The organism is Pollutimonas thiosulfatoxidans (assembly GCF_004022565.1).
Lineage (GTDB): Bacteria > Pseudomonadota > Gammaproteobacteria > Burkholderiales > Burkholderiaceae_B > Pusillimonas_D > Pusillimonas_D thiosulfatoxidans.
The window spans coordinates 1,311,592-1,366,892 of the sequence record NZ_CP022987.1 but is presented as its reverse complement, the minus strand read 5'-3'; the positions used below and the strand labels follow the sequence as shown (position 1 = coordinate 1,366,892).

Annotated in this window: 57 protein-coding genes (2 of these 57 only partly in view); 37 read left to right on the top strand and 20 right to left on the bottom strand. The window is 60.5% G+C overall.

Annotated elements, in window-relative coordinates; genetic code table 11:
- On the top strand, positions 1–749 hold the 3' portion of the coding sequence (locus CKA81_RS06595; protein WP_128354591.1) for an aspartate carbamoyltransferase. Its footprint begins 544 nt before the window's first position; 749 of the gene's 1,293 nt are visible here — the last part of the coding sequence; its start codon lies beyond the left edge, outside the window; its stop codon occupies positions 747–749.
- Positions 750–760: 11 nt separating this feature from the next.
- Here the strand turns inward: CKA81_RS06595 and CKA81_RS06590 are convergent, their stop codons facing one another.
- The 4 genes from CKA81_RS06590 to CKA81_RS06575 all read right to left on the bottom strand — a co-directional run bounded on the left by CKA81_RS06590 (position 761) and on the right by CKA81_RS06575 (position 6,032).
- Complete coding sequence (locus CKA81_RS06590; RefSeq protein WP_128354590.1) at positions 761–1,660, bottom strand: recombination-associated protein RdgC; 900 nt, start codon at positions 1,658–1,660, stop codon at positions 761–763.
- A gap of 319 nt (positions 1,661–1,979) precedes the next feature.
- The gene (locus CKA81_RS06585; protein WP_164878451.1) at positions 1,980–3,605 is read right to left on the bottom strand and encodes an MFS transporter; all 1,626 of its coding nucleotides are present in this window, start codon (positions 3,603–3,605) and stop codon (positions 1,980–1,982) included.
- Positions 3,606–3,819: 214 nt separating this feature from the next.
- Positions 3,820–5,319 (bottom strand): sensor histidine kinase, encoded by a 1,500-nt coding sequence (locus CKA81_RS06580; RefSeq protein ID WP_128354588.1) that lies wholly within the window; start codon positions 5,317–5,319, stop codon positions 3,820–3,822.
- A gap of 23 nt (positions 5,320–5,342) precedes the next feature.
- Entirely contained in the window at positions 5,343–6,032 is a 690-nt protein-coding gene (locus CKA81_RS06575) for a response regulator transcription factor (protein WP_128354587.1), read from the bottom strand.
- 220 nt (positions 6,033–6,252) lie between these two features.
- On the opposite strand from CKA81_RS06575, the gene recA reads away from it, so the two are divergent.
- Positions 6,253–7,338 (top strand): recombinase RecA, encoded by a 1,086-nt coding sequence (gene recA / locus CKA81_RS06570; RefSeq protein ID WP_128354586.1) that lies wholly within the window; start codon positions 6,253–6,255, stop codon positions 7,336–7,338.
- 21 nt (positions 7,339–7,359) lie between these two features.
- Positions 7,360–7,875, top strand: a complete 516-nt coding sequence (gene recX / locus CKA81_RS06565) for a recombination regulator RecX (RefSeq protein ID WP_128354585.1) — start codon at positions 7,360–7,362, stop codon at positions 7,873–7,875.
- Here the strand turns inward: recX and CKA81_RS06560 are convergent.
- Complete coding sequence (locus tag CKA81_RS06560) at positions 7,860–8,807, bottom strand: LysR family transcriptional regulator (RefSeq protein WP_128356635.1); 948 nt, start codon at positions 8,805–8,807, stop codon at positions 7,860–7,862. The genes recX and CKA81_RS06560 overlap by 16 nt on opposite strands.
- A 104-nt stretch (positions 8,808–8,911) precedes the next feature.
- Here CKA81_RS06560 and metE point away from each other — a divergent pair, with 104 nt between their 5' ends.
- From metE to CKA81_RS06505, 12 genes are all read left to right on the top strand, one after another.
- Entirely contained in the window at positions 8,912–11,206 is a 2,295-nt protein-coding gene (gene metE / locus CKA81_RS06555) for a 5-methyltetrahydropteroyltriglutamate--homocysteine S-methyltransferase (RefSeq protein ID WP_128354584.1), read from the top strand.
- Positions 11,207–11,238: 32 nt separating this feature from the next.
- Entirely contained in the window at positions 11,239–11,829 is a 591-nt protein-coding gene (locus CKA81_RS06550) for a DUF2889 domain-containing protein (RefSeq protein WP_128354583.1), read from the top strand.
- A 3-nt stretch (positions 11,830–11,832) separates the two neighbouring features.
- Positions 11,833–12,993: an ADP-forming succinate--CoA ligase subunit beta gene (gene sucC, locus CKA81_RS06545; RefSeq protein ID WP_128354582.1), complete on the top strand. Its 1,161-nt coding sequence runs from the start codon at positions 11,833–11,835 to the stop codon at positions 12,991–12,993.
- Positions 12,994–13,016: 23 nt separating this feature from the next.
- Positions 13,017–13,901 (top strand): succinate--CoA ligase subunit alpha, encoded by an 885-nt coding sequence (gene sucD / locus CKA81_RS06540; protein ID WP_128354581.1) that lies wholly within the window; start codon positions 13,017–13,019, stop codon positions 13,899–13,901.
- 72 nt (positions 13,902–13,973) lie between these two features.
- Positions 13,974–14,693 (top strand): TerC family protein, encoded by a 720-nt coding sequence (locus CKA81_RS06535; RefSeq protein WP_128354580.1) that lies wholly within the window; start codon positions 13,974–13,976, stop codon positions 14,691–14,693.
- Positions 14,680–14,805, top strand: coding sequence for a hypothetical protein (locus CKA81_RS17410; RefSeq protein ID WP_257791481.1), 126 nt, complete (start codon positions 14,680–14,682; stop codon positions 14,803–14,805). Before CKA81_RS06535 ends, CKA81_RS17410 begins: the two co-directional genes overlap by 14 nt.
- Before the next feature lie 7 nt (positions 14,806–14,812).
- Positions 14,813–15,760 (top strand): hydroxymethylbilane synthase, encoded by a 948-nt coding sequence (gene hemC, locus CKA81_RS06530; protein WP_128354579.1) that lies wholly within the window; start codon positions 14,813–14,815, stop codon positions 15,758–15,760.
- Positions 15,761–15,771: 11 nt separating this feature from the next.
- Entirely contained in the window at positions 15,772–16,593 is an 822-nt protein-coding gene (locus tag CKA81_RS06525) for a uroporphyrinogen-III synthase (RefSeq protein WP_128354578.1), read from the top strand.
- Between the two features lie 58 nt (positions 16,594–16,651).
- The gene (locus tag CKA81_RS06520) at positions 16,652–18,040 is read left to right on the top strand and encodes a uroporphyrinogen-III C-methyltransferase (protein WP_128354577.1); all 1,389 of its coding nucleotides are present in this window, start codon (positions 16,652–16,654) and stop codon (positions 18,038–18,040) included.
- A 3-nt stretch (positions 18,041–18,043) separates the two neighbouring features.
- Entirely contained in the window at positions 18,044–19,558 is a 1,515-nt protein-coding gene (locus tag CKA81_RS06515; RefSeq protein WP_128354576.1) for a heme biosynthesis HemY N-terminal domain-containing protein, read from the top strand.
- Positions 19,559–19,596: 38 nt separating this feature from the next.
- A complete protein-coding gene (gene ppa, locus CKA81_RS06510) occupies positions 19,597–20,133 on the top strand; it encodes an inorganic diphosphatase (protein WP_128354575.1) in 537 nt (178 codons plus the stop codon).
- Between the two features lies 1 nt (position 20,134).
- Positions 20,135–20,842, top strand: coding sequence for a fumarylacetoacetate hydrolase family protein (locus CKA81_RS06505; protein WP_128354574.1), 708 nt, complete (start codon positions 20,135–20,137; stop codon positions 20,840–20,842).
- A 30-nt stretch (positions 20,843–20,872) separates the two neighbouring features.
- Here the strand turns inward: CKA81_RS06505 and CKA81_RS06500 are convergent, their stop codons facing one another.
- Both CKA81_RS06500 and CKA81_RS06495 read right to left on the bottom strand, forming a co-directional pair.
- Positions 20,873–21,601 (bottom strand): hypothetical protein, encoded by a 729-nt coding sequence (locus tag CKA81_RS06500; protein WP_128354573.1) that lies wholly within the window; start codon positions 21,599–21,601, stop codon positions 20,873–20,875.
- Positions 21,598–22,047 (bottom strand): Lrp/AsnC family transcriptional regulator, encoded by a 450-nt coding sequence (locus tag CKA81_RS06495; RefSeq protein ID WP_128354572.1) that lies wholly within the window; start codon positions 22,045–22,047, stop codon positions 21,598–21,600. The genes CKA81_RS06500 and CKA81_RS06495 overlap by 4 nt, the downstream gene beginning before the upstream one ends.
- Before the next feature lie 134 nt (positions 22,048–22,181).
- On the opposite strand from CKA81_RS06495, the gene CKA81_RS06490 reads away from it, so the two are divergent.
- Positions 22,182–23,090, top strand: a complete 909-nt coding sequence (locus CKA81_RS06490; RefSeq protein WP_128354571.1) for a DMT family transporter — start codon at positions 22,182–22,184, stop codon at positions 23,088–23,090.
- On the opposite strand, the gene CKA81_RS06485 is transcribed toward CKA81_RS06490, so the two are convergent.
- Positions 23,079–24,293: an MFS transporter gene (locus CKA81_RS06485; protein ID WP_128354570.1), complete on the bottom strand. Its 1,215-nt coding sequence runs from the start codon at positions 24,291–24,293 to the stop codon at positions 23,079–23,081. The two genes, CKA81_RS06490 and CKA81_RS06485, sit on opposite strands and share 12 nt — an antisense overlap.
- A 99-nt stretch (positions 24,294–24,392) precedes the next feature.
- Here CKA81_RS06485 and CKA81_RS06480 point away from each other — a divergent pair, with 99 nt between their 5' ends.
- Both CKA81_RS06480 and CKA81_RS06475 read left to right on the top strand, forming a co-directional pair.
- Complete coding sequence (locus tag CKA81_RS06480) at positions 24,393–26,057, top strand: acyl-CoA synthetase (protein ID WP_128354569.1); 1,665 nt, start codon at positions 24,393–24,395, stop codon at positions 26,055–26,057.
- Positions 26,058–26,093: 36 nt separating this feature from the next.
- Entirely contained in the window at positions 26,094–26,576 is a 483-nt protein-coding gene (locus CKA81_RS06475; protein ID WP_128354568.1) for a YajQ family cyclic di-GMP-binding protein, read from the top strand.
- Here the strand turns inward: CKA81_RS06475 and CKA81_RS06470 are convergent.
- Positions 26,573–27,334: an ABC transporter permease gene (locus tag CKA81_RS06470; RefSeq protein ID WP_128354567.1), complete on the bottom strand. Its 762-nt coding sequence runs from the start codon at positions 27,332–27,334 to the stop codon at positions 26,573–26,575. The two genes, CKA81_RS06475 and CKA81_RS06470, sit on opposite strands and share 4 nt — an antisense overlap.
- Positions 27,331–28,257: an ABC transporter ATP-binding protein gene (locus tag CKA81_RS06465; RefSeq protein ID WP_128354566.1), complete on the bottom strand. Its 927-nt coding sequence runs from the start codon at positions 28,255–28,257 to the stop codon at positions 27,331–27,333. The genes CKA81_RS06470 and CKA81_RS06465 overlap by 4 nt, the downstream gene beginning before the upstream one ends.
- A 91-nt stretch (positions 28,258–28,348) precedes the next feature.
- On the opposite strand from CKA81_RS06465, the gene CKA81_RS06460 reads away from it, so the two are divergent.
- From CKA81_RS06460 to CKA81_RS06435, 6 genes are all read left to right on the top strand, one after another.
- Positions 28,349–29,839 carry an NAD(P)H-hydrate dehydratase gene (locus CKA81_RS06460; protein WP_128354565.1) on the top strand — a complete coding sequence of 497 codons (1,491 nt, stop codon included), beginning with the start codon at positions 28,349–28,351 and terminating at the stop codon, positions 29,837–29,839.
- Positions 29,840–29,897: 58 nt separating this feature from the next.
- Entirely contained in the window at positions 29,898–30,746 is an 849-nt protein-coding gene (locus CKA81_RS06455) for an HAD family hydrolase (RefSeq protein WP_128354564.1), read from the top strand.
- Positions 30,747–30,822: 76 nt separating this feature from the next.
- A complete protein-coding gene (gene tadA, locus CKA81_RS06450; protein ID WP_128356633.1) occupies positions 30,823–31,269 on the top strand; it encodes a tRNA adenosine(34) deaminase TadA in 447 nt (148 codons plus the stop codon).
- A gap of 30 nt (positions 31,270–31,299) precedes the next feature.
- The gene (locus CKA81_RS06445; protein ID WP_128354563.1) at positions 31,300–32,241 is read left to right on the top strand and encodes an LD-carboxypeptidase; all 942 of its coding nucleotides are present in this window, start codon (positions 31,300–31,302) and stop codon (positions 32,239–32,241) included.
- A 56-nt stretch (positions 32,242–32,297) separates the two neighbouring features.
- A complete protein-coding gene (locus CKA81_RS06440) occupies positions 32,298–33,899 on the top strand; it encodes an ABC-F family ATPase (protein ID WP_128354562.1) in 1,602 nt (533 codons plus the stop codon).
- A gap of 12 nt (positions 33,900–33,911) precedes the next feature.
- Positions 33,912–34,526, top strand: coding sequence for an IMPACT family protein (locus CKA81_RS06435; protein ID WP_128354561.1), 615 nt, complete (start codon positions 33,912–33,914; stop codon positions 34,524–34,526).
- 33 nt (positions 34,527–34,559) lie between these two features.
- On the opposite strand, the gene trxA is transcribed toward CKA81_RS06435, so the two are convergent.
- Both trxA and CKA81_RS06425 read right to left on the bottom strand, forming a co-directional pair.
- Positions 34,560–34,940 (bottom strand): thioredoxin, encoded by a 381-nt coding sequence (trxA, locus tag CKA81_RS06430; RefSeq protein ID WP_128354560.1) that lies wholly within the window; start codon positions 34,938–34,940, stop codon positions 34,560–34,562.
- A gap of 102 nt (positions 34,941–35,042) precedes the next feature.
- Entirely contained in the window at positions 35,043–36,335 is a 1,293-nt protein-coding gene (locus CKA81_RS06425) for an NCS2 family permease (RefSeq protein WP_128354559.1), read from the bottom strand.
- Positions 36,336–36,432: 97 nt separating this feature from the next.
- On the opposite strand from CKA81_RS06425, the gene tsaD reads away from it, so the two are divergent.
- Positions 36,433–37,479, top strand: a complete 1,047-nt coding sequence (gene tsaD / locus CKA81_RS06420) for a tRNA (adenosine(37)-N6)-threonylcarbamoyltransferase complex transferase subunit TsaD (RefSeq protein WP_128354558.1) — start codon at positions 36,433–36,435, stop codon at positions 37,477–37,479.
- Here the strand turns inward: tsaD and plsY are convergent.
- Positions 37,476–38,132, bottom strand: coding sequence for a glycerol-3-phosphate 1-O-acyltransferase PlsY (gene plsY / locus CKA81_RS06415; RefSeq protein WP_128354557.1), 657 nt, complete (start codon positions 38,130–38,132; stop codon positions 37,476–37,478). The genes tsaD and plsY overlap by 4 nt on opposite strands.
- Before the next feature lie 78 nt (positions 38,133–38,210).
- Between plsY and surE the strand changes: the two genes are divergently transcribed.
- The 6 genes from surE to rlmD all read left to right on the top strand — a co-directional run bounded on the left by surE (position 38,211) and on the right by rlmD (position 43,544).
- Positions 38,211–38,969 carry a 5'/3'-nucleotidase SurE gene (surE, locus tag CKA81_RS06410; protein ID WP_128354556.1) on the top strand — a complete coding sequence of 253 codons (759 nt, stop codon included), beginning with the start codon at positions 38,211–38,213 and terminating at the stop codon, positions 38,967–38,969.
- Complete coding sequence (locus tag CKA81_RS06405; RefSeq protein ID WP_128354555.1) at positions 38,954–39,766, top strand: protein-L-isoaspartate(D-aspartate) O-methyltransferase; 813 nt, start codon at positions 38,954–38,956, stop codon at positions 39,764–39,766. The genes surE and CKA81_RS06405 overlap by 16 nt, the downstream gene beginning before the upstream one ends.
- A gap of 17 nt (positions 39,767–39,783) precedes the next feature.
- Positions 39,784–40,572 carry a peptidoglycan DD-metalloendopeptidase family protein gene (locus CKA81_RS06400; RefSeq protein ID WP_128354554.1) on the top strand — a complete coding sequence of 263 codons (789 nt, stop codon included), beginning with the start codon at positions 39,784–39,786 and terminating at the stop codon, positions 40,570–40,572.
- Positions 40,569–41,354 carry a 3'-5' exonuclease gene (locus CKA81_RS06395; RefSeq protein WP_128354553.1) on the top strand — a complete coding sequence of 262 codons (786 nt, stop codon included), beginning with the start codon at positions 40,569–40,571 and terminating at the stop codon, positions 41,352–41,354. The genes CKA81_RS06400 and CKA81_RS06395 overlap by 4 nt, the downstream gene beginning before the upstream one ends.
- Positions 41,355–41,463: 109 nt before the next feature.
- On the top strand, positions 41,464–42,102 hold the full coding sequence (locus tag CKA81_RS06390; protein ID WP_128354552.1) for a hypothetical protein: 639 nt from the start codon (positions 41,464–41,466) through the stop codon (positions 42,100–42,102).
- A 131-nt stretch (positions 42,103–42,233) separates the two neighbouring features.
- Complete coding sequence (gene rlmD, locus CKA81_RS06385; protein ID WP_128356631.1) at positions 42,234–43,544, top strand: 23S rRNA (uracil(1939)-C(5))-methyltransferase RlmD; 1,311 nt, start codon at positions 42,234–42,236, stop codon at positions 43,542–43,544.
- Here rlmD and argH read toward each other — a convergent pair.
- Positions 43,524–44,945 carry an argininosuccinate lyase gene (argH, locus tag CKA81_RS06380; protein WP_128354551.1) on the bottom strand — a complete coding sequence of 474 codons (1,422 nt, stop codon included), beginning with the start codon at positions 44,943–44,945 and terminating at the stop codon, positions 43,524–43,526. The two genes, rlmD and argH, sit on opposite strands and share 21 nt — an antisense overlap.
- Before the next feature lie 104 nt (positions 44,946–45,049).
- Between argH and CKA81_RS06375 the strand changes: the two genes are divergently transcribed.
- From CKA81_RS06375 to CKA81_RS06365, 3 genes are all read left to right on the top strand, one after another.
- The gene (locus CKA81_RS06375; RefSeq protein WP_128356629.1) at positions 45,050–46,336 is read left to right on the top strand and encodes a mechanosensitive ion channel family protein; all 1,287 of its coding nucleotides are present in this window, start codon (positions 45,050–45,052) and stop codon (positions 46,334–46,336) included.
- A gap of 66 nt (positions 46,337–46,402) precedes the next feature.
- Positions 46,403–46,741 (top strand): P-II family nitrogen regulator, encoded by a 339-nt coding sequence (locus CKA81_RS06370; protein WP_128354550.1) that lies wholly within the window; start codon positions 46,403–46,405, stop codon positions 46,739–46,741.
- Between the two features lie 21 nt (positions 46,742–46,762).
- Complete coding sequence (locus tag CKA81_RS06365; protein ID WP_128354549.1) at positions 46,763–47,299, top strand: YaeQ family protein; 537 nt, start codon at positions 46,763–46,765, stop codon at positions 47,297–47,299.
- On the opposite strand, the gene CKA81_RS06360 is transcribed toward CKA81_RS06365, so the two are convergent.
- Positions 47,296–47,874, bottom strand: a complete 579-nt coding sequence (locus tag CKA81_RS06360) for a chorismate--pyruvate lyase family protein (protein WP_128354548.1) — start codon at positions 47,872–47,874, stop codon at positions 47,296–47,298. The two genes, CKA81_RS06365 and CKA81_RS06360, sit on opposite strands and share 4 nt — an antisense overlap.
- A gap of 36 nt (positions 47,875–47,910) precedes the next feature.
- Here CKA81_RS06360 and CKA81_RS06355 point away from each other — a divergent pair, with 36 nt between their 5' ends.
- On the top strand, positions 47,911–48,645 hold the full coding sequence (locus CKA81_RS06355; protein WP_128354547.1) for a pseudouridine synthase: 735 nt from the start codon (positions 47,911–47,913) through the stop codon (positions 48,643–48,645).
- 35 nt (positions 48,646–48,680) lie between these two features.
- On the opposite strand, the gene CKA81_RS06350 is transcribed toward CKA81_RS06355, so the two are convergent.
- Positions 48,681–49,535: a 23S rRNA (adenine(2030)-N(6))-methyltransferase RlmJ gene (locus tag CKA81_RS06350; protein ID WP_128354546.1), complete on the bottom strand. Its 855-nt coding sequence runs from the start codon at positions 49,533–49,535 to the stop codon at positions 48,681–48,683.
- Between the two features lie 24 nt (positions 49,536–49,559).
- The gene (gene ugpQ, locus CKA81_RS06345) at positions 49,560–50,318 is read right to left on the bottom strand and encodes a glycerophosphodiester phosphodiesterase (RefSeq protein ID WP_128354545.1); all 759 of its coding nucleotides are present in this window, start codon (positions 50,316–50,318) and stop codon (positions 49,560–49,562) included.
- Between the two features lie 163 nt (positions 50,319–50,481).
- Between ugpQ and CKA81_RS06340 the strand changes: the two genes are divergently transcribed.
- Complete coding sequence (locus tag CKA81_RS06340; protein ID WP_128354544.1) at positions 50,482–52,443, top strand: SurA N-terminal domain-containing protein; 1,962 nt, start codon at positions 50,482–50,484, stop codon at positions 52,441–52,443.
- A gap of 4 nt (positions 52,444–52,447) precedes the next feature.
- Here the strand turns inward: CKA81_RS06340 and CKA81_RS06335 are convergent, their stop codons facing one another.
- Complete coding sequence (locus CKA81_RS06335) at positions 52,448–53,089, bottom strand: arylesterase (protein ID WP_128354543.1); 642 nt, start codon at positions 53,087–53,089, stop codon at positions 52,448–52,450.
- On the opposite strand from CKA81_RS06335, the gene CKA81_RS06330 reads away from it, so the two are divergent.
- Positions 53,088–53,756, top strand: a complete 669-nt coding sequence (locus CKA81_RS06330; RefSeq protein WP_128354542.1) for an ABC transporter ATP-binding protein — start codon at positions 53,088–53,090, stop codon at positions 53,754–53,756. The two genes, CKA81_RS06335 and CKA81_RS06330, sit on opposite strands and share 2 nt — an antisense overlap.
- Before the next feature lie 51 nt (positions 53,757–53,807).
- Here CKA81_RS06330 and CKA81_RS06325 read toward each other — a convergent pair whose 3' ends face one another.
- Positions 53,808–55,109 carry a TRAP transporter large permease gene (locus CKA81_RS06325; protein ID WP_128354541.1) on the bottom strand — a complete coding sequence of 434 codons (1,302 nt, stop codon included), beginning with the start codon at positions 55,107–55,109 and terminating at the stop codon, positions 53,808–53,810.
- On the bottom strand, positions 55,102–55,301 hold the 3' portion of the coding sequence (locus CKA81_RS06320) for a TRAP transporter small permease (protein WP_128354540.1). It continues 307 nt past the right edge of the window; the window shows 200 of its 507 coding nt (coding positions 308–507); the start codon falls outside the window, past its right edge; the stop codon is at positions 55,102–55,104. Before CKA81_RS06320 ends, CKA81_RS06325 begins: the two co-directional genes overlap by 8 nt.

The window sequence follows — 55,301 nt, the reverse complement described above, 5'->3', positions numbered from 1 at the left end:
GTTATGTTGACGCCATGGTGATCCGGCATCCCGAGAAGGGTTCGGTGGCCGAGTTTGCCCGAGCGACCAATATTCCGGTGGTCAACGGCGGCGACGGCCCCGGCGAACATCCCAGCCAGGCCTTGCTGGATCTTTACACTATCCTGACGGAGTTTTCCCGACTGGGGAAATTGCTGGACGGCGCGCACATCGCGCTGGTCGGCGACCTGAAGTATGGGCGCACCGTGCATTCGCTGATCAAGCTGCTGTCGCTGTATCGCGGACTGAAGTTCACCCTGATCTCCCCCAAGGGGCTGGAAATGCCCGACTATATATTGGAGCAGACGGGCACCCGCGGCCATGTCATAGAACAAAGCAATTCGCTGGAAGAGGGTCTGGTCGGGGCCGATGTGATCTACGCCACCCGGGTGCAGAAAGAGCGCTTCGCGGCGGAAGAGCTGGAAGGCTACACGCCCGACTTTCAGGTCAACAAGGCCATCATCGACAAGTGCTGCGGACCGGACGTCATCGTCATGCACCCCTTGCCGCGCGACAGCCGCGAAGGCGCCAATGATTTAAGCGTGGATCTAAACCACGACTCTCGTCTGGCCATCTTCCGCCAGACCGATAACGGCATTCCTGTGCGAATGGCAATCTTTGCAGTACTGCTGGGTGTGGAAGGGCTGGTACAGCATTCGTTGCGCGACGTGACCTGGAGCCCGCCCACACACATCGGGCCGGATGACAGCCTGTTCCACGGCATGGACTGAGGCCCGGCTTTCTACTGCTTGCGTTCGCCGCCCAGGGCTTCCACCAGGGCGGTCATCAACTTGTTCAGTTCGCCCGTCATCAGCGCGAAGTCCGAGTCGAACTGCTCGGCTTCGTTATGTGCCGAGCCATCCTGGCCTTCCTTCAGCACATCCAGTGGGCTGACGCGCTTCACGTCCAGGCTTTCCGTCAGCATGAAAGACACGCGATCGGCCCAAGTAAGCGCCAGGCGAGTGCACTGCTTGCCGGCCTGCACATGCTTGCGTACGTCGTCGATTTCGATGCTTTGCTTCACATAGCGGACGGCGGCGCCATTTTCGCTGGTGGAGCGCAGTTCGGTGTCCTGGTCTATCGTGAAGCCTGATGGCGCTTCATCGCTGATCAGCCAGTTGGTCATCGCGGCGGCGGGAGACTGCTCGACGAACAGCGGCGTGACGGGCAGGGCTTCCAGCGCCTTGGCCAGCGTGCCCAGGACTTCGTCGCTTTTGGCTGCGGCCGCGGCATCGATCACCAGCCAGTGATTGCGGGTGTCTATCCACACGCGGGTGTCGCGATAGACGCTGAAGGCCCGCGGCAACAACTCGTCGGTGACTTGCTCCTTGATTTCCTTCATCTGCTTGCGGCCGGGCTTGTAGCCCTGTTGTTCTTCGATATCTTGCGCCTTGGCCTTGGCGAACTGATTGATGACGGTAGTGGGCAACAACTTCTTGTCGGCGCGCAGGCTAAGCAAATACTGGCCATCGGCCGCATAGACCAGGCCGGAGTCTTCGCGGGGGGCGATCCATCCCAGGCTTTGCATGTCGCGGTTGCCACCCGGCTGGAAGGCCTGTTTCTCGAGAGCGGCTTCCAGCGTGTCTGCGGTGCACGACCACGTTGGGGCGAGACGAAATATCCTGAGATTCTTGAACCACATAAGTTGATGTCTTCTTCCGTAAGCGGCGCGCAGGCACCCGTTGTCTGTGCGCGAAAATGAGGGGAGGGACGATTGTAAGCCAATCGCTGCGAGGGTTTGTGGGGTCAAAAAAATGGCCCGACATGCCTGGGCACCGGGCCATCTGGAAAGCACACTGTGTTACGCGATAAGGCTCGCGGGGGGCGTAACGCAGGTGATAGAACGTACCGCCCGACTGCCAAACCGGGGGATCAGACGCCTGGCAGCTGAAATGAGCGGTTCCCTCTATGCAGTCGATTCTACCGGCGCGCGGCTGACGTTTGCCTGAACCGGCAAGAGCTCAGGCGTTGATATCGTTGCCCCGGGTTTCCTTGACGAACAAGGTGCCAATAACCAGCGTGATACTGGCAATAATGATGGGATACCACAGGCCGTCATAGATATTGCCCGTGGCGGCAACGACGGCAAAGGCCACGGGCGGCAGGAACCCGCCGAACCAGCCATTGCCGATATGGTAGGGCAGGCTCATGGATGTATAGCGTATGCGCGTGGGGAACATCTCTACCAGCATGGCCGCGATGGGGCCATAAACCATGGTTACCAGTATGACCAGGAAGGTCAGCAGCACCACCACCATGATGTAGTTAATCTCCGAGGGGTCTGCCTTGGCCGGGTAGCCGTGGGTGCGGATGGCCTCGGTCAGCGACTTTTTCAGCTCGGCCGATCGCGCTGCAAAGTCCGCCTTGTTCAGGCCGCTGCCCTCGAACGAGTTGAAATGATCGTCGCCTATCCGTGCCTTGGCAAGCGAGCCGGGCGGGGCTGCCTCGTTGGTGTAGTTGACGGCATTGCTCGCCATAAAGGCCTTCAGGATGTCGCAAGAGCTGCGAAAAGACGACACCCCCACAGGATTGAACTGGAATGAGCAGGTAGCCGGGTCGGCGACCACCGTGACGGGCGCATTGGCCAAGGCCCTTTCGAGCGCCGGATTGGCAAAGTGCGTGATGGCCTTGAATACCGGAAAGTAGGCCAGCGCCGCCACCAGGCAGCCTGCCATGATGATGGGCTTGCGTCCGATGCGGTCAGACAGCGCGCCGAAGACGACAAAAAAGGGCGTGCCCAGCAACAGGCCCATGGCCAACATGATGTTGGCCGTGTTGGCTTCGATGCCCAGGTTCTTGGTTAGGAAAAACAAGGCATAGAACTGGCCCGTATACCAGACGACGGCCTGGCCGGCCGCCAGGCCGAACAAGGCCAGCAGCACGATTTTCAAATTACTCCAGCGGCCAAACGAATCCCTGATGGGTGCCTTGGATCCCGTCCCTTCGGCCTGCATCTTGCGAAAGGCCGGCGACTCGTTCAGGCGCATCCGTATCCATACGGAGATGCCCAGCAGCACGACGGAAATCAGAAAAGGAATGCGCCATCCCCATTCCAGGAAGGCTTCCTCGCCCAGCGAAGTGCGTATGCCCAGCACCACAAGCAAGGACAGGAACAGGCCCATGGTTGCGGTGGTTTGTATCCAACTGGTGTAAAAGCCGCGGCGGTTCTGTGGCGCGTGCTCTGCGACGTAGGTGGCGGCGCCGCCGTATTCGCCGCCCAGCGCCAGGCCCTGCAGCATGCGCAGCACGATCAGGATCACGGGGGCTGCCATGCCGATGGAAGCATAAGAGGGCAGTACGCCGACCAGGAAGGTCGACAGGCCCATGATCAATATGGTGATCAGGAAGGTGTACTTGCGGCCCACCATGTCGCCCAAGCGGCCGAACACCAAGGCACCGAAGGGACGTACGGCAAAGCCGGCCGCAAATGCCAACAGGGCGAAAATGAAGCCTGCGGTGGGATTGACGCCCGAGAAGAAATGCGCCGCCACGACGGCAGCCAGCGACCCATACAGGTAAAAGTCATACCACTCGAATACCGTGCCTAGCGAGGACGCAAAAATCACACGCCTTTCTTCGGGCGTCATGGGGCGATTGGTAGCCGCAGGGGCGCCGATGTGAACGGAACCGGGCGGCACAGCTGCGCTCGTCGTGTTCATGTTGTCTCCTGTCCTTGGCGGCATATTGGTGTTTTGATAGCTTTGCCTGCCTGGGCGCGTTGTCCGCGGAGTCAAAATACAGCCTTAATCTGACACCAGGCTTACAAGCTGCGCGGCACCCGGCCTGCATAGCCTGGCGTCGTCATGTGTGATGCTGCGTGGCGTTCTTGATGCGGCTGAAGGTAATACGCAAACAGGTGCCTCCGGGGATGCCTGCGCGGTTGCCGGGGGGCATGAACGTGACGCTGGCGTTGTGCTGGTCGGCGATTTCCTTGACGATGGACAAGCCCAGCCCACTGCCGTCGGTGTTGCTGCCCAACACCCGGTAGAAGCGATCAAAGATACGGTCGCGATCGTCGGGAGCAATCCCGGGGCCGGAGTCTTCCACTTCCAGGTAGGCCGATAGCGGGTCGCCGCCCACGCGGACGGTCACCCATCCGCCATTCGGCGTGTACAGCAGCGCATTTTCCAGCAGGTTGTTCAGCATTTCGGCCAGCATCAGGCTGTCCGCGGAAATCTTCATCGGTCCGGTGGAGCGCTCGAAACCCAGGTCTATGTTCTTGCCGAGTGCCACATCCACCCATCGCAAGGTCTGCATCTCGGCCAGTTGGTTCAGGTCCAGGTCGTCGGTGAAATGCTGATTGGGCCGGTCGGCGCTTTCAGCGCGCGCCAGGGCCAGCAACTGATTGACCAGCCGCGTAGCGCGGTCCGAGCCGCGCACCAGTTGCTCCAGGCTCTCGTTCATCTTCTCGGGGCTGCGCTCTCGCAGCGCAAGCTCGGCTTGCGTACGCATCCCCGCCAGTGGCGTCTTCAACTGATGAGCAGCATTGGCCACGAAGCGTCTTTGCGTCTCGCTGGTGGCGGCCAGTCTGACCAGCAAGCTGTTCATCGCCGCAATGAGCGGCACGATCTCCGCTGGCGCGAGTTCGGCGCTGATGGGCGACATGTCATTGGCACGCCGCGCCCGTATTCGCTCTTGCAGCAGGCTAAGCGGCTCCAGGCCCTGAGTCAGGCCGAGTCCGGCCAGCAGGGCAGCCAGCGGCAGCACAATAAGCTGGGGCGTAAGCATGCCGGTCAAAATCTCTTGCTGCAGCGTGGCGCGCATCTCGTTGGATTGAGCGACGATGGTCAGGAAGGGCATGCCGCTTTGGTCCCTGCCTCCCCACATATAAGCGATACGTACGCTGCGGTTGTTAAGGGTTTCGTTGCGAAAGCGCAGTTTGCCCTCGTCGTAGGTCCAGGTGTCGGCCAGCGGTATGCTGGCATTGCCGCCGATGGAGTTTCCGTTGGCGTCGCGGATCTCCCAATAGATCATGTGGCTGGTGTCGCCCTGCAGGATGGTGATGGCCGATGGGGTAAGCTGGATGCCCTCCAGGATGGTCTGCTGCGCGACCTCGTGCTCCAGCAAACGCAGGTGGTCCGCCAGCGTTCTATCGTAGGGCGCGTTGGCAATGTTCTGGGCGATGAAGTAGGTGATGACCAGGCCTATCGTCCATAACAGGAACAAGGGCCCGAACATCCAGATCATGATCTTGTTCAGCAACGCACGATTATTGCGCTTGCGACGAAATCGGCTGAATATCGAGCTGCTGCTGGCAGCTTGTTCTTTGGTATCGCGCAGGACCTGGGGGTCTATGAGCATTGAGGCTAGAGTTTCGACCTGACTCACGCGGCCGCGGAGTCGTCAGTCTTATCGGGCTCCAGGCAATAACCCAGGCCGCGCACCGTCACGATCTTGGCACCGCTGGGTTCGATCTTCTTGCGCAGCCTGTGTATGTACACCTCGATGGCATTGGGGGTGACTTCTTCGCCCCATTCGCAAAGCAAATCCACAAATTGGTTTTTGCTGATCATGCGGCCGCAGCGCGACAGGAAGATTTCGAGCAGGCTGGTTTCGCGAGCGGACAGCTCCAGCGGCTGGTCGTCGATTCGGGCGATGCGCCCGTTCAGGTCGAACGACAGCCGTTTGTAAGTCAGTACCGTCGTACTGACGCCGGCGCTGCGTCGCGTCAGGGCGCGGACCCGGGCCTCGAGCTCGGACAGCGAAAAAGGCTTGGCCATGTAGTCGTCTGCGCCCAGATCCAGCCCCATGACCCGTTGTTCGACGGTGTCGGCTGCCGTTAAAATAAGTACCGGTAGCGGCGCGTGGCGCTGGCGCAATAGCCGCAAGACTGCAAGGCCATGCATCCGGGGCAGGTCAAGGTCTAGAATAAGTAGGTCGAAGCTTTGCAGCTGCAAGGCAGAATCTGCACTGGATCCGTCGTTGACCACATCGACAGCGTAGCCGTCGTAACGCAGCGAACGGGAAAGTCCATCGGCAAGAATACTGTCGTCCTCTGCGATCAAAATGCGCATGACTGGTAGGTCGACTTAGTGGAAATCCGGGAATCCTTATTCTGACACCCGCAGCTGTGCTTGGAAAGTCCGGGTTTACGATGGGATTTCCTGGTTATCTGTGTTTATATACAGTACAATTAAATGCAATAATCCACAAAACAATCTTCATGCGCCGGCTTGGGCCTTGTTCGCAACCGGTGCGCTCAGTCCTCATTAGCTTTCAGTCAAGGATCCCTACATGGACGATAAAAACAGCAGCAAAGCCGCCGGCGAACGCAGCAAGGCGCTCGCCGCCGCCTTATCCCAGATCGAAAAGCAGTTTGGTAAAGGCTCGGTCATGCGGTACGGCGACGACAAGGTAGAGCACGACATTCAAGTCTGCTCTACGGGCTCGCTTGGGCTGGATATCGCCTTGGGCGTGGGTGGTCTGCCGCGCGGGCGCGTCATCGAAGTCTATGGCCCCGAGTCCTCCGGCAAAACCACACTGACGCTGCAAGTCATCGCCGAGATGCAAAAAATCGGCGGCACCTGCGCCTTTATCGACGCCGAGCACGCCCTGGATGTGCAATACGCCTCCAAGCTGGGCGTCAACCTGAACGACCTGCTTATTTCCCAGCCCGACACTGGCGAACAAGCACTCGAAATCACCGACGCATTGGTGCGTTCGGGCTCGGTTGACCTTATCGTCATCGACTCGGTCGCGGCGCTCACGCCCAAGGCCGAAATCGAAGGCGATATGGGCGATTCCCTGCCTGGTCTTCAGGCCCGCCTCATGAGCCAGGCGCTGCGCAAGCTCACGGCCACCATCAAGCGTGCCAACTGCATGGTTATCTTCATTAACCAAATCCGCATGAAAATCGGCGTCATGTTCGGCAACCCCGAAACCACCACCGGCGGTAATGCGCTCAAGTTCTATTCCTCGGTGCGTCTGGACATCCGGCGTATCGGTGCCATCAAGAAGGGCGACGAGGTCGTGGGTAACGAAACCCGCGTCAAGGTCGTCAAGAACAAGGTGGCTCCGCCCTTCAAGCAGGCCGAATTCGACATCATGTACGGTGCCGGCATCTCGCGCGAGGGCGAAATCATCGATCTGGGCGTCGAAGCAGGCATCGTCGACAAGGCCGGCGCCTGGTTCAGCTATGGCGGCACGCGTATTGGTCAGGGCAAGGACAATTCGCGCGAATACCTCAAGGAACACCCCGAGATGGCGTTCGAGATCGAAAACCGCGTCCGCGAAAAGCTGGGTGTGGTGGCGCAAGTGGCGGCAAAAAACAGCAACAAGCCTGCCAAGCCGGCAGAAGAAGCGCCGGCTGACGCCGGGTAATCCTTATAACGGGCCTTTGTCGTGCAATCCAATGACGACGATTTCGAAACCCTGGCCGATGCGCCCGACACCAAGCGCGGGCGCGGCCGGCCAGGCCCCAGCCTGAAGGCGCGCGCCATAGGCTATCTATCCAGGCGCGAACACTCCCGCTTCGAACTGCAACGCAAGCTTGCGCCTCACGCTACAGACCCAGACCAGCTTGAACAACTGCTAAACGACCTCGAGCGCGAAAACTGGCTGTCCAACGAACGGTATGCGCAAAGCCTGGTGCACCGTCGGGCGCCCCGTCAGGGCGCCAACCTCGTCATGCAGGAACTGCGCCGCCACGGGTTGTCCGAAACCACAGTCAATCAATTGGGGCGCCAGTTGCACGACACCGAATACGACCGTGCCTACGCTGTTTGGGAAAAAAAATTCGGCGCCTCTCCCATCAATGCCAAAGACTATGCGCGCCAATTCCGCTTCCTGGCTTCACGCGGCTTTGCCACTGAATCCGTGCGCCGCATACTGGGCAGCATTCCTTACGATGCCGATTGACCCTGGGTAGGGCTGCCGCGCACGGCCTTGATGCCTTCCAGCGTTTTAAAGCAGATATCTCGTGCCTGCGTCACGAAGCCCTGTATGTAGTCCGCTTGCACGTCTTCGGTACGTAGCGCGGCGTAAAGGGTACGCCATATCCCTTTTGCCCCCAGATGCGACACGCGCAAGCCCTTGTGCTGCTGGTATTCCGTCAGGGCCCAGTTGGGCAGTGCGGCAACACCGCGCTGGCTGACCACCAATTGAACAATCACCGGTGTCAGCTCGGCTTTACGTATGGCCGCCGGCTCTACGTCGGCTGGGTCCAGAAAGGTGGTGAATACATCCAGGCGCTGCCGCTCCACGGGATAGGTAATCAAGACCTGGTCAGCCAGCTGCTCCGGCTCTATGTATTTGTATTGGGACAAGGGGTTGGCGGCAGCCAGCGCCAGCACCAGTTCGTAGCGGAATAGGGGTAGATACTCCACCCCTTCCAGGGCTTGCGGATCGGACGTAATCACCACGTCCAGGTCGCCCCGGACTAGCGCGGGCAAGGGCGCAAACGAAAATGCCGCCGACAAGTCCAGTTCGACATCCGGCCATTCGTGGCGGAAGGCGTCCAGTGCCGGCATCAACCACTGAAAGCAGGAATGGCAGTCTATGGCCAGGTGCAGCCTGCCGGTGCGTCCGGCCGCCAGGCGTTGCAGTTCTCTCTCGGTTGTCTTGACTTGCGGCAATACCGCATCGGCCAGCGCAACGATGCGCAAACCGGCGGTTGTCAGCCGCGCCGGCCGCGTCTTGCGGTTAAGTAAGGGTGTCTTGAGGCGGACCTCCAGATCGCGCAACTGATGCGACAGTGCGGACTGCGTGACATGCAGGCGCTCGGCAGCTTCCTGCAAGCTGCCCGCATCGCGTATTGCGCTTAGCGTTTCCATGTGGCGGATTTCAAGCACCATGAGTTTTACTCATATTAAGCATGTCCACTTTGATTTGGTTCTTGCGACCACAGCGGCCACAATAGCCATTAATTGGTTTTCTCATTTAATTGCAATTTAACATGACAATTACTCATAATATAGGTTTTCCGCGTATCGGCGTCGAACGTGAACTGAAGCGGGCGCAAGAGTCCTACTGGGCGGGGAAGATCACGCAGGACGAACTGGAAGCCGTTGGCCGCGAACTGCGCGCACGGCACTGGCGTGTGCAGGCAGATGCCGGCTTGTCGCTGATTCCGGTCGGCGACTTTGCCTGGTATGACCATATATTGGAATGGACGACGCTGTTGGGCGCCGTGCCGGCCCGCTTCGGGCAGGCGTCCGGTCAGCCTGTGGCGCTGGATACCTTGTTCCGGATGGGGCGCGGTCGAGCTCCTACGGGTACTCCCACGGCAGCCTGCGAGATGACCAAGTGGTTCGACACCAACTATCACTATATTGTGCCCGAGCTAGTTCCGCAGCAAGATTACCGGGTGGCCCGCAGCCATCTGTTTGACCAGATTCGCGAGGCGCAGGCCTTGGGGCATCGCGTCAAGCCGGTTATCCCGGGACCCTTGACCTGGCTATGGCTGGGCAAGGGCGACGCTTTTGTGCAGGGCGCCGCCGATGTGAACAAGCTGGCCCTGCTGGAACGGCTGCTTCCCGTATATGTCCAGGTGCTGCAGACCATCAAGGCACTGGGCGTGCAATGGGTGCAAATTGACGAGCCGATACTGGGCCTGGACTTGCCCTTGGCGTGGCAACAGGCATACGCGGAGGTCTACCGGACACTGGCGACAGCCGATGTCTCGATTCTGCTCGCCACCTACTTCGCTGATCTCCAGGACAACACCGCCGTCCTGAAAGGCTTGCCGGTTCAGGGCGTGCATATTGACCTGGTGCGCGGGCCCGAGCAATTGGAGCGCGTTGCGGGCGCACTGAATGACGATCAAGTCCTGTCGCTGGGCTTGATCGACGGGCGCAACATCTGGCGCACCGACCTGGACCAGGCCCGCCACACCGTGTCGCAGCCCGCGGCAAGGCGCGGCGACAAGCTATGGCTTGCACCATCATGCTCGCTGCTTCATGTGCCGGTCGATCTGGAAGCCGAGCAAGAGCTGGATGCTGAATTGAAGGCCTGGCTGTCTTTCGCCACGCAGAAGCTCGACGAGTTGCGCTTGCTGGCCGCCAGCCTGGACACGCCCGACGACCAAGCCACCCAGCAGGCACTGCAAGCGCAGCGTGATGCATTGCTTGCCCGCCGGAATTCCACGCGCATACACCGGGCCGACGTTGGTGCGCGCATGGCTGCGGCCGGCGCATTAACGCGTGACCGCAGGCCTTTCGCAGAGCGGATAGCGCATCAACAGGCGCAGTTAAGCCTGCCTTCTTATCCGACCACCACCATAGGCTCTTTTCCACAGACCGATGAGATCCGTGTGTTGCGGCGTGACTGGAAGCGGGGTGCCCTGGGTGATGCCGCCTACGAAAAAGCCATGCGCCAAGAAATCGAGCACGTCATCCGCTTCCAGGAGAAAGTCGGGCTGGACGTGTTGGTGCATGGCGAGCCCGAGCGCAACGACATGGTGGAATACTTTGGTGAGCTGCTGGCCGGCTTCGCTTTCACGCAGAACGGATGGGTGCAAAGCTATGGCTCGCGTTGCGTGAAGCCGCCTATTATCTATGGCGACGTCGCCCGGCCCGCACCCATGACAGTGGCATGGTCGGCCTACGCGCAGTCTTTGACCGACAAGCCGGTCAAAGGCATGTTGACCGGGCCGGTAACCATCTTGCAGTGGTCTTTCGTGCGCGACGACCAAGCTCGCGAAACCACCTGCCGCCAGTTGGCGCTGGCCTTGCGCGATGAGGTCAACGATCTGGAAGCGGCAGGTATCCGGGTCATCCAGATAGACGAGCCGGCGTTTCGCGAGGGTTTGCCGCTACGGCGCGCCGATTGGCAGCGCTATCTGGACTGGGCGGTCGATTGCTTCCGCCTGTCGACCAGCGGTGTGGCCGACGCCACGCAAATACATACTCATATGTGTTATTCCGAGTTCAATGACATCATAGAATCCATCGCCGCCATGGATGCCGACGTCATCACCATCGAAACTTCCCGCTCCAATATGGAGCTGCTGGAAGCATTCGAAAGCTTTCACTATCCCAATGACATCGGGCCCGGGGTGTACGACATCCACTCGCCCAATGTGCCGCAGCGGGAATGGATGGTGGACCTGATGAAGAAGGCCGGCGCACGGCTGCCGCGCGAGAGGCTATGGGTGAATCCCGACTGCGGGCTCAAGACCCGCGGCTGGCCCGAGACTGAAGCGGCCCTGGTCGCGATGGTCGAAGCAGCGAGGGCTCTGCGTTATACTTAGCCGGTTTACCGCCATTTTCTTTTCTGCCGGACATGCCCTTACCGCCTCCTGATCAACCGCGCGAACCGCTACACACGCGCACGATACGTGTGGACTCGTTTGCACGGGAGGACGGGCAGTGGGACCTCGAAGCCGAGCTTGTCGATGTCAAGGCTTACGACTTTCCCACCCGGCATGGCCAGATCAAGCAGGCCGGCTCTCCCATCCATCACATGCATCTGCGGGTGACGATCAACGATCAGTTCACCATTACAGCCGCCGTGGCCGATTACGATGCCGCGCCTTACGGCGAGCACTGCATGCAGATCGCTCCGGACTACCGCGATCTGGTTGGCATGAATCTCTTGCGCAACTTCCGTCAAGCGGTCAAAGACCGCTATGCCCGTACGGCGGGGTGCACCCACATGTCCGAACTGGCTTTTGTCCTGCCCACGGTTGCTGTACAGACCATGGCCAATCGACGCCGCAAAGAACAGGAACAAGTCAAGGCGGGCGGTCGCCCCAAGCGTCCGTTTCAACTGGAGGGCTGCCACGCCTTAAGCCTGGACAGCGAAGTGGTTCGAGAATACTACCCGGAATGGTATGCGGCACCTATTAACCCATCTTTACGTACTGACAGGTAACAAATGAAAATTCACGAGTATCAAGGCAAGGAACTGCTGAAGAAGTTTGGCGTGACTGTGCCGCGCGGTTTCCCTGCTTTTTCCGTCGACGAAGCCATGGCGGCTGCCGAAAAACTCGGCGGCCCGGTGTGGGTCGTCAAGGCGCAGATCCACGCTGGTGGGCGCGGCAAGGGCGGCGGCGTGAAGCTTGCCCGATCACTCGATGAAGTGCGCCAGTTGTCCTCAGAGATCCTGGGCATGCAATTGGTCACGCACCAGACCGGCCCTGAAGGCCAGAAAGTTGGACGCCTGCTGATCGAAGAGGGCGCCGACATCAAAAAAGAATACTACGTGGGCATCGTTACCGATCGCGGCACGCAACGGGTATGCGTCATGGCATCCAGCGAAGGTGGCATGGACGTCGAGGAAGTCGCCGAGAAGACGCCCGAGAAGATCCTGAAGGTATTCGTCGACCCCAAAACGGGTCTGACCGACGAAGATGCCACCAAGCTGGCGCGCGGCATTGGCGTACCTGACGCCTCGCTGGCCAAGGCCGCTGCCGAATTCCAGAAGCTGTACAAGGCTTATTGGGACACCGATGCCTCGCTGGCTGAAATCAACCCGCTGATACTCACCGGCTCGGGCGACATCATCGCGCTTGATGCCAAGTTCAACTTTGACACCAACGCCTTGTTCCGCCAGGCCGATATCGTCGAGTATCGCGATCTGGCTGAAGAAGACCCGGCCGAGATCGAAGCCAGCAAGTACGACCTTGCTTATATTCAACTGGACGGCAACATCGGCTGCCTGGTCAATGGCGCAGGCCTGGCCATGGCTACCATGGACACCATCAAGCTTTTTGGCGGCGAGCCGGCCAACTTCCTGGACGTAGGCGGTGGCGCCACGGCCGAGAAAGTCACCGAAGCCTTCAAGATCATGCTCCAGAACAAGGGCGTCAAGGCCATTCTGGTCAATATCTTCGGCGGCATCATGCGCTGCGACATCATTGCGGAAGGCGTCATTGCTGCCTGCAAGGCCGTCAACCTTAGCGTGCCGCTGGTTGTGCGCATGAAGGGCACCAACGAAGAACTCGGCAAGAAGCTGCTGGCCGAATCGGGCCTGCCCATTATCAGCGCTGACACCATGGCCGAAGCCGCGACTAAAGTCGTTGCCGCCGCGAAATAAGAAATACTGCCAAGGATTTGTAAATGTCGATCTTGATCAACAAAGACACCAAAGTCATCACCCAGGGAATCACCGGTAAAACCGGACAGTTCCATACTCATATGTGCCGCGAGTACGCCAATGGCAAGAATGCCTTTGTGGCTGGCGTGCATCCCAAGAAGGCTGGCCAGGATTTCGAAGGCGTGCCTATTTTCGGTAGCGTCAAGGATGCCAAGGCACAAACCGGTGCAACGGTTTCCGTCATTTATGTGCCGCCGGCAGGCGCAGCCGCTGCCATCTGGGAAGCGGTGGACGCCGACCTGGACCTGGTCATCTGCATTACCGAAGGCATTCCGGTGCGCGACATGCTGGAAGTACGCAACCGCATGCGCGACCAGAACAAGAAGACGCTGCTGCTCGGACCCAACTGCCCCGGCCTGATCACGCCGGACGAGATCAAGATCGGCATCATGCCGGGTCATATCTCGCGCAAGGGACGCATAGGCGTGGTCAGCCGCTCTGGTACGCTTACGTACGAAGCGGTTGCTCAATTGACCGAGCTTGGCATGGGCCAGTCCACGGCAGTCGGTATTGGTGGCGACCCCATCAACGGCTTGAAGCACATCGACATCCTGCGCATGTTCAACGACGATCCCGACACTGACGCGGTCGTCATGATCGGCGAAATCGGCGGACCGGACGAAGTCGAAGCCGCACAATGGGCCAAAGACAACATGACCAAGCCTATCGTAGGCTTTATTGCCGGCGTGACAGCTCCTGCTGGCAAGCGCATGGGCCACGCAGGCGCCCTGATATCCGGCGGCGCCGACACGGCTGACGCCAAGCTCGAAGTCATGGAAGCTTGCGGCATACGGACCACACGGGATCCATCCGAAATGGGTAAACTGCTTAAGTCTGTTTTAGTGTAAGTTAACAAAAGGCTCGCGCTGCGAGCCTTTTTTAGCTTTGTGTACACGACCCGGTCACAACGGAAATAAAAGATGGTCGAATTCTTTCAAACGCTCCATTGGGGAGCAGTTTTCCAGATAATCCTGATCGACATCCTGCTGGGCGGCGACAATGCCGTCGTTATTGCCCTGGCTTGTCGCAATCTCGAGCCCAAGCAGCGCATGCAAGGCATCTTGTGGGGCACGGCCGGCGCAATTATTTTACGCGTGCTGCTGATCGCCTTTGCGCTTACTTTGCTTGGCATCCCCTTCCTCAAGATAGTCGGCGCCTTGCTGTTGCTGTGGATCGGTATCAAGCTTTTGATCCCCGACGAGGACGAGCATGGCAATATCTCGGGCGGCAGCTCTGTGCTCAGCGCGGTCAAGACCATACTGATAGCCGACTTCGTCATGAGCCTGGACAACGTCATTGCGATTGCCGGCGCGGCGCAAGCCACGCACCTCGATCACCAGATCTACTACGTGATTTTTGGCCTGATCGTCAGCGTACCCATCATCATCTGGGGAAGCACGCTGGTACTTAAGCTTATCGATCGCTTCCCGCTTGTTGTCACCTTCGGTGCGGCATTGTTGGGCTGGATTGCCGGCGGCATGCTGGTAACCGATGTCTTTGTCGTAGATCAATTCGGTCCGACGACAACGACGTTTAAAATAGCCGCTGAAGTCATAGGCGCCATATTGGTTGTGGCAGTGGGCAAATGGTTTGCCAGCCGCAAGCGCGCCTCAAGGAATACTACTCATGGGTCTGTTTAAATCTTCGGGTCGCAAGCGGCCCGACGAAGCTGGTCTTTCACTGCTGCAGGGCTTGGGGATACTCGCCCTGATCGGTATCGGGCTGGCTGTTCTGCTTCACTTCATTTCATAGGGTGGGCATGCTTGCTTCTCCTACCAGGCTGGTCATCGCAACGCGTGCCAGCCGGCTGGCCTTGTGGCAGGCCGAACATGTGCGCGACCGCCTGCAATCGCTGTATCCGGGCTGCGAGGTCGTATTGCTTGAGATGACCACCCGCGGCGACCAGATTCTGGATCGTTCGCTGTCCAAGGTCGGCGGCAAGGGCTTGTTCATCAAGGAACTCGAAACCGCCTTGCTGGACGGCCGAGCCGACTTGGCGGTGCATTCGCTCAAGGATGTTCCGGTCGACATGCAAAGTCCGTTCCTGTTGTCGGCCATACTCGAACGGGACGATCCGCGCGACGCTTTTGTGTCGAACGACTTCGCTTCCCTGACCGATTTGCCCGCCGGTTCGGTGGTGGGCACGTCCAGCTTGCGCCGCGAAGCACAGATACGACAGCAGTTTCCCCAGCTTGTGGTGCAGCCATTGCGCGGCAACCTGGACACCCGGTTGGGCAAGCTGGACCGTGGCGAGTATGCGGCCATCATTCTGGCTGCTGCCGGCTTGCGGCGCCTGGGTCTCGCATCGCGCATCCGATCGTTTCTCGAAGTAGAGCAAAGCCTGCCAGCAGCGGGGCAGGGGGCTTTGGGTATCGAGATCCTTGAATCCCGTCCCGAGATGCATCAGTGGCTCGCGCCGTTACAGCATGCTGACACCGCTGCTTGTGCCTTGGCAGAGCGCGCGGTTTCGCGGGTGCTGGGTGGGTCGTGTCAGGTGCCCCTGGCCGCCTTTGCACAGGTGCAGGGCGACACCATCCGCATCCGTGCCCTGGTGGGCGAGCCCGATGGATCGCGCATGCTGCATGCCGAGGTTGCGGGCAATGTCAGCCATGCCGAGCAATTGGGCGAAGGCGCGGCGCAACAACTGCTGGACCAAGGCGCTCAGGCGATACTTGCCAAGTTGCTTTCGGCCGGCACCGACGCCTGACGGGCGCCACGGTGCCGCTGCCAGCCAACTCCCAGGCCAGCGTTGTACTGACGCGGCCCAAAGGCAAGAACGAGGCGTTGGCGTCTCGATTGCAAGCTGCCGGATTTTCCACCTTGCTGTTGCCGGCGCTTTGTATCGGGCCGCTGGCCACCGGCCCCGTGCTGCCCAAGCCGGCTGATTACGATCTTATTGTTTTCGTCAGTGGCAATGCCGTCCATTACTACCTGGAGCTGCTTGCCACGCACGGCCTGGACGGCGCCTGGCCCGCCACAACGCGCGCCGCGACCGTAGGCGCAAGCAGCGCCACACTGTTGTACGAATCGGGCTTGCTGCCCGAGGCCAATATATTGCATCCCGATGCGTCGCTTGCCAGCCAAGATTCCGAAAGCCTCTGGCCCATACTCCAGCAGCATCTGCCGACGACCCGCAAGGTGCTGATCGTACGCGGGCATTCGGGTCGCGAGTGGTTGGGCCGGCGCTTGTTGGAGGCGGGCTTGCAGGTGGATCGACTGGCGGTCTACGAACGCGAGCCGGCGCAATGGAAAGCGCAAGAGGGCGAGCGCCTGGAAGGTGTGCTGCGAGACGAAGCGCGCCCTTGCGTGTTCTTGCTGACCAGCGGAGAAGGCGTCGACGCGGTGCATTCGAACCTGTCACGCCTGGGTCTGGCACCACTATGGACGCGCGCACGTTTCATTGCCATACACGAGCGAGTGGCATCGCGCTTACAATCGTTGCTTCCGGCTACTGGTAAGGTGGATGCCCCAATGGTAAAAATATGCCAGCCCAACGACGACGCCATATTCGATGCCATCGTGCAGATAGCCCTCTCCTGAAGAAAGCACTCAGTGCCCCATCTGGGTGCCAGACGGAACACTGGATTACAATCTTGCCATGACAGACAAAAATCCCGAAAGCACGAACGCTGCGCAGCAAACTGCGCCTGCGGCCTCGACATCGCCGGGCCCATCCAGCACGCCCCCTAAAAAGGCGGATCCCGCCGCTCGCAGCAGGCGTCCTCTATTGGCATGGGCCTTTGTTATTGTCCTGTTGATTGCCGCTGCTCTGGCCGCTGCCGTCTGGTATCAGCATCAAACCTTCCAACAAACACAAGCCGATCTGGCCAGCCGGGTGCAAGGCAGCGTAAGTGCGGCCAACCAGGCGCTCGAACAGGCACAGCAAGCACAGTCAGCCTTGCAAGAGCAGTCGCGTCAAATCGCTGCCCTGGACGCTGCCCTGCGCGAATCGCGCGAGCAGGCCGCCAGCCTCGAGCAAGCCTTCCAGACCTTGACCGATAGCGGCTCCGATCTGGTGCTGATCAACGACGTCGACCATCTGGTAACCATCGCTCAGCAGCAACTGCAGTTGGGCGGTAATGTCGCCAATGCGATTATCTCGCTTGAGACCGCGCAGGCCCAGTTGGCTCGCGCCAACCGCCCCATGCTTGCGTCTTTGCAGGAAACCATCAATGGCGATCTCGATCGCCTGCGCGCCGCTACCACCATCGACATCGCCATGCTGTCCTCGCAGTTGGACGAGCTGGGCGTGCTGATCAGCACCGCGCCCTTGCTGGTGCCCGACGATGCCGCGCCCGAACCCGTCCTCAGCCCGCCCCCGGGTTCATCGCGCGCCGCCAATAATCGCGCGGCCGATGCAGCGGACGGCTTGTCGCCCGATGCCCCATGGTGGGAACAAGGCCTTGCTTCCGCACGCGACTGGGGCAGCTCTGCCTGGCATGCTGTGCGAGAGGACCTCGGTCAGTTCATTACCGTTCGTCGGGTGGACGATCCCACTGCCTTGCTGATGTCGCCCGACCAGGCAACCCGCTTCCGCGAGACCCTGCGCTTGCGCGTGATGACGGCCCAGTTGGCCCTGATGATGCATCAGCCCGAGATCTGGTCCTCTGAAACCGATGCCTTGGTCAAGGCTGTCGAGACGCGTTACGACAATAAGTCCGAGCAGGTCCGGCGCGCACTCAAGATTGCACGCCAGGCGGCCGACACTGACATCGACGTGCAGTTGCCCACGGTGGACAACAGCTTGCGGGCTATCGAGGCGCTGCGCGAGGCCAAGGCCGGACAGGCTCAACAATCGACCGATCCGGCAAGCGAAGGCAACGCCGGCCAGGCGCCCGCTGCACCGCAAGCGCCTGACGCCCCGGCAACGCCGGCAGAACCCGAAGCTCCCGCAGAACCCGAAGCTCCCGCAGAACCGGAAGCCCCCGCAACTCCTGAAGCGCCCGAACCACCCGGAGCGGCGTCCGACGCGCCGGCGCAGGGGTAAGCCATGAGAACTTCCTTGTGGACTTTGCTGGTGTTCGTGGCCGCTGTCGGCCTGGCGTTGGTATTGCGCGACCACAGCGGTAACGTCCTGATCGTTGCCCAGCCGTGGCGCATCGAGCTCTCACTGACGCTGGCCGTCCTGCTGATCATTGCTTCTTTTGTGATCTTTCATGTGGTGCTTCGCGTGCTGGGCTGGATAGGCCACGGCCCCGAGCGATTCCGCTCCTGGCGCGGCCTGCGCTTTCAGAAGCGCGATCACGAACTGCTGGAAAAGGGCTGGATCAATGTGTTGGAAGGCCGTTACGTCGAGGCCGAGAAAGACCTGACCAAGCTGCTGGGCCGCACCCGCTCCAGCAGCCGCAAGGTCTTGGCCGGCCTCGCGTCGGCGCGCGCCTCGCATCACCTGGGCGAGTATGCCCGCCGCGACGAAGCGCTGGCCTTGGCCCGCGAAAGCGCCGCCAACGATCCCCGACTGCGTGAAGCGACCGCCACGGTCGCAGCAGAAATGTATCTGGATCAGAATCGACCGCAAGACGCTCTGGTGTTGCTGCAACCGCTGCAGGATGCCAGCACGCGTTATTTTCATGCCACGCGCCTGCTCTTGCGCGCACACCGCCAGTTGCGCAACCATGACCGCGTCTACGAACTGACCCGTCTGTTGTTGCGCCGGGGCGTCATGGACAAGGCCGAGGCTCTGCAGCTTATCGAAACTTCCGCATCGGCCCGACTGGCCGAAGCGGGCCCCGAAGGCTTCAAGGCCATCTGGAGCGACCTTAAGGCCGATGAGCGTGTACTGCCCGACATTGCCCTCGCCGCAGCTTCCGTGCAGCAGGAACAAGGCAATATCGATGAGGCCTCGCGCATACTCGAGGCGGCCCTCAATGTCCGGATGGAGCCCCGGCTGATCAATGCCTATTCGCAGTGTCCGCCCGAGCATGTTGCCAGGCGGCTCAGCAAGGCTGAAGACTGGCTCAAGTCTCATCCTGAAGATTCGGCCTTGTTGGCCGCCTTGGGCAATCTATGCCTTACCGGTCAGTTGTGGGGGCAGGGCGAATACTATCTTCTGCGCAGCATGAAGCTGCGCAGCGATATGCGCATACACGCCTTGCTGGGTAATTTGTACGATCGCCTGGGTCGCAGCGCGGACGCCATGCAGCATTGGCGCCTGGCTTCCGGCGTGGCAGGGGTGCTGCCGGTGCTGGCGACCAGCCGAGCCTTGCCTGCCGCCGACACGCGCGGCGATCCTACGCTTATCGATGTCGAGCACATGCCGACTGCGCAGGTACTGCCATCCGCGCCGGCTCCGGTAGCGGCCAGTGCCGCCGACTTCGGCGATGACGACTTTCTGGCCGGGGGTTCACCGGCACCATCGGCACACCATCCCGCGCCCGGCACGAACGTCCCTCTGGCCGAGGCATCCGATAGCACCATGGATGAATATTTCGATAGCGCTCCCATTCCTGGTGTTGATTTGTCCCAGACTTCCGACCGACCGGCACGCCGCTCCGGACACGACTAATTTTTTTCCTACCTATCAATTCAGAGGTTTAACCTAGCATGAGCTTAGAGCGCGTATCTGCCGGCCCCAAACTGCCGGATGAATTCAATGTCATCATCGAAATCCCCATGAATGCCAACCCCGTGAAATACGAAGTCGACAAAGACTCCGGTGCGGTGTTTGTGGATCGCTTCATGCTGACTGCCATGCATTACCCCTGCAACTATGGCTACATTCCCCAGACGATTTCCGACGATGGCGATCCTGTCGATGTGCTCGTGCTTGCTCCCTTCCCGATCCAGGTCGGTGCCGTGATTCGTGCTCGTGCCATTGGTGTATTGCACATGGATGACGAAGCCGGCGGCGATGCCAAGCTGTTGGCGGTCCCAATCGACAAAATTTACCCGCCTTACCGCGACATCAAGAAACCGGAAGATCTTCCCAGCGAAGAGCTCGCCCGCATCCAGCATTTCTTCGAGCACTACAAAGACCTCGAGAATGGCAAATGGGTCAAGGTCAAGGGTTGGGACGGTGTGGACGCCGCCATGAAAGAAATCCGCGACAGCGTCGACCGCTACGCCAAACAATCGGACTGACATGGCAACGGTCATACCCGCTATCCCCACGGCCGCGCTTGCCGTGGCCGGCTCAGCCGATAGCTTCCCGGTGCGCCGGGTGTACTGCGTAGGCCGCAACTATGCCGAGCATGCCAAAGAAATGGGTTTCACCGGCCGGGAAGATCCTTTCTTCTTCAACAAGCCGGCCGACGCCTTGCTTAATGTGGCCGATGGCCAGACAGGCGTCATGCCGTACCCGCCACGCACCAGCAATCTGCATTACGAGATCGAGCTGGTGGTTGCGCTGGACAAGGGCGGGCGCGATCTAAGCCCCGAGCAAGCGGAGAAGTGCGTGTGGGGCTATGCAGTCGGCCTGGACATGACACGCCGCGATCTGCAGGGCGAAGCCAAGAAGCTGGGGCGACCCTGGGAAGTCGGCAAGGCCTTTGATCATTCGGCGCCTGTCGGCCCCTTGTATCCTCGCGAACGTGTCGGTACGCTGCAAGCCGGCGCCATCACGCTTAGCGTCAATGGCGCCGTTCAGCAGTCCAGCGATCTATCGAAAATGATCTGGAGTGTCGCCGAGTCGCTCGCGTATTTGTCCACGCTGTTCGAGCTCAAGGCTGGCGACATCATCTTTACCGGCACGCCGGAAGGGGTGGGGCCGGTCGTGCCGGGCGATCTCATGGTGGGCGCGGTAGCTGGGCTGGGCGAGCTGCATGTTCAGGTAGGCGCACCGGCCGCCTAGCGTTCGAGGCGGCGCGCCCGTTATGGCTCGCTAGCGCACCGGCAAGAAGTTGAAGAACAACAGGCCTTGCATGTAGTTGATGCCCACGCGCCGTAGATTCTCGTCCAGCAAATTGGCGACCAGATCCAGCCGCCCAACCAACTGGCCGAACTCGCGCTCAAAACTCAGGTTGTTGGCGGTGGCCGACATCTCGTTGGCCAGCAGCAGTGGCTGGTTGGCGGCATTGCGGCGGCTGGCCAGCAGCCATGCCGCCACTTCGACATTACGGGCGGCGTTATAAACATGCTGGGCTTCCAGCCCATCGGCCACGTAGAACCGTGTCTTGCCGTTGTGAGCCCCGATAATCATGTTGGCCATACCAAAGATAAAAGCGCCTACCCGGTCTCCCTGGTAGGCAGGGTCCAGCGCGACCGCGAGGATCTCGACATCGTGCAGCGACGCGAGTTCGGGCGGCGGCGCGCCGGTTTGTATGGCCTGGCGACCGATCACCAATGCGGCGTCCAGGTCTACTGCGCCAGTTTTGCGCCATTCGGCCGGGTTGCGCCGGTAGAGCTTCTCCAGCAATCGCGACAGACTGTCCAGGTTGTCGCGCATGGCGATGGACACCGTGCGGTTGAAGTCCGTCTGTGCGAGCTGGTCAAAAGACATGCCTTCGCTCTGGGGCCCCTTGCCGCCGGCTGCGGCACTGCCCATCGAGCAGCCGCTCAACCAGGCGCAGAATGCGATGCCCACACAGGCCAGGCCGATTCTGGCGTTCATGAGCGAACGATGGAAAGCGGCGGCAGCCGACGTTTGACGGGGCTGGCCTTGACGATGGAAGTGTTGGTCTCGGCCCGATCGGACAGCTTGTCCAGGATGGCATCAAGCTGCTCCATGGATCGCACGCTAAGTCGCGCAACGAAGCAGTCTTCGCCAGTGACTTTGTCGCACTCAGTGAACTCGGGGATGGATTGGATGTGGCGTTCAATGGCGCGCATCTGTCCAGGCAGCGGCCGCACTCGAACAATGGCCTGCAGCATATAGCCAAACGCTTTGGGGTCGACGTTGACGGTATAGCCCGTCAGGATGCCGCGCTCTTCCAGTCGTCGCAGCCGTTCGGCCACACTGGGCGACGACAGCCCGCTAAGGCCGGCAAGCGCCTTGAGCGACAGACGCGAGTCTTCCATAAGGGCCACAATGAGGATACGGTCGATTTCGTCCGGCATAGCGGTTCCGTAAGGCGATGTAGGCGATTTGCCTTGATAAAAAAGGAAAATGCGCCGATCTGCCTAGCGACGCCTATGGAGGATCATAGCAAAAACCGTCAGACTTGCACCTATCAAATTTCGGAGTTCACGCGATGCTGGATCCAATCAAACGCGGCTCGATAGAGATGTCGGTCGCCATGCTTATTTCGGGAACCATAGGCTGGTTCGTCCTGATGTCGGGCTTGCCCGTGCTTGATGTCGTTTTCTGGCGCTGTGCCATAGGCGCACTGACCTTGTTCCTGATCTGCGGAGCCATGGGCCTGCTGCGCCGTGGCGTCTTGCGCTGGACGATACTTGCCTGGGCGGTCATCAGTGGTGCTGCGATCGTGGGTAACTGGCTGCTGCTGTTTGCGGCTTACTCGCGCGCTTCCATAGGCATCGCCACCGCAGTCTATAACACCCAGCCCTTCATGCTGGTGGGGTTGGGCGCGTTGTTTCTTGGCGAACGGCTTACGTTGGACAAGATGTTGTGGCTGGTCATCGCCTTTGCCGGCATGCTGGTCATTACCCAGCACGAGGGCACGCCATCTTATGGTGCCGGCGCCTATCTGGTGGGTGTCGCCCTGGCGCTGGGTGCAGCCTTTCTGTATGCCGTTGCAGCCATTCTCGTCAAGCGGCTTACCGGGACGCCGCCCCATCTGATCGCGCTGATACAGGTATGTACCGGTACGTTGATGCTGGCGCCTTTCATTCATTTCGGAACTGTCGCTGCACAACCCGCCGGTGTATGGGCTTACCTGGGCGTACTCGGGATCGTGCACACCGGACTGATGTACGTGCTCTTGTACGGCGCCATACAGCGCCTGCCTACCGCGATAACCGGCGCACTGTCTTTCATTTACCCCATCGTCGCCATCATGGTGGACTGGGTCGCCTTTGGTTATCGGCTGCAGTGGACGCAATGGATGGGCGTGGCGGCCATACTGTTGGCGGCCGCTGCCATGCAGCAGGGGTGGGCACCGCTGGCGCGCCGAGCGGCCGGTCCCCAATCAAGTGCTTGACCCCCGCGATCTCATGCCATGAGCCAGCCACAGCAGGGCTGCAAAAGCGACCAGGCCCAGGAAGCTGGAGGCCCACAAGGACGCCGCGCCCCATCGGTCTATCAGCAAGCCGAATAGAAAAGGCGCCGAAGCTTGTGCAATGCGCGCCGGCACCATCAGCAACCCCTGCCGCAACCCGTAGCCCAAGGGACCGAAGATCACCAGCGGCAGCGTGCCTTTGGCAATCGTCAGGATGCCATTGCCCGCTGCGTGCAGGACAGTGAAGGCAATGGCGGCTGGGCCGCCAATAATCATCAGCAGCGCGGCGCCCATCGGATGCCCCAGGGCGGCCATTTGCGCGGACAGCAGGGGATGCATGTGCCGCCGCAGGCCGAACTCCATAAGGCGGGCCACCACTTGCGCCGGCCCGACCAGTGCCGAGACGGCAACAGCGGCGGCCAATGTCAGGCCGCTGGCCTGCAGCAGGTGGGGCAGATGGGCGGCCATGGCGGTGCTGATAAACCAGGTAATGGCGAACACCAGCGCCAGCAGGAAGCTGGCATGCGCGGGCGTATGCCGAGGCGATGCGGGCGGCGTGCCGTGCATATCGCCTTCGGCGGGCAATTCCGGGCCCTGCGTCGCCGGATCATCGCTGGGCGTGGGCGCCTGAGGCACGGAGGCATTCAGCGGCACGCCCACAAACAGATGTAAAGCCGCCCAGACGAGGCAGGCCGTGCGCCAGCCGTACTCCAGCTCGAGCCAGGCCGACAGCGGCCAGCCCACTGTACTGGCAAAGCCCGCAAAAAGCGTGATCCCGGTAATGGCGTTGCGCGCCGCCTCGCCGTACAGCCGCACCACGGTAGAGAACGCCGCTTCGTAGAGGCCGGCGCCCATGCCTGCCCCTATCAGCAGCCAGGCGCCAAGAAACATCAGCCAATTCTGGGCGGACGCCAAGCCTATCAGGCCTGCTGCGAATATCAGGTTGGTGACTACGAGCACAGGTCGACCACCATAGCGATCGATGCAGCGTCCCGCCAGCGGCCCCAGCAGGGCGGCCAATACCAACGCGGCCGAGAACGCGCCAAAGACGGCTTGCACGGACAGCCCCAGGTCGCCCGCCATCGATGCGGCCAGCATCGCCGGAAGGTAGTAGGAAGACGCCCATGCCAGGGTCTGTGTGATGCCCAGACTGCTGACTGTCGTTATGCGTCTGTCTATCCTCATCTCGCTCCCTGGTTTTTGCGCAATGATACCGGCTCCCATAGCGGAGCGCTGGCGCTTTTATCGGCTCGCGGCTATCATTTTGTAAATCAGGAGACCACCATGCAAAGCATTTTCGACCAAGACCTGCCCCAGACGCCGGCCAACTACGCGGCGATCTCGCCCCTATCATTCCTTGAACGCTCGGCGACGGTCTATCCGCAACGCCTGGCGGTAGTGCATGGCAGTGGCAGCACTGCCCTGCGCCGAACGTGGTCCGAGCTGTATGCGCGGTGCCGCCAACTGGCTAGCGCGCTGGCGCAGCGCGGCATCGGCAAGGGCGATACCGTGGCAGCCATGCTGCCCAATACGCCGCCCATGGTTGAAGCGCATTTTGGTGTACCCATGGCCGGCGCTGTGCTTAACGCCATCAATACCCGCCTGGATCCTCAAACGGTGGCCTTCATGCTGGATCACGGCGAGGCCAAGGTCATTATCGTAGACACCGAATTCGCGCCGGTCGTAAGCCAGGCTCTGAAACTGCGAAAATCCACCGCACCTATTTACGTAATCGACGCAGCCGATGCCTTGTATACGGGCAGCAACCAGCCCATAGGCGAAGTCGATTACGACGCTTTCGTCGCCGGTGGCGACCCAGCCTTTGCCTGGGATCTGCCCGCCAACGAGTGGGACGCCATCGCCCTTAACTACACCAGCGGCACCACGGGCAATCCCAAAGGCGTGGTCTACCACCATCGCGGCGCGGCAGCGGCGGCCATCTCCAATATTCTCGAATGGGATATGCCCAAGCATGCTGTCTACCTCTGGACGCTGCCCATGTTCCATTGCAATGGCTGGTGCTTCCCTTGGGCGGTTGCGGCTCGCGCCGGTGTCAACGTGTGTTTGCGCCGTGTCGAAGCGCAGGCCATCTTTGATGCCATACGCGAACATGGCGTGGATCACTATTGCGGTGCACCGATAGTGCAAAGCATGCTGGTCAACGCCCCAGAGTCCATGAAGACCGGCATCCCCAAGGGGATCAAGGCCATGGTCGCCGGCGCCGCGCCACCCGCCTCCATGATCGAAGGCATGGAACGCATGGGCTTTGATCTCTTGCACGTTTATGGCTTGACCGAAACTTACGGGCCGGCCACGGTCTGCGCCAAGCACGAAGCCTGGGACGACCTGGACATCGGCGAGCGCGCCCGCCTGAATGCCCGGCAAGGCGTGGCGTATCACCTCGAGCGTGGCATCAGTGTCATGGACGGGGCCACCATGCAAGAGATGCCGGCCGATGGCGAAGCCATGGGCGAAATCATGTTCCGCGGCAATATTGTCATGAAGGGTTATTTAAAAAACCCCAAGGCGACTCAAGAGGCCTTGGCCGGTGGCTGGTTCCATAGTGGTGACCTGGCCGTGATGGACCCGGACGGCTACGTCAAGATCAAGGACCGCAATAAAGACATCATTATTTCGGGCGGCGAAAACATCTCTTCGATCGAGGTCGAAGACGTGCTGTACCGGCATCCCGACGTACTGGCGGCGGCCGTTGTTGCCAGGCCGGATACGCGGTGGGGCGAAACGCCTTGCGCTTTTATCGAGCTGAAAGAGGGCGCCCAGGCGACCACGGAATCCATCATCGATCATTGCAAGAAGCATATGGCCAGTTTCAAAGTGCCGCGCATGGTCGTGTTCTGCGAACTGCCCAAGACATCTACGGGCAAAATCCAGAAATTCGCCCTGCGCAAGCAAGCCGAAGCGCTCGAAAGCACCGCTGTCGCAAGTTGAACATTTCTATCATTTTTCACTTACAGGATTTTTTGCATGCCTTCCTTTGATGTTGTTTCCGAAGTCGACAAGCACGAGCTAAGCAATGCGGTCGACCAGGCTAACCGCGAACTCGCCACACGGTTCGACTTCAAGGGCAGCGATGCGAAGTTCGAACTCGAGGGCTATGTGGTCACACAGACGGCGCCCAGTGTCTTCCAGCTAAATCAGATGCTCGACATCTTGCGCGGCCGCCTGGCCGCGCGCAGTATCGATATACGCTGTATGGAAGTGGGCGATCCACTGGAAAACCTGGGGGGGGCGCGTCGCAAGATCACCATCAAGCAAGGTATCGAGCAGGCCATCTCCAAAAAGCTTATTGCCGAACTGAAAACAGCCAAACTGAAGGTGGAAGCCCAGATCAACGGCGAAAAACTGCGCATCAGCGGCAAGAAGCGCGATGACCTGCAGGCGGCCATGGCGCTGATGCGCAAGTCCGAAGTCGAGCTACCCCTGCAGTTCGACAACTTTCGCGATTAATTCTTCAGCCTGTAGCCCGTACGGAAGATCCACGCGACCAATGCCAGACACATGGCCAGAAACAGCAATGTCATGGCCAGGCTTACCCACACGTTGACGTCGGCAATTCCGTAGAAGCTCCAGCGAAAGCCGCTTACCAGGTAAACCACTGGATTGAACAGCGTTACGGTCTGCCAGAAGGGCGGCAGCATATTAATGGAATAAAAGCTTCCGCCCAGGAAGGTCAAGGGCGTAACGATCAATAGCGGTACCAGCTGCAGTTTTTCGAAGCCGTCGGCCCAGATCCCGATAATGAAGCCAAACAGACTGAAGGTTACCGCCGTCAACACCAGGAAGCTCACCATCCAGATCGGGTGATCAATCTGCAAGGGCACGAAAAACTCGGCCGTGATCAGGATGATAATGGCCAGGATGATGGACTTGGTCGCCGCCGCCCCGACGTAGCTGATGGTGATCTCGACGTAGGATACCGGCGCCGACAGCAGTTCGTAGATGGTTCCTGAAAATTTCGGAAAATAAATCCCGAAAGAGGCGTTGGAAATGCTTTGGGTCAGCAAAGACAACATGATCAGGCCGGGCACAATGAAGGCGCCATAGCTGATGCCGTCGATCTCGGTGATGCGGTTGCCGATGGCGGCGCCGAACACCACAAAATAAAGCGAAGTCGAAATGACCGGCGCAATAATGCTCTGCAGCAGGGTACGCCAGGTTCTGGCCATTTCGAACATATAGATAGCGCGCATGGCATGCAGGTTCATGAGCCTTCCTTTACCAATTGCACAAAAATTTCTTCCAAAGAGCTCTGCGTGGTGTGCAGGTCCTTGAAGCTGATGCCCGCGCGATCCAGCTGGTGGAACAGGGTAGTGATGTCGTTGTGCTGACGCTGGGTATCGTAGGTGTACACCAGCTCGCAACCGTCACCCGATACATCGAGTTGATAAGCGGCCAGTGCCGGGGGCAGGCCCTGCAGCGGCTGATGCAACTGCAAGGTAAGCTGCTTCTTGCCCAGCTTGTTCATCAAGGCCTTTTTTTCTTCAACAAGAACGATCTCGCCATGGTTGATCACCCCTACGCGGTCTGCCATCTCCTCGGCTTCTTCAATATAGTGGGTGGTAAGAATCACCGTCACGCCTGTGTCTCGCAAGGAACGCACGACGTCCCACATCTCTTTGCGCAAGGAAACGTCCACGCCCGCCGTGGGTTCATCCAGGAACAGGATTTGGGGCTCGTGAGACAAGGCTTTGGCAATCAGGACACGGCGCTTCATGCCGCCTGACAGCGTGATGAGCTTGTTGTCTTTTTTATTCCAGAGCGACAGCGCGCGCAGCACTTTTTCGATATGAGCGGGATTCTTCGGTTTGCCGAACAGGCCCCGACTGAAGCTGACCGTGTCCCAGACCGTCTCGAAGGCATCGGTGGTGAGCTCTTGCGGCACCAGGCCTATGGTTGCGCGCGCCTGGCGGTACTGGGTGACGATGTCGTAGCCGTTGGCCTTGACTGTGCCCGTACTGGGGCGCACCAGCCCGCAAATGATACTGATAAGCGTGGTTTTTCCGGCCCCGTTAGGGCCGAGCAAGGCAAAGATTTCGCCCCGCTCTATGTCCAGGTTGATATGTTTTAACGCTTGAAAGCCTGAGGCATAGGTTTTGCCCAGGCTTGATACGGAAATGATGGGTTGCATGATGATATTCCTGCTTCACTGAGGCACAATACCATAAAGATCCACCCCCTCATCAGGCGCGCAGCGCCATCAAATTCGGCCTGCCAACGCCATGGTTTCTTCCCCATCCTGCACCACATTGCTGACACCTGCCCAGATGCAGGCGGCTGATCGGGCCGCCATCAATGCAGGTGTCAGCGGCCTGGCCTTGATGGAAGCGGCGGGCGCTGCTGTCGCCAATGCCGTGGCGGCTCACTATCGCCGATGTCCTATCGTGGTGTTGTGCGGCCCGGGTAACAACGGCGGTGACGGTTTCGTGGCCGCCCGGCACTTGCGCGATGCCGGCTGGCCACTGCGCCTGGCTTACTGGGGAGACCCTACAACCATCACCGGTGATGCCGCCTATTTCGCCGAGCGCTGGACGGGCCAGATAGAAGCGGCCACGCCTGCTACCCTGGCCGGCGCTGAACTGGTGATCGATGCCTTGCTGGGTGCCGGTTTGTCCCGTGGACTGGAAGGTTCGCTGGCTGCGCTGGTGCAAGCGCTGGCCGACAGCAAGTTGCCGATTTGTGCCGTTGACGTCCCCACCGGGTTGGATGGCGCCAGCGGGCAGCCCATGGGCGTGGTAGCGCCGGCCGAACTCACAGTCACTTTCTTTCGCAAGAAACCGGGCCATCTGCTGATGCCCGGCCGGCAATTGTGCGGCAAGGTGGTGCTTGCCGATATCGGCATACCGGCGACCGTGCTCGACACCATGGACGCGCAGGTATCCGAGAACCATCCCGCCCTGTGGCTGGACCGCTATCCCTGGCCCACGCTGGATGCGCACAAATACCAGCGTGGCCATGCTGTTGTGGTGGGCGGCAGCATCATGGCAGGCGCATCGCGCCTTGCCGCCATGGCTTGCGCGCGTATCGGGGCAGGCTTGGTCACCCTGGCAGCGCCCCAGGATGTCTGGCCCATCTATGCCGGCGCCTTGACCAGCATCATGGTGCAACCCATGGCCGATCCCGATGGCTTGGCCGACATTCTTTCCGATGCACGCAAGAACGCCATTGTCGTCGGGCCAGGGGCTGGCCTGGGGCAGACGACCCGCCGCCATGTCGAGCAGGCGCTGGCCACCCAGCGCGCCGTCGTGCTCGATGCTGATGCCATCAGTGTCTTTGCCGCCGAGCCGCAGGCGCTGTTCCGCCTTATAGACGGGCCTTGCGTCCTGACGCCTCACGACGGGGAGTTCGGTCGCTTATTCTCCGTGCAAGGCAGCAAACTGCAACGGGCGAGCCAGGCGGCAAGGCTTAGCGGCGCGGTCATTGTGCTGAAGGGCGCCGATACCGTCGTGGCCGCTCCCGATGGGCGCTGTGTCATCAATACCAATGCGCCGCCGGACTTGGCCACGGGCGGTACCGGCGACGTGCTGGCCGGCTTGATTGCCGGGCTGATGGCGCAAGGCTTGAGCCCTTACGACGCAGGCTGCACCGCCGTCTGGATACACGGCGAGGCGGCGCGCCTGTTCGGGCCGGGCCTGGTTTCTGAAGACTTGCCGCCCGCCATTCCGCGGGTATTGCGCCGCCTGCGCCGTAGGGCGGAAGCTCGCAGCGCCTAGCCGTGCGCGGTACACTGCTTTACTTTTGCACAGGCACACCGTGCCGCGAGATCAAACCATGTCCGACGTGATTGCCCTGGTTTTCGACTTTGACGATACCCTCGCGCCCGACAGTACGTCAGGCTTGCTGGCCGACATGGGGGTGGACGTAGAGAACTTCTGGAAGGACCAGGTTGGGCCATTGCTGTTCGAGCAAGACTGGGACCCTGTGCCGGCCTATCTTTACCAGATGATTGCCTTGTCGCGTTCCGGCACCCATGGCCCGATTACGCGCGAGCGCCTGGCCGACTGGGGCCGACGGCTGCCGCTGCATACCGGCGTGGAAACCTTGTTTTCCCGACTGCGGGCCATGGTGAAAAGCGAACATCCCCAGGTGCAACTGGAGTTCTATCTTATTTCCAGCGGCATTGGCGACGTCGTCAGGCACACATCCATCGCTGAGGAATTCACCGATATCTGGTCATCGGACTTTGTCTACGACGAACAGGGCGCCATCCATTTTCCCAAACGCATCGTCAGTTTTACCGACAAGACGCGTTATCTTTTCCATATCCAGAAAGGCATCGTGGGCCCGGCATCGCGCAGCAAGCCATTTGAGGTCAACAAAAAGGTCCCTGAGGACAGGCTGCGCGTACCCTTCGAGCAGATGATATTTGTGGGCGATGGCTATACCGATATTCCTTGCTTCTCCCTCATACGCCGGTCGGGTGGCGTGGCATTTGGCGTGTGGGATCCCAAGCACCGTGACAAGCGCAGCCGTGCATGGGGCTTCATCCAGGAAGGGCGGGTATCCAACCTGAACCAGGCCCGATACGACGAGCATGCCGAGCTGTATCAATGGCTGGAAGAGGCCGTCGAAAGCCTGGCAGGGCGTATCACCCTGAACAACCGGATCTACCGTGGCTAAGCTGAACGGCCCGCTTGCCGACTCGGCACCCGCCGAAGAGCACCAACTCGGCTTCGATGCCGCGGACGAGGCCGCCATGCGCTTGGCGCTGGCGCAAGCCCAAGTTGCCGGCGCTGCGGGCGAGGTGCCCGTGGGTGCGATCGTGGTCGATGCGAAGGGCGCCGTGATAGGCGCGGGTTTCAACCGTACGATCAGCGACCACGACCCCAGCGCCCATGCCGAAATCGTCGCCTTGAGGCAGGCCGCCGCTCACCTGCAAAATTACCGTCTACCGGGTGCAAGCTTGTTTGTGACGCTGGAGCCTTGTGCCATGTGCATGGGTGCCATGCTGCATGCCCGGCTGGACCGCGTGGTGTATGGCGCAACAGACCCCAAGACGGGCGCTTGCGGCAGCGTCCTTGATCTACCCGCCCTCCGGCAGCTTAATCACCAGACGTCCGTCGTGGGCGGTTTGCTGGCCGACGAATGTGGTGCCTTGTTGCGGGATTTCTTTCGAGAGCGGCGCCGTGATCGATTACTATAATCGCCGATTCTTTTGCTGGAAGGCTAAACCATGACGCAGTCGCCGGATGATCACCACCATCATCACGACCATACCCACGCACGGCCTACAGGCATCTATTTGATTTCGCCTTCGGGCGCCGTGGCCAAGCCAGAGGCCATAGACCTGGCGCGGGTGCGCCTGGGCGAGCTGGGCTTCAAGACCGCGGTGGATCGCACGGCATTGGCCGTGCACGAGCGATTTGCCGGCACCGACAAGCAGCGGCTGGCCGCCATTGCCCGTTCATTGAAGCAGAAGCATCCGGTGGTCATGGCAACGCGGGGCGGTTACGGGCTTAACCGCCTGCTGCCCCATATCGACTGGAAAGCGGTGGCCGAAAGCGGCAAGACCTTTATTGGCCAGAGCGACTTCACGGCCTTCAATCTGGCACTGCTTGCCCAGACTGGCGCCGAAAGCTATGCCGGTCCAACGGCGGTGTTCGATTTCGGCGCCAGCAAGATGGACGACTTGACCGCTGCGCTCTTTGTCGAAGCCCTGAGCGGCGAGCTGGAGGTCCTGAGCTTCGAAGCGCCCGACGCCGATGCGGTGGATGCCCGCGGCGTATTGTGGGGCGGGAATCTCGCCATGGTTGCCTCGTTGGTGGGCACGCCATATTTGCCCAAGCTGCGTAGCGGCATACTTTTCCTGGAAGACGTCAACGAGCACCCTTTCCGTATCGAGCGCATGCTGACGCAATTGCTGCATTCCGGGGTGCTGGCACGCCAGAAGGCCATCGTGCTGGGTCGCTTTACCGACTATAAGCTCGCGCCGAACGACCAGGGTTACGACCTGCCATCGGTCGTGGCTTGGCTACGATCGGTGGTAAAGGTACCTGTGATTACAGGTTTGCCCTATGGGCATGTACGCCTGAAGGCCACTTTGCCCGTGGGTCGCAAGATCGGCATTGCCACAGAAGACGGCATGGCCCATCTGGTGCTGCAAGAGCATCATTGAAGGCGAATTGGTAAACTAGTGGGTTGTTTCGATCTCTTTACTGCGAAAACCACCCTGTGATATCCACTGCAAATCTTACTATCCAGTTCGGCCCCAAACCTTTATTTGAAAATGTCAGCGTCAAGTTTGGCGAAGGCCACCGCTATGGCCTGATTGGCGCCAACGGTTCGGGCAAATCCACTTTCATGAAGATCATAGGTGGAGACCTGGAGCCCAGTGCCGGTAATGTGTCGCTGGAGCCGGGGGTGCGGCTGGGCAAGCTGCGCCAGGACCAGTTCGCCTACGAAGACATCCGGGTGCTGGACGTCGTCTTGATGGGCCACGAGGAAATGTGGCAGGTGATGGCCGAGCGCGACGCCATCTATGCCAATCCGGATGCCAACGAAGAAGACTACATGCATGCGGCCAACTTGGAAGCCAAGTTTGCCGAGTACGACGGCTATACCGCCGAAGCGCGGGCTGGCGAGCTGCTGCTGGGGCTGGATATTCCGGTAGAGCAACATGAGCTGCCCATGCGCGAGATCGCTCCCGGCTGGAAGCTGCGCGTGCTGCTGGCCCAGGCGCTGTTTTCGAACCCCGACGTATTGCTGCTGGACGAGCCGACCAACAACCTGGACATCAACACCATCAGGTGGCTGGAAGACGTATTGAACGGCTATCAAAGCACCATGATCATCATCAGCCACGACCGGCACTTCCTGAATCAGGTGTGTACCCACATGGCCGACCTGGATTACCGCGAGTTGCGCGTGTATCCGGGCAACTACGACGACTACATGCTGGCCTCCACGCAGGCCCGCGAGCGTCAGTCCAACGCCAACGCCAAAGCCAAGGAGCGCGTGGCCGAACTGCAGGACTTCGTGCGGCGCTTCGCCGCCAACAAGTCCAAGGCACGCCAGGCCACGTCGCGGATGAAGCAGATAGACCGCATCAAGGCCAGCGCCGTCGAGGTCAAGCCGTCGTCGCGCCAGAACCCGTATATCCGTTTCGAGCAGACCAAGGTGCTGCATCGCCTGGCCGTGACCGTCGATGGCATCAGCAAGGCTTATGACCATCCTGTGATCAAGCCTTTCTCGGCCATGATAGATGCAGGCCAGAAAGTGGCCATCATCGGTGCCAACGGCGTGGGCAAGACGACTCTGCTGCGCATGCTGGCCGGCGACCTGGCGCCCGACAGCGGCTCGGTCAAGTGGTCCGATAGCGCCGACCTGGGCTATATGGCGCAAGATGTCTCCGATCAGTTTCAGTCCGACAAGAATCTTTTTGACTGGCTGGCCGAGTACCGGCAAGCCGGCGACGACGATCAGTCGCTGCGTTCGGTAATGGGCCGCATGTTGTTCTCGAGCGACGATATCGGCAAGGAAGTGCGTGTGTTGTCGGGCGGCGAAAAAAACCGCATGAGCTTTGGGCGCCTGATGCTGGGCCGGCACAACGTGATGCTGCTGGACGAGCCGACCAACCACCTGGATATGGAATCGATCGAGTCGCTGCAGTTTGCGCTTGAGCTGTATGCGGGCACGCTGATATTCGTGTCGCACGACCGCGAGTTCGTATCTGGCCTGGCAACCCGCATATTCGAGATCATGCCGGACGGCAGCATCGTCGACTACCAGGGCAACTACGAAGACTACCTGGCGTCGCGGTCTATCGACGCCTGACGGCCGCCGGCCATGTCAAGCACGCTGACCGGCCTGGCCACGCATCAGGAAGATATCCGCAAGAGCCGCTTTGTGGCCGTGGCCATGCCCGTCAAGACGCCTGCGCAGGCCTTGCGGTTCTTTGCCGATCACAGCGTTGCGGACGCCACCCATAACTGTTGGGCCTACCGGATCGGCGACGATTATCGCTTCAACGACGATGGCGAACCCGGCGGTACGGCGGGGCGCCCCATACTGCAAGCGATCGAAGGCCAGCAATGCGATCAAGTTGCCGTGCTGGTGGTTCGGTGGTTCGGCGGCATCAAGCTGGGCCCGGGCGGCCTGATACGCGCCTACGGCGGCGTTGCAGCCCAGTGCCTGCGTCTGGCGCCCAAGGTCGAGATCGTGGACGAGGTCGAAGTAGACTGCCGTTGCGTGTTTTCCGATATGGCGTTGGTGCAATCCCGCCTGGCCGCTTTTGACGCCCGTGTGGTGGACGAAAGCTTCGATGGCCGCGGCGTACGGTGGCGCCTCGCGGTGCCGCGCAGCCAGGCCGACACGCTACGCGAGACCTTTATAAACCTCACCCGGGGTGCCGGCCACTGGGCGCTGGTGGAGACGCCGCCGGACGCAGCACCCGAGGTCTAGCCAAGGCAGGGTAGCGCGGCTGCCCACTGGCTGTTACTGTTGCGGCGCGGCGCCGTCTTGTTGCGCGGCGATCTCGGCATGCACTTGTTTCATGTCGACTTCCTTTACCTGCGCGATCAGTTCCTTCAGTTGTGCCGGCGACAGCGCCCCGGCTTGCGAGAACAGGAGCACCTGTTCGCGGAACACCATCAAGGTGGGAATCGAGCGTATGCCCAGCCCGGTGGCCAGTTCCTGCTCTTCTTCAGTGTTGACCTTGGCAAAGGTGATGTCGTCGTGTTCGGTGGCCTCTTGTTCGAAGACCGGTGCAAAGCTTCTGCATGGGCCGCACCAGGGCGCCCAAAAGTCCACTATCAACGGCTTGTCTTCCTGGATGGCCGTCTGAAAAGTGTCTTTGTTCAAATCTATGGTGCTCATAGCAGTTCCTGAGTAAAAATGAAAAAGCGGCTAACGCAGCCGCTTTTTCAATGAGTGAACATCCAGTGTAGCGTCTTTGTTTCGCCAGCGCGACTTCTCGGATCAGTCGGGAAAGAACGCGTATTTGATGACGAACAATACGGCCACCAACAGCGTAGCCATGTGGATTTGCCGATACTTGCCGGTAACCGCCTTGAGCACGACATAGCTGATGAAGCCGAATGCCAGGCCATTGGCGATCGAGTAGGTAAACGGCATGATGATGGCCGTCAGAACTGCTGGCGTTGCCTCGGTGATCTCGTCCCAGTCTATGGTGGTGATCTCGCGCAGCATCAGGCAGGCCACATAGAGCAGGGCGGGCGCCGTGGCGAAGGCCGGGACGGCGCTTGCTAGCGGGGCCAGGAACAGCGACAACAGGAAAAGCACCGCAACAGTCAGGGCAGTCAGGCCGGTGCGCCCTCCGGCCTGCACGCCGGCCGCGCTTTCAGCATAGGCGGTGGTGCTGCTGGTGCCCAGAACCGAGCCAGCGACAATCGCCGTGCTGTCGGCCAACAATGCACGCCCCAGCCGGGTGGGCTTGCCTTCCTGGACCAGGTTGGCGCGTGTGGCCACGCCTATCATCGTGCCCGTGGCATCAAAGACCTCTACCAGCACAAGAACCAAAATGACATGAACGAAGCCGGTATGCAGCGCGCCCATGATATCCAGTTGCAGGAAGGTGGGTGCAAGGCTGGGCGGCGCGGAAAATATGCCCTGGAATTGGCTGTTTCCGGTAAGCATGGACAGCAGCGAAACGACCAGGATACCGATCAGGATGGCGCCGCGCACCTTCAGGGCATCCAAGGCGGCAATAATGAAGAACCCCAATATGGCAAACAGTGCCGGGGCTGCAGTCAAATCGCCCAGCGCGATTTTTGTGGCGGGGTTGGCGACCACAATTTCCGAGCCCGCCAGCGCGATGATCGCCAGGAACAGGCCTATACCCGCCGCGATTGCGGCCCGCAACGATTTGGGTATGCCATCGATCAGCCATTGCCGCGCGCCGGTGACCGTAAGCAAAACAAAAATCACCCCGGAAATAAACACCGCGCCCAGGGCTTGCTGCCACGTGTAGCCCATGGCTCCGACCACGGTGAAGGCGAAGAAGGCATTAAGGCCCATGCCCGGGGCCATGCCTATGGGCCAGTTCGCCACAAAGGCCATGATTAGTGTGCCCAGCGCAGCGGCCAGGCAAGTGGCAACAAAAACCGCATTGCGGTCCATGCCCGTACTGGACAGGATCTCGGGGTTGACGAAAATGATGTAGGACATCGTCAGGAACGTTGTCACTCCGGCCAGGATCTCCGTCTGCACGGTCGTGCCGTGTTCTTGCAGACGGAAAATTCGTTCGAACATTATTCTTCCCCTTATGGTCATTTACGCTGCTGCGGCTCGAGCAGTCCGGCAGCCTGAATTCTACGGCGGTTTGGCCGCCGGTTGTACACTAGCGCCCATGATAGTTATTGGTTTTGAAAGCTCTTGCGACGAAACAGGCGTTGCCCTGGTCAGTACCGAACATGGCTTGCTGGCCCATGCACTGCATAGCCAGATCGCCATGCACGAGGCCTATGGTGGGGTCGTGCCCGAACTGGCTTCGCGCGACCACATACGCCGCGTGCTGCCCCTGACGCGTGAAGTCCTGGCCACTGCAGGCATCGGCATGGATCAGATCGACGCCGTGGCCTACACCGCCGGCCCGGGGCTGGCTGGCGCGCTGCTGGTCGGCGCCAGCGTGGCACAGTCGTTCGCCTGGGCGCGCGGCCTGCCCGCCATCCCCATTCATCACCTGGAAGGGCATTTGCTGTCGCCCTTGCTGGCCACGCCACAGCCGGCCTTTCCGTTCGTTGCCTTGCTGGTGTCGGGCGGACACACCCAATTGATGCGTGTCGACGGGGTGGGCTCTTATGAGTTGCTGGGCGAAACCCTGGACGATGCGGCCGGAGAAGCTTTCGACAAAACAGCCAAGCTGATGGGCCTGGGCTACCCCGGCGGTCCGGCCCTGTCGCGCCTGGCCGAGCAGGGCGATGCTGCCGCATTTGAGTTGCCGCGCCCCATGCTGCATAGCCGCGACCTGGATTTCAGTTTCAGCGGCCTGAAGACCGCTGTGTTGACGCGTCTGCGCTCGCTCGAAAAAGCCTCCGGTGGCCTGAGCGAACAGCAGCGTGCCGATCTGGCGGCGGCAACTGAGGCAGCCATTGTCGATGTGCTGGGCGCCAAGGCTCTCAAAGCCATGCGCCAAACCGGCTTGAAACGCCTGGTGGTCGCAGGCGGTGTGGGGGCAAACCGGCATCTGCGTGCCCAGCTGCTGGGCGCCATGAAGTCCATGGGCGGCCAAGTGTTCTTCGCGCCGCTGGAGCTCTGTACCGACAACGGCGCCATGATCGCCTATGCGGGTGCCATGCGTATCAAGGCAGGCCTGGCCGACCTGCACGACAGCAGCCATGCTTTCACGGTCCGACCGCGCTGGGATCTGCACGAGGTTTGTGTGGCAACCGCCTAGCGTTTGTTCTTGTTCTTGTTCTTGTCGCCGATGCGACTTTCCTTGCCTTGCATCAGGCGGCTGATGTTCGCCTGGTGGCGATAGACCAACAGCACGCTGATCACGATGATGGCCGCGGCCATGGACTTGTCCAGCACCCAGGCCACGTTGCCACCCAGCAAGTAGTACAAGGGCGCGAAGATCGCCGCCAGAATGGCAGCCAGTGATGAGTAGCGCATAGCATAGGCAACGATCAGCCACGTGGCGGCAGTGGCCAAGGCCAGCCATGGGCTCACGGCAAGCAGAACGCCCAGGGCGGTTGCCACCCCTTTGCCCCCCTTGAAGCGCAGGAACACCGGATAGACATGCCCCAGGAAGACAGCGACCGCGCAGGCTGCGGTAATGGCGGGAGACAGCCCTTGCTGCGCGACCACCAGTCCTGCTGCGAAGACAGCCAGCCAACCCTTGGCCGCATCGCCCAATAGTGTCAGGGCTGCTGCCGTTTTGTTGCCCGATCGCAACACGTTGGTGGCGCCCGGATTGCGTGAGCCAAAGCTGCGCGGATCGGCCAAGCCCATCAGCCGGCTGACGACGACGGCAAACGACACGGATCCCAATAAATAGGCGGCGATGATCAGGCCGAGGGCAATGACGATGGACGTGGCGTATGGCATGGCTGCTGTGACTCCCTAGGTTTGCGCCGATTCTAGCAGGTACAATTCGCTACGTTCAGTTGAATCTTATGGAAGGCAATGCGCATACTCGTATCCAACGACGACGGCTACACCGCCCTGGGGCTGGAAGCGTTGGTGCAATCACTACAAACCCTGGGTGAACTTACCGTCGTGGCCCCCGAAACCAATTGCAGCGGGTCGTCCAACTCGTTAACGCTCGATCGGCCGCTATCGGTGCGCCAGGCCAGCAATGGTTATTACTACGTCAATGGCACGCCATCCGACTGCGTGCACATTGCGCTTACCGGCTTGCTGGATTTTCGGCCCGACCTGGTGGTGTCCGGCATTAACAACGGCGCCAATATGGGTGAAGACACACTCTACTCTGGCACAGTAGCCGCCGCCACAGAAGGCTATCTCTTTGGCATCCCGGCCATCGCTTTTTCTCTGGTGGAAAAAGGCTGGGCCCATCTGGATACGGCCGCCGAGTTCGCGCGCAAGATCGTAGAACAGCAAACGCGCGATCCCCTGCAAGCGCCGGTGCTCCTGAACGTCAATATTCCTTCCGCTCCGCGCGAGGCGGTCTCTGAAATCCGTGTCACACGGCTGGGCCGGCGTCATCCCTCCGAACCGGTGGTCAAGACCAGCACCCCTTATGGCGAGCCGGTCTACTGGATAGGCCCCGTGGGTCGGGTGTCGGATGCCGCTGCCGACACAGATTTCGGCGCCATTGCGCAGCAGGCGGTATCGATTACGCCGCTGCGCTTCGACCTCACTCATTATCAGCAGCTCGACACCGTCAGAAACTGGGCAGGCCCGCTATGCGAAAACCCGTAGCGCCTTTCCCGTTTGCCACTGGCACCACCAACCGCTTTGGCCGATCCAGCCTGGGCGGGGGCGTCTCGGCCGCCAACAGCAATACGCGCATCGTTGCGCCGCTGCGGCCGGTAGTGGCTCCCGTGGCGGCGGGCGCGTCAACAATGGTTAATTTGGGTTTGAACTCCGAACGATCGCGTGGCATGATGATTCAACGGCTACGCAATCAAGGCATACAGGACGAAAGGGTGCTGGACGCCATGATGGCGGTGCCGCGCCACGTATTCGTCGACGAAGGCCTGGCCAGTCGGGCATACGAAGACGCTGCATTGCCTATCGGTCACAACCAGACCATTTCCCAGCCTTGGGTGGTGGCCCGCATGATATCCGCCGTGTGCGAAAATCGAGTTCCGGTTAAAGTGCTGGAAGTCGGTGCCGGCTGCGGATACCAGGCGGCGGTACTGGCACAGTTCATCAAAGAGGTTCATGCCATCGAGCGCATCCGCGGCCTGTACGATCTGGCGCGGGGGCATCTAAGAGAATTGAAGCTGAACGGCCGGGTACGGCTTTCGTTCGGGGACGGCACGGCGGGCTTGCCCGGCGTCGAACCCTTTGATGCCATTATCATCGCCGCGGCGGGTATTAAAATTCCGCAGGCGTTGCTGGAACAGTTAACCATCGGGGGTCGCCTGATCGCGCCGGAAGGAACGACAGCGCAGCGCCTGATCCTGATCGAGCGCACCAGCGCCGCGACCTGGCACCGTGAAGAACTGGAGTCAGTGCGCTTTGTGCCGCTGCGGTCAGGTACACAGTCTTAAGCATTCAGGAGAGCCACATGCAAGCAGGGACGTTTCGGTCTACCGCAACTTTGCCATTTGAACACCGAGAACGCGCCTCCCGTTACCTGGTTTTGGCAGCCGTCGTCGCCACGGTAGCCATCGCCGGTTGCGCGTCCAGAAGCACGCAAGCCCCGGTAACGGATATGTCCGGCACGGTTGTGCAACCGTCCGGTGGCAGCACCTATGTCGTGAAGCCCGGCGATACGCTGTACAAGATCGCGCAGGCCAACAACATCCAGGTCGCCGAGCTGACCCGGTTGAACAACATTACCGATCCCAGCCAGCTTCGCATAGGACAGGTCTTGCGTCTGGATGCCACCGGTCCCGAGCCCGCGCCCTCCACAGGCGGCGCCACACCCATACCGGTTACGCCCGTTACACCTGCCGAACCGGCCAGTGTCGCGCGCGCCAGTGATGCCGCCCTGATCAGTTGGGGATGGCCCGCCTCGGGCAAAATCATTCAGAGCTTCAATGCCAACACCAAGGGCATAGACATCGCCGGGAATGTCGGTGATCCCGTCCATGCCGCAGCCGACGGCAAAGTCATGTATGCCGGCAACGGCGTGCGCGGCCTGGGCAACCTTATCTTGCTGGGCCACAGCAACGGCTTCATCACGGCCTATGCCCATAACCAGGCTTTGCTGGTCAAGACCGGCGAGCAGATCAAGAAGGGCGCCAAAATTGCCTCTATCGGGCAAACCGATACCACCTCGCCGCGCCTGCACTTCGAAGTTCGCCGTCGGGGTACGCCGGTTAACCCGATGTCTTACCTGCCTGCACGATGACGCCCACCCTGGTTTTCGACCTGGAAACCATACCCGATGCCCAAGGGCTGCGCCGGCTGAACCCGCAATGGGGGTCCGATATGTCGGACGTCGAGGTCATCGAAGCCGCCCTGATCGCGCGGCAGGCATCCCATGGCTCGGATTTCCTGCCGCTGCACCTGCACAAGGTCGCCGTGGTGGGCTGCGTCTTTCGTGACGACCAGGGCTTCCGTGTGAAAACCCTGGGTGCGGCGGATGACCCCGAACCCGTTCTGCTTGCTGGGTTCTTCAAAACCATAGAGCGTTACACCCCGCGACTGGTCAGTTGGAATGGATCGGGCTTCGATCTGCCGGTGCTTCACTACCGCAGCCTGATTCACGGCATACCGGCCCCGCGCTATTGGGATACCGGCGAAGACGACCGCGATTTCAAATACAACAACTACATCAGCCGTTATCACAATCGGCACATCGACCTGATGGATCTGCTTGCCAAGTACAACGGCCGTGCCAACGCGCCGCTGGATGACTTGGCCAAGCTCTGCGGCTTTCCCGGCAAGCTGGGCATGGATGGCGGGCAGGTGTGGAAAGCGTGGCAGGAAGGCAAGGCAGACGAGGTTCGCGCCTATTGTGAAACCGACGTCGTCAACACCTGGCTGGTGTATTGCCGATTCCGTTTCCTGCGTGGCGAGCTTGATGTGACCGCTTACGATGCCGAAGTGCAACTGGTACGCGATACCTTGCAAGCCAGCCAGGCGCCACACTGGAAAGAGTATTTGGCGGCCTGGGACGGCAAGGCCTGATTCCTTCGGCCTGAAACCGACTGAAAGGAAGCGGCGTACTGCTGAAACATACACGTAATCGGTGCCGCCGCACAATGAGGCCTCGTAACAACATCAAGGAAGCCTCCTCATGCGTATCTCCTCATCGAACTTCACCGGCAAGCTTGCCGTCCTGACCGCAGCCATCGCATTGTCGAGCGCAGCTTTCGCAGCTGGCGGCCAGACTCCAGCCACCAGCGCTACAGACGCCCAGGCAGCGCCTGCTGCAACGGCCCAACATGGCGACAAGGCGCGTCATCATCGCGGCCACCGCGCCGGCAATCACCACCAGATGCGAGACGCCGCCATGTGGGTGCCTGGCTATGGTCCGCTGGGCAAGGAAGTCGTGCAGTCGCTGAACCTGACTGCAGAACAAACCGCCTTGCTCGACAGTGCCAAGGCAGACCAGCAAGCCGACCGCAAGGCCCGCCGTGCCGCCATCAAATCCAGCCACGCCGAACGTCTCGCTCAACTGCAGGCGGGCAAGATCGAGCCCCAAGCTGCACTCAAGAAGGCTGAAGAGGCCCGCGCGCAGGCCCTGGCCAGTAAGCAGCAGCACGATGCCAAGTGGTTGGCCGTATGGGATTCCCTCGACAAGACGCAGCAAACCAAGGTCGCAACGCATCTAAGCGAGCGCGCCGACAAGTTCGCCAAGCGCATCGAACAGAAAAAGCAGCTTCGTCAGGATCGCCTCAAGCAAAAATCTGCGAGCGAACAGGTCGCTTCGTAAGAGGGCGCGGGCCGGCATAGCTGGTCCATGAACCTTTGTTTCCAGCGTTGTGTGCGGGCCGGCTGATTACCGGCCCATTCTCCATTCGGCGCAGCAGGTAAAATCCCGGGTTGAATCTTTGGATGTTGATCATGACCCTGGAAGTGCTGGACGTAGAATCGCTGGACCTGGAGGCGCGTGGTGTTGCGCGACGGGACGGCAAGGTCGTTTTTATCGACGGCGCCCTGCCTGGCGAGCGCGTTTTGGCACGGATCGTTCGGCAGAAGGCCTCGTACGACACCGCGCGTGTCGAACGCCTGCTGAAGACCTCATCGCAGCGCGTAACACCCCCCTGTCCCTATTTTGGCGTGTGTGGCGGCTGTGCCATGCAGCACCTTGATCCCGCCGCCCAGGTGGCGGTCAAACAACGTGTGCTGGAAGACGCGCTTGCGCATATCGGCAAAGTCCGCCCGAACAGTGTGTTGCCGCCCATGTACGGCCCCAGCTTTGGCTACCGCTATCGCGCCCGGCTGTCGGTGCGCCTGGTCCACAAGAAGGGCGGGGTGCTGGTGGGTTTCCGTGAGCGTCGAGGCAGCTATGTGGCCGACATGCAAACCTGTCTTGTGTTGCCGCCGGCCGTCTCGGCCTTGTTGATGCCGCTGCGGGCCCTGGTCGGTTCGCTGGCGCAGCCTGCTCGAATACCCCAGATAGAGCTGGCAGTGGGTGACCGCAGTACCGCATTGCTGTTGCGCCACATGGAGCCGCTTACGTCGAACGACATCAGCCTGCTGCGTGCGTTCGGCGAACAGCATAATGTGACCTGGTGGCTGCAGCCCAAAGGACCGGAAACCGTGCACCTGCTGGACGCTGCGGACGAAGGCAAGCTGGCTTATACCTTGCCCGAGTTTGGCCTGCGCATGCCTTATCGGCCCACGGACTTTACCCAGGTCAACCACGAGATCAACCGCAGTCTGGTCTCAAAGGCGCTGAGCTTGCTGGATGTGCAATCGTCCGACCGGGTGGCCGACATGTTCTGCGGCCTGGGCAATTTCACCTTGCCCCTGGCCACGCGCGCCGCCAGCGTTGTTGGCATCGAAGGCAGCGCCGCGCTGACTGCGCGCGGGCAAGAGGCAGCCGAGCAGCATGGTCTGCACCACAAGACGCACTTCACCACCCTGAATTTGTTCGAGGTCGATGTGCAATGGTTGCGTGAACTGGGCCATTTTGATCGCATGCTGATCGACCCGCCTCGCGAGGGCGCGGAGGCCCTGGCTCGCGCCTTGTCGCTGCTTGCGCCCGCCGAAAGGCCCAAGCGCATCGTCTATGTATCTTGCAGCCCCGCCACGCTGGCTCGCGATGCAGGCATACTGGTCAACGAGGGCGGGTACACCTTGGTCGGCGCGGGCGTCATCAATATGTTTCCCCATACGGGGCACGTGGAGTCAATCGCTGTCTTCGCCTAGGATACGCTGCGCTTCGATGCGCACGCGCTCGGGCGCGGTGCCGCCGATGTGCTTGCGTGCGGCGACGGAACCTTCAAGTGTGAGCACCTGGTAGATGTCTTCCTTGATGTCGGCATGGAAGCCTTGCAGGTCGGCCAGGGGCAGATCAGCAAGGTCGCAGCCGCGCTGCTCGCATTCGCGCACGGCATGGGCCACGGTTTCGTGGGCATCTCGGAATGGCACGCCTTTCTTGACCAGATAGTCGGCCAGGTCGGTTGCGGTGGCAAAGCCCTGCAGCGCCGCAGCGCGCATGGCATCCGCCTTGACCCGTATGCCACCGACCATGTCCACAAAAATGGTCAGGGTATCGCGTACGGTGTCGGCAGAATCGAACAGGCCTTCCTTGTCTTCCTGGTTGTCTTTGTTGTAGGCCAGGGGCTGGCCTTTCATCAGCGTAAGCAGGGCGACCAGGTTGCCGTTGACCCTGCCGGTCTTGCCACGCGCCAGCTCGGGGACGTCGGGGTTTTTCTTTTGCGGCATGATGGAACTGCCGGTGCAATAGCGGTCGGCCAGGTCGATGAAGCCCACGCGTGGACTCATCCACAGCACCAATTCTTCAGACAGGCGTGACACATGCGTCATGATCAAGGCCGCGGCGGCGCAGAATTCGATCGCGAAATCACGATCGGAAACGGCGTCCAGCGAATTGCGGCAGACTTCATCAAAGCCCAGGCTGCGGGCGACGCGCTCGCGGTCGATGGGGTAGGACGTACCAGCCAGGGCGGCGGCGCCCAGGGGCAGTCGATTTACGCGCTTGCGGCAGTCCGCCAGGCGTTCGGCATCGCGTCCGAACATTTCGGCATAAGCCAGCAGATGATGGCCAAAGGTGACCGGTTGGGCCACTTGCAAGTGGGTGAAGCCGGGCATGATGGTGTCGGCGTGTTCCAGCGCCAGGCCGGCAAGTTTACGGCGCAGCTCGTGCAGCAGTTCGATGGCGATGTCGATTTCGTTGCGCACCCACAGGCGGATGTCAGTGGCAACCTGATCGTTGCGCGACCGGCCGGTGTGCAGCCGCTTTCCGGCATCGCCCACCAGCTCGACCAGACGCTTCTCGATATTGAGGTGGACGTCTTCAAGGTCCAGCGACCACTGGAAGCTGCCGTTGGCAATTTCCTCTTGTATGCGGGCCATGCCTCGTTCGATGGAGGTAAGGTCGGCGGTGGTCAGGATGCCGATCGAGGCCAGCATGTCGGCATGGGCCAGGGACCCCTGGATGTCGACCTGGGCCATGCGCTGATCGAACTCGACTGACGCGGTGTAGCGCTTGACGAGCTCGGAGACGGGTTCGGAGAAACGGGCAGACCAGGCTTGCGCCTTGTTGGCAAACTGGCTTTGGAGATCGGAGTCGGTGTTTTTTGGCATAGTGGCAGGATTATAAGGGACGGCCGGCAAGCTGCAGCCCTACGTTATAGTAGATGCCGCGGAAACAAGGGGTGCCCGTAGTGAAAGAAGAAGACACAATAATTATGCAGTGGCTGCAAGCCAGCTGGATAGGCGAGCAACTGCCGAACGCGCCGTGGGCACAGGTGCTGGCCGGCTTACTGGTCCTTACCGCCCTGGTCTTGATCGCCAGTTGGGTTGCTTCGCGCGTGTTGACCACCATGGCCCGGCGGGCGCTTACCGCCGTCGGCCGCAATGACTGGTCGGTTGCGCTGGCACGCAGGCGGGTATTTCGCAACGCCAGCTATGCCGTGCCACTACTGGTCATCATGTCCAATATCGGCTTGCTACCCATAGACGAGAAGCTTGCCTCGCTGTTGGCGCGGATTTTCCTGTCGGCAGGGATGGTGTTTCTGTTCATGGCCATCAATGGCGCGCTGTCCGCCTGGCAAGACACTTACGCCAACACCACCCGAGCACAAACCCGCTCGATCAAGGGTTACCTGGAACTAGGCAAGATCGTCATCTGGGCCGTCTGCCTGGTCACGGTGATCTCCATTCTTATCGACCGCTCGCCGCTGTTGATGCTGTCCGGCTTGGGAGCGTTGTCGGCTGTTCTGCTGCTGGTGTTCAAGGACACCTTGCTGTCCTTGGTGGCCAGCACGCAGATGACATCCAACGACATGCTGCGTATAGGCGACTGGATAGAGATGCCGCAGGCGAACGCCGATGGCTTCGTTATTGATATGGCGCTGCACACAGTCAAGGTGCAAAACTGGGACAAGACCGTAACCACGGTCCCGACCTACAAGCTCTTTTCGGAAAGCTACCGTAACTGGCGTTATATGTTCGAGTCGGGCGGCAGGCGCATCAAGCGCACCATGCGCATCGATGCCAGCACCGTCCGTTTTCTGCAAGAGGCCGAGATCCAGGATCTGGGCCGTTTTGCATTGCTTCAGGAGTACCTGGCGGGCAAGCAACGCGAACTTGAAGAGAGCAATCGTGCGCTAGGGCCGCTGGCGACCCTGGAGGGAAATCGCCGGCGACTGACGAACCTGGGTACCTTCCGGGCGTATGCGCTGGCCTACTTGAAGCAGCAGACGGAGCTCAGGCAAGACATGCTGATGATCGTACGCACGATGGAGCCCGAATCGCAGGGTATTCCCGTCGAGGTCTACTGCTTTGCCAATAACACGGCGTGGGTCGAATATGAGCGCATACAGGGCAATATCTTCGATCATCTGCTGGCCATATTGCCCGAGCTGTCGCTGCGTCTGTATCAGGCGCCCTCGGGGGCGGATTTCTCTCGCGCCTGGCTGCCCGAACCGCCCATGCCCACTGCGCAGCCGCTACGCGGTGAACAGCCGGAGTAGGCAGGCCCGCGCCCACACGGCCCATGACGGGCGTGCGATAATTTCGCTTTCTGCTGGGGAGAAGCAATGAAACAAGTTGCGGCAATTATCAAGCCGTTCAAGCTCGACGAGGTGCGCGAAGCACTGGCCGACATCGGCGTCAGCGGCCTGACAGTCACCGAGGTCAAGGGTTTTGGCCGTCAGAAGGGCCACACCGAGCTGTATCGCGGGGCAGAATACGTTGTCGATTTCCTACCCAAGATTCGGGTCGAAGTCGTGCTGCCAGCCGCCATGGTCGATGCAGCCATAGACGCCATCATCAAGGCCGCCTTCACCGGCAAGATAGGCGACGGAAAAATATTTGTCACGGCGGTCGAGCAAGCGGTGCGCATCCGTACCGGCGAGAGCGGCATCGATGCCCTGTAGCGCCTCGCGCCGGCGGCATCGATGGCACTAAGGGCCACGATATTCAAGCTCGAGCTGCATGTGGCAGACATGGACCGTGGCTACTATGGCAGCCATGTTCTTACTTTGGCCCGTCATCCCTCCGAAACCGACGAGCGCATGATGCTGCGCGTGCTGGCCTTTGCGCTCTATGCCGATGAGGGGCTGGTCTTTACGCGCGGCCTAAGCACCACGGACGAGCCCGCGCTGTGGCAAAAGGACCTGACCGGCGCCGTGCAGAACTGGATAGAACTGGGCCATCCCGACGAGCGTCGCCTGCTGCAGGCGGGCGGCAAATCGGACAAGGTGGTGGCCTTCTGCTATGGCGGCCATGCCAGCCAGGTGTGGTGGCAAGGAGTGCAGGAAGGGGTGGCCCGGCTGCGCGACCTGACGGTACTGGCGGTCAGTCCGACGGCACTGCAGGCCCTGGCCAGCTTTGCCGAAAGAAATATGGATCTGCACGTTACCATCCAGGAAGGAACCGCGCTGATTGCTTCCGCGAAAGATAGCTTGGCCATAGAGATCGCGCGCTGGCGCTAGGGCATCGAACCCGATTGCGCCGCCGCCAGCGACCAGAAGGCGGGCAGAAAGCACTCCGCTACCAGCAAGGGCTCGCCGACACGCTGAAATACCGAGCAGCGGGCGAGCAGGGCCTGCGGGGTGGGGCATGCTTCTGCCAAAATGTGCTGCGCCGATCGATACAAGGGTTGCTGCGCATTCAAGCGGCAGGCTGCAAAGCCGGATCGCGTGATTTGGGGGTTGTGATACAGCATGTCGGCCAAGGGGCGTGTGCGCAAACGCCGCATGCCCTGCCAGAGGCCATGCGAGGCCTGCAAGGGTGTGAAGCTGCGTGCGAAAACACTGTTCACGCCGTCGATGGACATGATGATTTCACGTACCCAGATCGCCTGGCGCGGTGGCCGTTGCAGCATCCATGCCTCGGCCGGGTGCAGGCCGTCAGCGTGTTCGCGTATCACCCGTAGCTGCACCTTGCCCAGTTTGCGCAGGCCCGCTGTGAGGGCGCCGGGGCGAAAAAGCCAGTATTTTTGTTGATGGCTGAACGAGGGGGACGGCGCCGCCAGCCAGTTGCTGTGATCGGGTGGATTCAATTGCATAAATCATATTATCGCTAAAGTCATAAAATACCGTCTATGGAAAAAATTCGAATTTCAAAACTGATGGCCGAACGCGGATTGTGTTCGCGTCGCGAAGCCGACGCTTACATCGAACGGGGCTGGGTGCGTGTAGACGGCCAGGTGGTGTCCGAGCTGGGCAGCAAGGCCTGGCCTGGTCAGGACATCACCCTGGACAAGATGGCGCAGCGCCGTCAGACCTCGCGCGTCACCATCCTGCTGAACAAGCCGGTTGGTTACGTGTCGGGTCAGGCCGAGCAAGGCTATAGGCCGGCTGTGTCGCTGATTACCGCCGCCTCGCAGTACAAGGCCGATAAATCCACACAACGCTTCGAGCCAAGCCATCTGCGGGGGCTGGCGCCGGCGGGTCGTCTGGATATCGATTCCCAGGGACTGCTCATCCTGACGCAGGACGGCCGTATTGCGCGCCAGCTGATCGCCGAAGACTCCGACATCGAGAAAGAATATCTCGTCCGGGTTACCGGCAAGCTGGGTGCCAACGGACTGGCCAAGCTAAACCACGGCCTGTCGCTGGACGGCAAACAATTGCGCCCGGCCCAGGTCAGCTGGCAAAACGAAGACCAATTGCGCTTCATTCTGCAAGAAGGCAAGAAGCGCCAGATCCGGCGCATGTGCGAACAAGTGGGCCTGAAAGTGGTGGGCCTGAAGCGCGTGCGCATGGGCTTGATCGTGCTGGGCGACCTGCCTCCGGGCAAATGGCGCTATCTGAAGGACGCCGAGCGCTTTCTGTAAGGCTGGCGCCCTGGGCCTTGTGCGGCCGGGGCGCTTTACTTGCCGTGTTGCTTCAGGCTGAAGTCGGCGCGATCATCCTGCTTGAGCTTGTCGCGCAGCCAAGGCATGGCGCGCGCCAGTTCGGCGTGCAAAGTCCAGGGTGGATTGATCACAAACATGCCGCTGCCGTGCAGGCCGAATCCGTCGCCTGTGGGCTTGCGCACGGTTAGCGAGGCGTTCACCCAGGGGTTTTGCAGGCGCTCCAGCGAGCGCACCAGTTCTTGCGCCTCGCGCCGCTGGACCAACGGATACCAAACGACAAATGTGCCGGTCACAAAGCGCCTCAGGCCCTCATTGACGGCGGCCAGCGTGCGGCGGTAGTCGTGCTTGTCTTCGTAAGAAGGGTCGATGATGGTGATGGCCCGGCGTGGGGTCGGCGGCAATTGGCTTTTCAGGCCGTCGAAGCCGTCCGCTTCGTAGACGGTGGTCTGGCGTTGTGCCAGCCGACCCTGGCGTTCGATGTTCTCGCGCAGTATTGCCGCTTCGGATGGGTGCATCTCGAACAAGCGAAGTTTGTCTTGCGCTCGCAAGGCGTGTAGCGCCAGCCAGGGCGATCCAGGATAGAAATTGGCAAGGTTATCCGGGTTGAAATGCTGAACCTCCTCCAGGTAGCGTTCGACCAGAGGCGGCATGCCGGGCGCACCCAGTACCCGATCCAGGCCGTCGGCGAACTCGCCATTCTGCAACGCCCACTCACTGCGCAGATCGTAAATGCCGGCACCCGCATGCGTGTCGATAACCCAATAGGGGTTTTCTTTCTTGTTGAAGTGATCCAGGATCTGAACCAGGACGGCGTGCTTGAGGACGTCGGCGTGATTGCCGGCGTGAAAGGCGTGTCGATAGCTGAACAAGCAATAATCCTTGGATGGCGGAAGTCAGGAAAAAAACATGGGCGACACGGCGTGAATCTCGTCGGTCACAATGGCGTGGCAGCCCCAGTTTAGCAACTCGCGCGCGCGCGATGGGTCGTTTACCGTCCAGACGGCCACGCTATAACCGGCCTCCAGCATGGCATCGACCATGGGCTTGGTGGTGTAGCGGTGGTTCAGGTTCAGGCCCATGCATTGGAGGTCGGCAGCACGTTCGCGCCAATCGGCGGGGATATCTTTCGCAATAAGCAAGGCCCGCGGCAATTCGGGCGCCGCCATCATGGCGGCTCGCAGCGCAGCTTCGGAAAAAGACGACAGCAGCGGCGGCGTGGCCGCCGAGGCCCACAGCGCCTTGGCCAGCAAAGCGACTTGCTCGCCGGTGGCGTCTTCCTGGCCTGTCGTGGGTTTGATCTCTATATTGCTGCAAATGTCATTGGCCAAGGTATAGGCGGCGATGCTGTGCAAGGTGGCGATGGGTTCGCCGGCATAGGGCGCCGAATGCCAGGCTCCGAAGTCCAGCCATGCCAGCTCGGCCAGTGACAAGTCTGCCGCGCGGCCTCGTCCGTTGGCCGTACGGTCCACCGTGTCGTCGTGCAGCAGCACCGCCACGCCGTCGCGCGTCAGCTTGACGTCGTACTCCATCATGCGAAATCCCTGTGCCGCGCCCAGTCGTACGGCGGCCAGGGTGTTTTCGGGCGCGTAGAGGCCAGCGCCACGGTGGGCGATCAGCGAGGGGTAGGGCCAGCGGCCTGCAGTGCTTGACATGAAAAAATCCGAAGAAAATCAGGAGGAAAGCTGGCGTTCATTTTATAGCCAAGCCATGACCTTACCCTACTGCCCAGAGCGGCTGTGGTGGTAAACTGCATAAAATTTTTTCGACGTAACCGTCGCCTCAGCCGGTACCGGGCTGCGCGTCATTGGGTGATTAATGTTCGATTTCATACGTACGCATCAACGTTTGATGCAATTTTTATTGCTGGTTCTGATATTGCCATCGTTCGCGCTGATCGGCGTCAGCGGCTATAGCAATTACGTTTCCGGTGACCACGAGATCGTAAAGATCGGCGACTCGGCCATTACGCAGCTTGAGTTCGATCAGGCGCGTCGCAATCAGTTGCAACAGATGCAGCAAAACAGCCAGGGCGGCTTCGATCCCGCCATATTGGATAATCCGCAGGCCCGCACGGCCTTGCTCGATTCCCTGATCGACCGCCGAGTCATCATAGACACCGCAACGCGGCAGCGCTTCAGCGTGTCGGACACCGTGTTGCGCCAACGTATCGCATCCATGCCGCAATTGCAGGTCAATGGTCATTTTTCGCCGGAGCGCTATAACGAAGTGCTGGCATCGGCCGGCCTGAGTACGCGCGAGTTCGAGCAAAGCCAGCGCGCCGAGCTGGCGCTGGATCGTGTGTTGGGCCCCATCGCCACGACGGCCAGCGTTCCGGCCACGGTGATCAACGAGCTCGAGCAGGCGCTTACCGCACAGCGCACTGTCCGCTTGCTGGCCTTTCCGACCACCGACTATCTGGATGATGTCACCATCACCGACGCCGACATCAAGGCTTGGTACGAGGCAAATCAGCAAAGCCTGCAACTGCCGGAACAGATCAGTGTGCAGTATCTGCTGCTTAACGAAGCAGTGGCCATGGCCAATGTGGTCCAGCCCTCTGAAGAAGACCTTAGAAAATACTACGAGCAGAACAAAGCGCGCTATGTGCAGCCTGCCCGTGTAAACGTCAGCCATATCCAGGTCAATGTGCCGGTGGGCGCTACTGAACAGCAGCGCGAAGAAGCCGCCAAGAAGGCCCAGGCCCTGGCAGCGAAGGCCAAGGCCGAGCCAACGGCTTTCGCACAGCTTGCCAGCGCCGAATCCGAAGATGCGGGTACGGCCAAGGACGGCGGCAAGCTGGGCTGGATAACCAAGGGTTCCTGGCCCGCTACGCTGGAAGCTGCGGTCTTCGCGCTGTCTGAAGGCGAGGTCTCCGACGCTATCGACGGACCGGGCGGTTTCCATATATTCCAGGTCAACGAGATTCAGGCAGAGCAGGGCGAATCCTTCGAAGAAGCACGCGCCAAGGTCGAAAGCGAGGTCCGTCGTCAATTGGGCGCCGACCGCTACGCCGACATGGCCAGCCAGCTTACGGGCCTGGTCTACGACAATCCCACCAGTCTGCAGCCCGCCGCCGATGCGCTGGGCCTGCAGCTGCGCTCCGCAGCCGGCGTTGCGCGTGATCGTTTGCTGTCGTCAGACGAGGTCCCCGCCAATGCGGCTTCGGCCAGTGAAGACGCTGCCGTGCTGGACGACGTCCGTGTGCGACGCGCCTTGTTCGCGCCACAGGTATTCAACGAGAAGCAAAATACCGGTGTGATCGAGATCTCGCCTGACACCATCGTGGTCGCGCGCGTCGACACCATTACGCCCGCTCATGTGCCCGAACTGGCGCGGGTCGAGCCCCATATCCGCGAGGTCCTGACCGCTCAGCGCGCCCTCGAGGCGGCAGAGAAAGCGGGACAGGAAATGCTCGCCACGCTGAAAGCCGATCCGGCCAACGTCCCTGAAGAATTCGGCTCGGCGCTGACGATCAGCCGCATCGATCCGCAAGGCATCGCCAAAGCGGTGTCGGATGCGGCATTCGACGTGCCTACCGATGCCTTGCCGCAGTACGCCGGCATAGAAGGCCCGCGCGGCTATGTCCTGATTCGTGTCGAAGGCGCCGAAGCAGGCGGCGGCGACAACCCCATGCTCGCTAGCCTGGGCGCTGAGCTGAACCAGGCCTGGGGCAGGGCGGAAGAATCAGCCGTGCTGGATGCCATGCGCGAGCAGGCCAAGGTGCAATTGCTGCCCGAAGCGCAGGATGCACTTTCGGGTGCAGCCGACGAAAGTTAAACGGCTACAGTAGCGGGGCCAGGTGCTGCCATACATTCTTTGCAAGCAGCGCCTGGGCATCTTCATTGGGATGGATGCCGTCCGACAGGAACATGGCGGGGTCGGTGGCCATGCCCTCAAGCAGAAACGGCACGAGCGCCACACCCGTGCGCTGAGCCAGGGCCACGTACATGTCTCGAAAGCGGTCGGCGTACTGCTTGCCATAGTTGGGCGGGATCTGCATGCCGACCAGCAAGACCTTTGCTCCGCCTTGCTGCGACAGCGTAATCATCGTTTCAAGGTTTTGTTCTGTCATGTCCAGAGATAGACCCCGCAAGGCATCGTTGCTGCCCAATTCGATGATCACGATGGCCGGCATATGCGTTTGCAAGGCAACCGGTAGCCGTGCGAGACCGCCGCTGGTCGTGTCCCCACTGATGCTGGCATTGCGTATCTGGTAATCTTGGTGGTCCGACTTCAGGCGCTGTGCCGTCAGGGCGACCCAGCCGGACCCGCGCGCTATCCCGTATTCTGCCGACAGGCTATCACCAACAACCAGTATCGTATGCCCAGCATTGTTCTTCGCGTCGGCCGAGGCAGCCCATGCTGTTCCCAGCGACACCCAGCACAAAACCGCCATAATAAGAGAACGCCAGTGTATGCGCATGAATAATACCCAATCGATTGAGGTTAGAGAGCTTTGCCAGAGGGCGGTCGACTCCTCCGGTGTTCTGACCATTTTAGACAATGTCAGTTTCACGGTTGCTACAGGCCAGGCCGTCGCCATCACCGGCAGTTCCGGTTCCGGCAAATCGACACTGCTGGGGCTGATGGCCGGCCTGGATGTGCCCAGTTCGGGCAGTGTGCATCTATTCGGGCACGACTTGTTCTCGTTGGACGAAGAGGCCAGGGCGGCTATCCGCTCCGCCCATGTTGGTTTCGTATTTCAGTCCTTCCAACTGCTGCCCAACCTGACGGCGCTCGAGAACGTCATGCTGCCACTGGAGTTATCGGGACGACAGGCCCGGGATCTTGCCACCGACATGTTGGTTCGGGTGGGCCTGCAGGACCGTCTGCACCACTACCCCAAGACGCTGTCGGGCGGCGAGCAGCAACGCGTCTCGCTGGCACGTGCCTTCGTGGTTCGCCCCAGTGTGTTGTTTGCCGACGAGCCCACCGGCAGTCTGGACACGGGCAACGGCCAAAAGATCATAGAGCTGATGTTCGAACTGCATCGCGAGCATCAAACGACGCTGGTGCTGGTCACCCACGACCCGCAACTGGCGGCCCTGTGCCAGCACGAGATTCGCCTGCAGGCAGGGCGCGCAATGTAAATGGGGCCAGATCTTGCGAGACCTGACCCCATCGTTGATGATCCCATCCGTTTACATCTTCATATTGCTTGGCAGCCAGGTGGCGATCTCGGGTGCCATATAGATGATCATGACGCCCGCGATCATCAGCAGGAACATCGGCAACGACACCTTGGCCAGATAAGGGAGTTCTTTCCGGGTCATGCCCGCCAACACGAAAAGATTGAAGCCAATGGGCGGGGTGATTTGCGCCATCTCGATGACGAACACCAGGAAAATGCCAAACCAGATCAAGTCGATGCCGGCCGCTTCGACGGTGGGCAACAGCACCCCCATGGTCAGCACGACGATGGAGATCCCGTCCAGGAAGCAGCCCAGGATGACGAAGAAAACCATCAGCGCCAGGATGAGCGAAAGCTGTGACAGCTCCATGGACACTATCCATTCGGCCAGTGCGCGGGGCAAACCGATATAGCCCATGGATAAGGTCAGGAACTGCGCGCCAGCCAGAATCAGGGCAATCATGCAATAGAGCCGCGTTGCTCCCATCAGCGATTCTTTGAAGACCGCCCAGCTAAGAGATCCTTGCATCACGGACAGGATCAGCGCACCGATAACGCCCACTGCGGCGGCCTCTGTAGCGGTAGCAAAGCCGGTATAGATGGTTCCCAGCACCACGGCGATCAGCACCACGACGGGGATCAAGTGGCGCGATTGATGGATCTTCTGGGCGAAGCTCATGCGATCGTCCGCCTTGGGGACCTGATGAGGATTCATCATTGCCCAAATCGCGATATAACCCATGAACAAACCGGCCAGCAACATGCCCGGAAAAATTCCGGCGATGAACAGCTTCGAGATGGATACGTTGGCGGCCACCCCGTACACGATCATGATGATGGACGGCGGAATCAGCAGGCCCAGGGTGCCTGCGCCGGCCAGCGTGCCGATGATTTTGTCTTCCGGATAGCCGCGACGCGTTAATTCAGGAATGGTCATCTTGCCTATGGTCGCGCAGGTCGCCGCAGACGACCCCGACACGGCGGCAAAGATGGCGCAGCCCACCACGTTGGTGTGCAGTAAGCGGCCCGGAAGCCAGTTAAGCCACGGAGCAAGTCCCCGGAACAGATCCTGCGACAGCCGCGATCGAAATAGAATCTCCCCCATCCATAGGAACAAGGGCAGCGCGGTAAGCGTCCAACTGGACGAGGCGCCCCATATGGTGATGGCCATGGCGTCGCCGGCTGGGCGGCTGGAAAACAGCTCCATGCCCAGCCATGCCGTACCGGCCAGCGTCAGGCCCACCCATACCCCCGACGCCAGGAAACCGAAAATTGAAACGATCAACAGCGTGATAACCAGTGCTTCATTCATAGCGTGCTTCTTCGCCGTGTCCGGCTTCTGGTATCCCTTTGATGCGTCGTATCGTTTCGTCCACCACCGCGATAAAGAAAATAACCGTACCCACCGCCATGGCAATTTGCGGTATCCACAACGGCGTGGCGTCGTTGCCGGTGGAAACGTCGTTGTAAGTGTAAGAGTCCATTGCCAGTTTTATGCTGAACC

Excerpts from the sequence above, each read along its gene's own strand:
- CKA81_RS17410 (WP_257791481.1), top strand. The coding sequence starts at position 14,680 with ATGGGTCTGTTTAAATCTTCGGGTCGCAAGCGGCCCGACGAAGCTGGT.
- CKA81_RS06470 (WP_128354567.1), bottom strand. The coding sequence starts at position 27,334 with ATGAACCTGCATGCCATGCGCGCTATCTATATGTTCGAAATGGCCAGA.
- CKA81_RS06505 (WP_128354574.1), top strand. The coding sequence starts at position 20,135 with ATGGCAACGGTCATACCCGCTATCCCCACGGCCGCGCTTGCCGTGGCC.
- CKA81_RS06550 (WP_128354583.1), top strand. The coding sequence starts at position 11,239 with ATGCCCTTACCGCCTCCTGATCAACCGCGCGAACCGCTACACACGCGC.
- CKA81_RS06400 (WP_128354554.1), top strand. The coding sequence starts at position 39,784 with ATGCAAGCAGGGACGTTTCGGTCTACCGCAACTTTGCCATTTGAACAC.
- CKA81_RS06495 (WP_128354572.1), bottom strand. The coding sequence starts at position 22,047 with ATGCCGGACGAAATCGACCGTATCCTCATTGTGGCCCTTATGGAAGAC.
- argH (WP_128354551.1), bottom strand. The coding sequence starts at position 44,945 with ATGCCAAAAAACACCGACTCCGATCTCCAAAGCCAGTTTGCCAACAAG.
- CKA81_RS06460 (WP_128354565.1), top strand. The coding sequence starts at position 28,349 with ATGGTTTCTTCCCCATCCTGCACCACATTGCTGACACCTGCCCAGATG.
- CKA81_RS06585 (WP_164878451.1), bottom strand. The coding sequence starts at position 3,605 with ATGACGCCCGAAGAAAGGCGTGTGATTTTTGCGTCCTCGCTAGGCACG.
- CKA81_RS06485 (WP_128354570.1), bottom strand. The coding sequence starts at position 24,293 with ATGAGGATAGACAGACGCATAACGACAGTCAGCAGTCTGGGCATCACA.
- CKA81_RS06500 (WP_128354573.1), bottom strand. The coding sequence starts at position 21,601 with ATGAACGCCAGAATCGGCCTGGCCTGTGTGGGCATCGCATTCTGCGCC.
- tadA (WP_128356633.1), top strand. The coding sequence starts at position 30,823 with ATGCGCTTGGCGCTGGCGCAAGCCCAAGTTGCCGGCGCTGCGGGCGAG.
- sucD (WP_128354581.1), top strand. The coding sequence starts at position 13,017 with ATGTCGATCTTGATCAACAAAGACACCAAAGTCATCACCCAGGGAATC.
- CKA81_RS06370 (WP_128354550.1), top strand. The coding sequence starts at position 46,403 with ATGAAACAAGTTGCGGCAATTATCAAGCCGTTCAAGCTCGACGAGGTG.
- CKA81_RS06575 (WP_128354587.1), bottom strand. The coding sequence starts at position 6,032 with ATGCGCATTTTGATCGCAGAGGACGACAGTATTCTTGCCGATGGACTT.
- CKA81_RS06330 (WP_128354542.1), top strand. The coding sequence starts at position 53,088 with ATGAATAATACCCAATCGATTGAGGTTAGAGAGCTTTGCCAGAGGGCG.
- CKA81_RS06520 (WP_128354577.1), top strand. The coding sequence starts at position 16,652 with ATGACAGACAAAAATCCCGAAAGCACGAACGCTGCGCAGCAAACTGCG.
- CKA81_RS06515 (WP_128354576.1), top strand. The coding sequence starts at position 18,044 with ATGAGAACTTCCTTGTGGACTTTGCTGGTGTTCGTGGCCGCTGTCGGC.
- CKA81_RS06390 (WP_128354552.1), top strand. The coding sequence starts at position 41,464 with ATGCGTATCTCCTCATCGAACTTCACCGGCAAGCTTGCCGTCCTGACC.
- CKA81_RS06375 (WP_128356629.1), top strand. The coding sequence starts at position 45,050 with ATGCAGTGGCTGCAAGCCAGCTGGATAGGCGAGCAACTGCCGAACGCG.
- sucC (WP_128354582.1), top strand. The coding sequence starts at position 11,833 with ATGAAAATTCACGAGTATCAAGGCAAGGAACTGCTGAAGAAGTTTGGC.
- CKA81_RS06490 (WP_128354571.1), top strand. The coding sequence starts at position 22,182 with ATGCTGGATCCAATCAAACGCGGCTCGATAGAGATGTCGGTCGCCATG.
- CKA81_RS06445 (WP_128354563.1), top strand. The coding sequence starts at position 31,300 with ATGACGCAGTCGCCGGATGATCACCACCATCATCACGACCATACCCAC.
- recA (WP_128354586.1), top strand. The coding sequence starts at position 6,253 with ATGGACGATAAAAACAGCAGCAAAGCCGCCGGCGAACGCAGCAAGGCG.
- ppa (WP_128354575.1), top strand. The coding sequence starts at position 19,597 with ATGAGCTTAGAGCGCGTATCTGCCGGCCCCAAACTGCCGGATGAATTC.
- CKA81_RS06340 (WP_128354544.1), top strand. The coding sequence starts at position 50,482 with ATGTTCGATTTCATACGTACGCATCAACGTTTGATGCAATTTTTATTG.
- CKA81_RS06535 (WP_128354580.1), top strand. The coding sequence starts at position 13,974 with ATGGTCGAATTCTTTCAAACGCTCCATTGGGGAGCAGTTTTCCAGATA.
- trxA (WP_128354560.1), bottom strand. The coding sequence starts at position 34,940 with ATGAGCACCATAGATTTGAACAAAGACACTTTTCAGACGGCCATCCAG.
- CKA81_RS06425 (WP_128354559.1), bottom strand. The coding sequence starts at position 36,335 with ATGTTCGAACGAATTTTCCGTCTGCAAGAACACGGCACGACCGTGCAG.
- CKA81_RS06335 (WP_128354543.1), bottom strand. The coding sequence starts at position 53,089 with ATGCGCATACACTGGCGTTCTCTTATTATGGCGGTTTTGTGCTGGGTG.
- CKA81_RS06455 (WP_128354564.1), top strand. The coding sequence starts at position 29,898 with ATGTCCGACGTGATTGCCCTGGTTTTCGACTTTGACGATACCCTCGCG.
- tsaD (WP_128354558.1), top strand. The coding sequence starts at position 36,433 with ATGATAGTTATTGGTTTTGAAAGCTCTTGCGACGAAACAGGCGTTGCC.
- CKA81_RS06590 (WP_128354590.1), bottom strand. The coding sequence starts at position 1,660 with ATGTGGTTCAAGAATCTCAGGATATTTCGTCTCGCCCCAACGTGGTCG.
- plsY (WP_128354557.1), bottom strand. The coding sequence starts at position 38,132 with ATGCCATACGCCACGTCCATCGTCATTGCCCTCGGCCTGATCATCGCC.
- hemC (WP_128354579.1), top strand. The coding sequence starts at position 14,813 with ATGCTTGCTTCTCCTACCAGGCTGGTCATCGCAACGCGTGCCAGCCGG.
- CKA81_RS06465 (WP_128354566.1), bottom strand. The coding sequence starts at position 28,257 with ATGCAACCCATCATTTCCGTATCAAGCCTGGGCAAAACCTATGCCTCA.
- CKA81_RS06360 (WP_128354548.1), bottom strand. The coding sequence starts at position 47,874 with ATGCAATTGAATCCACCCGATCACAGCAACTGGCTGGCGGCGCCGTCC.
- CKA81_RS06325 (WP_128354541.1), bottom strand. The coding sequence starts at position 55,109 with ATGAATGAAGCACTGGTTATCACGCTGTTGATCGTTTCAATTTTCGGT.
- metE (WP_128354584.1), top strand. The coding sequence starts at position 8,912 with ATGACAATTACTCATAATATAGGTTTTCCGCGTATCGGCGTCGAACGT.
- CKA81_RS06395 (WP_128354553.1), top strand. The coding sequence starts at position 40,569 with ATGACGCCCACCCTGGTTTTCGACCTGGAAACCATACCCGATGCCCAA.
- rlmD (WP_128356631.1), top strand. The coding sequence starts at position 42,234 with ATGACCCTGGAAGTGCTGGACGTAGAATCGCTGGACCTGGAGGCGCGT.
- CKA81_RS06475 (WP_128354568.1), top strand. The coding sequence starts at position 26,094 with ATGCCTTCCTTTGATGTTGTTTCCGAAGTCGACAAGCACGAGCTAAGC.
- CKA81_RS06435 (WP_128354561.1), top strand. The coding sequence starts at position 33,912 with ATGTCAAGCACGCTGACCGGCCTGGCCACGCATCAGGAAGATATCCGC.
- CKA81_RS06365 (WP_128354549.1), top strand. The coding sequence starts at position 46,763 with ATGGCACTAAGGGCCACGATATTCAAGCTCGAGCTGCATGTGGCAGAC.
- CKA81_RS06405 (WP_128354555.1), top strand. The coding sequence starts at position 38,954 with ATGCGAAAACCCGTAGCGCCTTTCCCGTTTGCCACTGGCACCACCAAC.
- ugpQ (WP_128354545.1), bottom strand. The coding sequence starts at position 50,318 with ATGTCAAGCACTGCAGGCCGCTGGCCCTACCCCTCGCTGATCGCCCAC.
- CKA81_RS06355 (WP_128354547.1), top strand. The coding sequence starts at position 47,911 with ATGGAAAAAATTCGAATTTCAAAACTGATGGCCGAACGCGGATTGTGT.
- CKA81_RS06480 (WP_128354569.1), top strand. The coding sequence starts at position 24,393 with ATGCAAAGCATTTTCGACCAAGACCTGCCCCAGACGCCGGCCAACTAC.
- surE (WP_128354556.1), top strand. The coding sequence starts at position 38,211 with ATGCGCATACTCGTATCCAACGACGACGGCTACACCGCCCTGGGGCTG.
- CKA81_RS06580 (WP_128354588.1), bottom strand. The coding sequence starts at position 5,319 with ATGCTCATAGACCCCCAGGTCCTGCGCGATACCAAAGAACAAGCTGCC.